The organism is Xylanibacter caecicola (genome assembly GCF_013166515.1).
Taxonomy (GTDB): domain Bacteria; phylum Bacteroidota; class Bacteroidia; order Bacteroidales; family Bacteroidaceae; genus Prevotella; species Prevotella caecicola.
In genome coordinates, this window is record NZ_JABKKJ010000021.1 from 1 (window position 1) to 44,135 (window position 44,135).

At 49.1% G+C, this 44,135-nt stretch carries 29 protein-coding genes, 1 tRNA gene and 1 rRNA gene; 21 read left to right on the forward strand and 10 right to left on the reverse strand.

Features of this window, described 5'->3' with window-relative positions; translation table 11 throughout:
* Window positions 1-158: 158 nt before the first annotated feature.
* The 7 genes from HPS54_RS10275 (at window position 159) to HPS54_RS10305 (ending at window position 9,824) form a co-directional block, all read left to right on the forward strand.
* Window positions 159-731: an MFS transporter gene (locus tag HPS54_RS10275; protein ID WP_287229282.1), complete on the forward strand. Its 573-nt coding sequence runs from the start codon at window positions 159-161 to the stop codon at window positions 729-731.
* A 107-nt stretch (window positions 732-838) separates the two neighbouring features.
* Complete coding sequence (locus tag HPS54_RS10280; protein ID WP_172345367.1) at window positions 839-1,132, forward strand: hypothetical protein; 294 nt, start codon at window positions 839-841, stop codon at window positions 1,130-1,132.
* Between the two features lie 19 nt (window positions 1,133-1,151).
* Window positions 1,152-4,325: a SusC/RagA family TonB-linked outer membrane protein gene (locus HPS54_RS10285; protein WP_172345392.1), complete on the forward strand. Its 3,174-nt coding sequence runs from the start codon at window positions 1,152-1,154 to the stop codon at window positions 4,323-4,325.
* Window positions 4,326-4,366: 41 nt separating this feature from the next.
* Entirely contained in the window at window positions 4,367-6,103 is a 1,737-nt protein-coding gene (locus tag HPS54_RS10290) for a SusD/RagB family nutrient-binding outer membrane lipoprotein (protein ID WP_172345368.1), read from the forward strand.
* Between the two features lie 33 nt (window positions 6,104-6,136).
* Window positions 6,137-7,129 carry a hypothetical protein gene (locus HPS54_RS10295; RefSeq protein ID WP_172345369.1) on the forward strand — a complete coding sequence of 331 codons (993 nt, stop codon included), beginning with the start codon at window positions 6,137-6,139 and terminating at the stop codon, window positions 7,127-7,129.
* A gap of 89 nt (window positions 7,130-7,218) precedes the next feature.
* Window positions 7,219-9,477, forward strand: coding sequence for a glycoside hydrolase family 3 N-terminal domain-containing protein (locus HPS54_RS10300; protein ID WP_172345393.1), 2,259 nt, complete (start codon window positions 7,219-7,221; stop codon window positions 9,475-9,477).
* A 167-nt stretch (window positions 9,478-9,644) separates the two neighbouring features.
* Window positions 9,645-9,824: a hypothetical protein gene (locus tag HPS54_RS10305; RefSeq protein WP_172345370.1), complete on the forward strand. Its 180-nt coding sequence runs from the start codon at window positions 9,645-9,647 to the stop codon at window positions 9,822-9,824.
* A 172-nt stretch (window positions 9,825-9,996) separates the two neighbouring features.
* On the opposite strand, the gene HPS54_RS10310 is transcribed toward HPS54_RS10305, so the two are convergent.
* The gene (locus HPS54_RS10310; protein ID WP_172345371.1) at window positions 9,997-11,313 is read right to left on the reverse strand and encodes a DUF1593 domain-containing protein; all 1,317 of its coding nucleotides are present in this window, start codon (window positions 11,311-11,313) and stop codon (window positions 9,997-9,999) included.
* 360 nt (window positions 11,314-11,673) lie between these two features.
* Here HPS54_RS10310 and HPS54_RS10315 point away from each other — a divergent pair, with 360 nt between their 5' ends.
* Entirely contained in the window at window positions 11,674-13,071 is a 1,398-nt protein-coding gene (locus HPS54_RS10315; RefSeq protein WP_172345372.1) for a DUF4419 domain-containing protein, read from the forward strand.
* A gap of 389 nt (window positions 13,072-13,460) precedes the next feature.
* Here HPS54_RS10315 and HPS54_RS10320 read toward each other — a convergent pair whose 3' ends face one another.
* The 4 genes from HPS54_RS10320 to HPS54_RS10335 all read right to left on the reverse strand — a co-directional run bounded on the left by HPS54_RS10320 (window position 13,461) and on the right by HPS54_RS10335 (window position 17,649).
* Window positions 13,461-15,191 (reverse strand): acyl-CoA dehydrogenase family protein, encoded by a 1,731-nt coding sequence (locus HPS54_RS10320; RefSeq protein ID WP_172345373.1) that lies wholly within the window; start codon window positions 15,189-15,191, stop codon window positions 13,461-13,463.
* Window positions 15,192-15,236: 45 nt separating this feature from the next.
* Window positions 15,237-16,259 carry an electron transfer flavoprotein subunit alpha/FixB family protein gene (locus HPS54_RS10325; protein ID WP_172345374.1) on the reverse strand — a complete coding sequence of 341 codons (1,023 nt, stop codon included), beginning with the start codon at window positions 16,257-16,259 and terminating at the stop codon, window positions 15,237-15,239.
* A gap of 68 nt (window positions 16,260-16,327) precedes the next feature.
* Window positions 16,328-16,702, reverse strand: coding sequence for a four helix bundle protein (locus tag HPS54_RS10330; RefSeq protein ID WP_172345375.1), 375 nt, complete (start codon window positions 16,700-16,702; stop codon window positions 16,328-16,330).
* A gap of 77 nt (window positions 16,703-16,779) precedes the next feature.
* Window positions 16,780-17,649, reverse strand: a complete 870-nt coding sequence (locus tag HPS54_RS10335; RefSeq protein ID WP_172345376.1) for an electron transfer flavoprotein subunit beta/FixA family protein — start codon at window positions 17,647-17,649, stop codon at window positions 16,780-16,782.
* 790 nt (window positions 17,650-18,439) lie between these two features.
* On the opposite strand from HPS54_RS10335, the gene dnaG reads away from it, so the two are divergent.
* The 4 genes from dnaG (at window position 18,440) to HPS54_RS10355 (ending at window position 22,978) form a co-directional block, all read left to right on the forward strand.
* Window positions 18,440-20,374 carry a DNA primase gene (dnaG, locus tag HPS54_RS10340; protein WP_172345377.1) on the forward strand — a complete coding sequence of 645 codons (1,935 nt, stop codon included), beginning with the start codon at window positions 18,440-18,442 and terminating at the stop codon, window positions 20,372-20,374.
* A 3-nt stretch (window positions 20,375-20,377) separates the two neighbouring features.
* Entirely contained in the window at window positions 20,378-21,802 is a 1,425-nt protein-coding gene (gene cls / locus HPS54_RS10345) for a cardiolipin synthase (RefSeq protein WP_172345378.1), read from the forward strand.
* A 109-nt stretch (window positions 21,803-21,911) separates the two neighbouring features.
* Window positions 21,912-22,391: an RNA polymerase sigma factor gene (locus HPS54_RS10350; protein WP_172345379.1), complete on the forward strand. Its 480-nt coding sequence runs from the start codon at window positions 21,912-21,914 to the stop codon at window positions 22,389-22,391.
* A gap of 11 nt (window positions 22,392-22,402) precedes the next feature.
* Window positions 22,403-22,978, forward strand: a complete 576-nt coding sequence (locus HPS54_RS10355; protein WP_172345380.1) for a hypothetical protein — start codon at window positions 22,403-22,405, stop codon at window positions 22,976-22,978.
* A 48-nt stretch (window positions 22,979-23,026) separates the two neighbouring features.
* Here HPS54_RS10355 and HPS54_RS10360 read toward each other — a convergent pair.
* A tRNA-Gln gene (locus tag HPS54_RS10360) sits at window positions 23,027-23,097 on the reverse strand.
* Between the two features lie 173 nt (window positions 23,098-23,270).
* Between HPS54_RS10360 and rsfS the strand changes: the two genes are divergently transcribed.
* From rsfS to HPS54_RS10385, 5 genes are all read left to right on the forward strand, one after another.
* Complete coding sequence (rsfS, locus tag HPS54_RS10365) at window positions 23,271-23,630, forward strand: ribosome silencing factor (RefSeq protein ID WP_172345381.1); 360 nt, start codon at window positions 23,271-23,273, stop codon at window positions 23,628-23,630.
* A 134-nt stretch (window positions 23,631-23,764) separates the two neighbouring features.
* Window positions 23,765-25,756: an ATP-dependent zinc metalloprotease FtsH gene (ftsH, locus tag HPS54_RS10370; RefSeq protein WP_172345382.1), complete on the forward strand. Its 1,992-nt coding sequence runs from the start codon at window positions 23,765-23,767 to the stop codon at window positions 25,754-25,756.
* A 14-nt stretch (window positions 25,757-25,770) separates the two neighbouring features.
* Entirely contained in the window at window positions 25,771-26,640 is an 870-nt protein-coding gene (locus tag HPS54_RS10375; RefSeq protein WP_172345383.1) for a phosphatidate cytidylyltransferase, read from the forward strand.
* A gap of 170 nt (window positions 26,641-26,810) precedes the next feature.
* Window positions 26,811-27,383, forward strand: a complete 573-nt coding sequence (locus HPS54_RS10380) for a GNAT family N-acetyltransferase (protein WP_172345384.1) — start codon at window positions 26,811-26,813, stop codon at window positions 27,381-27,383.
* A gap of 10 nt (window positions 27,384-27,393) precedes the next feature.
* A complete protein-coding gene (locus HPS54_RS10385) occupies window positions 27,394-28,269 on the forward strand; it encodes an AraC family transcriptional regulator (RefSeq protein WP_172345385.1) in 876 nt (291 codons plus the stop codon).
* Between the two features lie 214 nt (window positions 28,270-28,483).
* Here the strand turns inward: HPS54_RS10385 and HPS54_RS10390 are convergent, their stop codons facing one another.
* The gene (locus HPS54_RS10390; protein ID WP_172345386.1) at window positions 28,484-30,133 is read right to left on the reverse strand and encodes a fumarate hydratase; all 1,650 of its coding nucleotides are present in this window, start codon (window positions 30,131-30,133) and stop codon (window positions 28,484-28,486) included.
* A gap of 471 nt (window positions 30,134-30,604) precedes the next feature.
* Here HPS54_RS10390 and HPS54_RS10395 point away from each other — a divergent pair, with 471 nt between their 5' ends.
* The 3 genes from HPS54_RS10395 (at window position 30,605) to HPS54_RS10405 (ending at window position 37,299) form a co-directional block, all read left to right on the forward strand.
* A complete protein-coding gene (locus HPS54_RS10395; protein WP_172345387.1) occupies window positions 30,605-33,958 on the forward strand; it encodes a hypothetical protein in 3,354 nt (1,117 codons plus the stop codon).
* A 7-nt stretch (window positions 33,959-33,965) separates the two neighbouring features.
* Window positions 33,966-34,169 carry a hypothetical protein gene (locus HPS54_RS10400; protein ID WP_172345388.1) on the forward strand — a complete coding sequence of 68 codons (204 nt, stop codon included), beginning with the start codon at window positions 33,966-33,968 and terminating at the stop codon, window positions 34,167-34,169.
* 223 nt (window positions 34,170-34,392) lie between these two features.
* A complete protein-coding gene (locus HPS54_RS10405) occupies window positions 34,393-37,299 on the forward strand; it encodes a M16 family metallopeptidase (protein WP_172345389.1) in 2,907 nt (968 codons plus the stop codon).
* Between the two features lie 879 nt (window positions 37,300-38,178).
* On the opposite strand, the gene HPS54_RS12935 is transcribed toward HPS54_RS10405, so the two are convergent.
* The 3 genes from HPS54_RS12935 to hflX all read right to left on the reverse strand — a co-directional run bounded on the left by HPS54_RS12935 (window position 38,179) and on the right by hflX (window position 42,344).
* Complete coding sequence (locus HPS54_RS12935) at window positions 38,179-39,165, reverse strand: GNAT family N-acetyltransferase (RefSeq protein WP_253951990.1); 987 nt, start codon at window positions 39,163-39,165, stop codon at window positions 38,179-38,181.
* Window positions 39,166-39,245: 80 nt separating this feature from the next.
* The gene (locus tag HPS54_RS10420; RefSeq protein ID WP_172345390.1) at window positions 39,246-41,063 is read right to left on the reverse strand and encodes a DUF4954 family protein; all 1,818 of its coding nucleotides are present in this window, start codon (window positions 41,061-41,063) and stop codon (window positions 39,246-39,248) included.
* Between the two features lie 30 nt (window positions 41,064-41,093).
* Window positions 41,094-42,344, reverse strand: coding sequence for a GTPase HflX (gene hflX / locus HPS54_RS10425; protein ID WP_172345391.1), 1,251 nt, complete (start codon window positions 42,342-42,344; stop codon window positions 41,094-41,096).
* A gap of 1,669 nt (window positions 42,345-44,013) precedes the next feature.
* Here hflX and HPS54_RS10430 point away from each other — a divergent pair.
* Window positions 44,014-44,135 (forward strand): 16S ribosomal RNA (locus HPS54_RS10430); the annotation flags it as partial.

A 44,135-nucleotide genomic window follows, 5' to 3' on the forward strand; every position in this document is an offset into this window, starting at 1 on the left:
TTTGTTATAGGCGGCAAAGGTATCAAATGAAATCGTCGTGAAATCGTCGCGCTCGAAAAATCTCTGTAACTAACTAAATTTCAAACATTTCAAAGAACTATTTTGGATTTTAATGGGACAGCAATGATTTTAAATATTATATTGGTGCAGATACATCCATTGACCTTGGTTTTGCCTCTTTCTTTTTCTTTGCCGGTCTTTTTCTTGCAATAGGTGAGGTTTGCAATATGGTGGGTGTGGTATTGGCTATGCCGTTGAGCAAGCGTTTGGGAAAGAAGACGACATTCCTGTTCTCGTCTGTTATGATGGGCATATTGAGCATAGCATTCTTCTATTTGCCTGTTACTAATAGCGGCTTTGTCTGCATGTTGCTTTTACAGATTGTTATCAGCATTTTCACGGGGGTTGTCAGTCCGTTGGTATGGAGTATGTATGCCGATGTTGCAGATTACTCTTATTATAAGCATGGCACGGCATCCACTGCCCTTATTTTCTCGTCCGGTTCCATGGCTCAGAAGTTTGGTGGTGCCATTGCCGGTTCGGCGGTGTTGGTGCTTTTCAGTGCTTTCGGTCTTCAACCCAATGCAGTCAATCAGACAGCAGATGCCATTTGTGGTATGAAACTTGCCATGAGTTACATTCCTGCTGCCATTTCTGTATTGATGGTGGTACTCATGTTTGTTTATCCGCTCACTACCGAGAAAATCAGAGAGATGAAAACTTCGTGGTAATTAAATGATATCAAATTATATTATAGAACCATTAATCAATAGTATATCATATATATGACAATTTTAACCATTGACATCTGAAATCGTTAATAATCAAATAAAATACAATGAAACAATTCTTTACAAAAATTCTTGTGGCAATAGCCACGTTCTGTCCTTTTACGGCTTCGGCAGAGACAGTTGTGTTTGCAGAAGCCATTAATGATTGGGGAAAGCGCTTTGAAATCCCCTTTACAGACTGGGCGTCAGTTCCGGCTGGTGCTGTGATGCATGTCACCGGCAGTATGATTGCCGGTGCCGAGTATGCCGTTTCCCATCTTCTTGATGTCTCTTGGATACAGATGAAGAGTGACCAAAAGAAGGGTTTTATCATAGAGAACGGTAAGAAAATTATTTATTAACTTAATAATCACATCAATGATGAATTATCGAAAACTATTGTTGTGCCTGTTTGGAGCAGGTATGATGTTGATGCCGGGCGAAGCCCTTGCTTCTCTTGGTACGGAGACCGGAGTTATGGCCGGACCTTCGCAGCAGACAGTGAAAGGTAAAGTCTCTGACGCGCAGGGATCGGTCATCGGCGCAACGGTCAAAGTGGTAGGCTCGTCTGCCGGTGCAATAACCGATTTGGACGGAAACTTCTCACTTCAGTGCAATGTGGGTGATGTTCTTGAAATCAGCTATGTGGGTTATAAGACACGTAGAGTGAAAGCGTTGCCCTCAATGAATATTGTCCTCGAAGAAGACGGTAAAGTTTTGGGCGATGTTGTTGTGACAGCCTTGGGCATAAAACGCGACCGTAAGGCATTGGGTTACGGCGTGTCGGAAGTCAAAGGCGATGAACTTACGAAGGCAAAGGAGACCAATGTCATAAACTCGCTCAGCGGTAAGGTGGCAGGTCTTGTAGTGCAGCAGACGGCTGGAGGTGCATCCGGTTCCACGCGTGTATTACTGCGTGGTAACACGGAAATGACAGGTAATAATCAACCTCTTTATGTCATCGACGGTGTGCCGTTGGACAATACAAATTTCGGTAGCGCAGGTCTGGCTGGGGGCTACGACCTCGGCGACGGTATCTCGGCAATCAACCCTGATGATATCGAGACCATGACGGTGCTCAAAGGTCCGGCTGCTTCGGCACTGTACGGTAGCCGCGCATCTCACGGTGTTATTCTCATAACGACGAAGAAAGCCGAGAAAGAGAGGGTGAGCGTTGAGTACAATGGCTCGTTCACCGTAGATACGCAGCTTGCGAAATGGGACGATGTGCAGTCGGTATATGGTATGGGAAACGGTGGTCAGTATTTAGACACCGCTTCATCAGGTACAAACATGAGTTGGGGACCTAAGGCCGACAATTACGAGGTTGAATATTTCGACGGCGTAAAACGTCCGTTCCAGATATGGCCAAACAATGTTGAAGACTTCTTTCGTACAGGTTTCACGACACAGAACACGGCTATTCTTTCCGTAAATTCCGGCAAGACAGGCGTGCGCTTCTCGGCAACCGACATGCGTAATCGCGACATTCTGCCTAACACAAAGATGAGCCGCGACAACTTCAACTTGCGCGTTAACACCTCGGCAGGTCCCGTAGACTTCGACTTTACTGCCAATTATACTTGTGAGGATGTAAAGAACCGTCCCGCCTTAGGCGATTCGAAGAGCAATGTCGGTAAGAACCTCATGACCTTGGCAAGCACATACAATCAGGCATGGCTTAAACACTATCAGACTGAAACCGGAGATTATGCGAACTGGAACGGTAACGATCAGTACAACAAAAACCCGTATTGGGATTTGTACAAGAACGTCAACACCACCAAGAAAGATGTGTTCCGTCTCACCGCAAAGGCTATTTGGAACATCGACAAGCACCTCAAACTGCAAGGAACGGTAGGTACTGACATCAACAACATGGAGTTTGAGGACTTCATCTGCCGTACTACGCCGGGTACTGCTCCGGGTAAACTGACCAATCAGATATTCAACAACCGTACTCTCAATGCCGAACTGCTTGCCCTCTACAACAACAATTGGGGCGATTTCGATTTCAATGCCACTGTCGGAGGCAACATTTTTAAGGTTAATAACATGACTACCACGCTTACGGGACTTAACCAGCAGATGAAGGACATGGTTTCTATAATGAACTATAGTGAGCAAAACATTCGCCGTGATCCTTATCGCAAGCAGATAAACTCTTTGTTTGGAAGTGCAAGCGTAGGCTATCGTCACACTTATTATCTCGAAGGTACGTTGCGCGGTGACAAGTCTTCCACGCTGCCTATAAAGAACAACACATATCTCTATCCGTCTGTTTCGACAAGTATAGTGTTCTCGGAATTCATCGAGAACAAGAAGATAATAAACTACGGTAAGGTACGTGCATCGTGGGCAAAGGTGGGTAGTGATACAGATCCTTACCAACTCGATCTTGGATATACCACTGCTAAATATTCCTATCCGGGCTTTACTTTGGGTATGATAAGCAACACGGTGCAGCCCAACAAGGATCTTCGTCCTACCATGACCTCATCTTATGAACTCGGTCTGGAGATGAAGTTCTTCAACAACCGCCTCGGATTGGATGTCACTTACTATGATCAGAACTCCACGGATCAGATCATCCGTCTCGCGTCATCTTCCACGAGTGGTTATGAATCGCGCCTTGTCAATGCCGGAAGCATTCAGAACAGGGGTATAGAGATTGCCCTCAACGGTCGTGTGTTGGCTATTAAAGACTTCGCATGGGACATGGGCGTTAACTTCTCGAAGAATAGTAATAAGGTCAAGTCACTGGTCAACGGTATGGATTATTTCGAGCTTGAAAAGGCTACATGGTGCGGCGTTTCAGTCGGAGCGGAAGTGGGCAAGAACTTCGGTTCTATCATTGGCAAAGATTTCAAACGCACCGCAGACGGTCAGGTGATAATCAACGGCAACACCGGTATGCCTGAAGTGTCCGACAAGACAACTACTATCGGTAATGCATCTTGGGACTGGACAGGCGGTTTCTACAGCACGTTCACATACAAAAACTTCCGTCTTTCCGCGTCATTCGATGTCAAAGTGGGTGCCGACTTGTTCTCGATGTCGATGCGTTCGGCTTACCAGACAGGTAAAGCTGTAGGCACTCTTGCAGGGCGCGAGGAATGGTATGCTTCCGAAGAAGCCCGCAAGGCTGCCGGCATGGGCATTGATGAATGGCGCGCATCTGGCAATTGCAAAGGCTTTATAGCTCCCGGCGTTATCGACAACGGTGACGGAACGTACCGTCCCAACGATATCCCTGTCAATCCTGAAGCCTACTGGAAGAGCGCTGCCGACAGTGCTCCGAGTATGTTCGTATATGACAACTCATACGTGAAATGCCGTGAAATAACTTTCGGCTACACATTCCCTGAGAAGATGTTAGGTAAGTATGTCAAGGGACTCAGCGTGTCGTTTGTGGCCCGTAATCCGTTTATCTTGTATAAGAACATACCGAACATTGATCCGGATTCAGGTTACAACACATCCGGTCTTGGACTTGAGTACGGTTCACTGCCCTCACGTCGAAGCTACGGTCTCAATCTGAACGTCAAGTTCTGAGTGAATAATAAAAGGAAAAACGTAAAATACAAACCGATAAGATGAAAAAGAATATATTTATCCTGCTGTTCTCTGCTTTGGTTATAGGTGGTGTTTTCACTTCTTGCAGTGACAGCTATATGGAAAAAATGAACACCGATGGCTCCAAGTCGAAAGACGGAGACCCCAACACGTTGCTTACCACGACACTGTTGCAAACCTACGGTGACTTTAGCTTCATGGACACTTTCCGCAGTTATATCACCGGTTTCACGCAGCAGTTTGCAGGCGGTTGGAATGTCTCCAATTTTGCAGGCAGCGTACATGCCCAAGACGATCAAAGCTCGAAAGTATGGGATCGCTATTATACAATAGGTATCAAGGACCTGGCAGATGCCATAGCCAACAGTACCGACAAACCCAATCTCAATGCTGTGTTGCGCATACATTATATATATATGATATCCGTTCTTACCGACATTTACGGTGATGTACCGTGTATGGAAGCCGGTCAAGGATATTTGAAAGGCATTCCAAACCCACGTTATGACAAGCAGGAGGACATATATAATTTCTTCTTTACTGAACTGGCGGCTTGTGCAGAACAGCTCGGTACGGGTACGGACCGCATCACAGGTGATGTTACCAGTATGGCAGGAAACCCCGACGCATGGAAGCGTTATGCCAATTCGCTGCGCATGCGTTTCGCAATGCGTATCTCGGATGTAAATCCCCAAAAGGCACAAGAGGAGTTCGAGAAGGCTCTCACGGCTGCCGGCGGTTATATTACCGATGCTGCCGACAATGCCTATATCAAGTATAGTGATAACCCGTTCACGCTTTATGACGGAGCCAATGATCTTGATTTCCGTGTTAATGCTCTCGGTGAAATACTCTATGGACAGGATCCGACGTCTCCCTCTTTCATCTGTTCTACATTCTACAACATGATGAAAGAGACCAATGACCCGCGTCTTCAGCGTATCTGCCGTCACTATATCAATACGAAACGCAGTGAGATTAGAGCCGACTATGAGGGCAATGTGGATGTAACCGACGAGGTTTATGCTTATCTGGACAGGATAGGTGACGTAGTACATCCTTGCAATCCCGGTGCCGCATGGTGGAACAATTGGGTGAATGCTCCTGCCAATTCGGAAATCCCGACATTGGATGCTCTCGTGAAATCCGATCCCGATGCCGGTTATGACAAGAACAACTATCCTGCCCGCATGATGCGTCCTGCCTATTCAATCGACTTCTGTCAGGCTGCGTGCCCCGGCATATTGATAACGTCGGCGGAAACCGAATTCCTGTTGGCTGAGGCAAAGTCGAAAGGCTGGAACGTACCAGGCACAGTTGAAAGTCACTTCGTTGAAGGTATAAAAGCAACAATGCGGATTATGAACAACTATTATCTGAAAAGTAACAAGATAAGTGACGACGAGATTGACAGCTACGTGGCGTCTGTACTTGCATCAGGCAAACTTGATGCCAATCCCCGCGAAGCAATCAACACCCAGGCATGGATGTTGCACCTTACAAATCCTTCCGAGTGTTGGGCTAACCTGCGCCGTTCCGACTATCCTGTGCTTCAGGACCGTAACAAACTTGATAAGTTCCCAAGCGATTTCACCTATGATGACGACAACCTTACCACACCTACGCGTCTGAGATATCCCCAACTGGAGGCTCAGTACAACAGCGCTAATTATAATGAGGCTATTGAACGTCTCGGCGGAACCGACGACTGGCACAAACGTGTTTGGTGGGACGCCAATGAGGGTAATTATAAATAAACCATTGTTAAAAACCATATTAAACTTCATATTATGAAAACTAACATATCAATAAAGAGTCTGTGCAGAACATTGCTGATGCTGATGTCCGTAATGGTGTTCACCGCCTGCTCTTCGGACGATGACCCGATCTTCACGGCAACAGAGAATGATTCGCCGCGCATTCTCAACACTGACATTCCCGAATGGAGTAACGGTGAGCCGGGAACGCTGCTGACGATAAACCGCGATGCCAAATTCAATTTTTCAGTTATCGCCACACCGGTAGATTATACCACGGTGTCGTGGCTTCTCGACGGCGAGAAAATAGCCGAGGGCAATACAATAGACCAGTTTGTTCTGGCTGGCAATTATCTGTTGAAGATTGTTGCTACGACTACTAAGGGTAAGGAGACCTCGCGTACCACACGACTTGTCGTGTTGCCTTGTGAGGGCGATCCTACGCTTGGAAACAATGAGAAAGAACGTTGGCTGGCTCCCGGTGCCGAAGCAGCCATACATGGCAGTAATCTTGAAAAAGTCGCTTCTGTGTCTATGGGCGGCTATGAATGTTCTCAGGTGTCGGTAGTCGGCGATGTGCTTCGTTTTGTCGTTCCTTCCGATGCCGCACTGGGTGACTATCGTCTGGTGCTTAAGGATGCCGAGGGTAACAGTTACGGTGGCGGCAAGATTACAGTGACCACCGATCCTTATCCCGTAAAGGAAGAGACAATATGGGAAGGTTCGTTCAATGTGACATGGGGTACTCCTTTCGACGAGATGAAGACCACAATGATTAACTATTGTAAAGACGGAACAATTCTTCGTGCTTATGTAAGCGGTAACGGTCAGGGTACTGCCACTACTGCATGGTGGAACAACATTCTCACCGGTAAGTCCGATCCGGAACGTGGAGACATCATGATATCCGGCGATCAGATGCTGGAATATGTAATGACGGATTTCTCCATTGAGCTGATGAAACAGCAGGACGGTTTCCTCTTTGTCGGTGACGGCTATACATTGAAACGTATCACAGTTGAATAGTTGACATGATAAGGTTAAAAAGGATTTCTTTCCTTGCTTTTGCGGTTGTCTTTGCTTCTCTCGTAGGAGCGAAGACAACCGCTCTTGCTATGGAAGAGGTCGGTACTTTTCGATCTGCTGTAATCAGGGCAGGTGCTTCTGCCTATTTGGAAAAACGGGTAGATAGCACGTTGTGCCGGCTGACATTGGAAGAAAAAGTAGGACAGATGATGGAGGTTGTCATTGATGTAGTCGGCACTACCAATGCACAAGGTTTATTTGAGATAGACAGTAATAAACTTGATTCACTGTTCTCTTTGTACAAGGTTGGCTCGTTGCTTAATGCTCCGGGTACTGTAGCACCTACGGCACGTCAGTGGGAAAGTTATATGGCGAAGATACAGGAGGCTTCCATGAGAATTCTCGGTATTCCCTGTATCTTTGGTCTTGACCAGAACCATGGCTCGACGTATATACAGGGTGGAACTCTCTTTCCGCAAAATATCAATGTGGCTGCTACCTTTAATCGAGATCTTGCGCGCCGGATGGCTGAGGCTACGGCTTATGAGACACGTGCTGTCAGTGTTCCATGGACGTATAGTCCTACTGTCGATCTTGGACGTGACCCGCGCTGGTCTCGTATGTATGAGAATTTCGGCGAAGACTGTTTGCTTAATGCTGTTATGGGACGTGAGATGGTGTTGGGCTTCCAAGGAGAGAATCCGGATAGCATAGACCGTTGGCACGTGGGAACCTCGCTCAAACATTATCTGGGCTATGGCGTGCCTTTCAGTGGTAAGGATCGTACACCTGCTTATATCGCTCCCGCTGAATTGCGTGAAAAACATTTTGCTCCATTTCTTGCTGCCATTAACGCGGGAGCATTGTCTGTAATGGTTAATTCTGCTTCAGTCAACGGTATGCCGGTACATGCCAACCGTGAGCTGCTTACGACATGGCTCAAGGAAGAGACAGGCTGGGACGGTGTGGTTATTACTGATTGGGCGGATATAAACAATCTCTTTACTCGCGAGATGGTGGCGCACGACAAGAAAGATGCGCTGCAAATGGCTATCAATGCCGGAATAGACATGATAATGGAGCCTTACAATGCCGATGCCTGTGACTTGATTGTCCAACTGGTAAAAGAAGGACGCATACCCGAGAGCCGTATAGACGATGCGGCACGGCGCGTGTTGCGTATGAAATATCGCCTCGGACTTTTTAAATGTCCTGTTCAGAAATTTAAGGACTATCCAAAGTTTGGCGACAAAGAATTTGCAGCCCTTGCGGTGGAGACCGCTGAGCAAGGCATGGTGTTATTGAAGAATGTGGGAGATGTGCTGCCCGTTGCCAAAGGCAAGCGCTTGCTCGTTACAGGACCCAATGCCAACCGGATGCGTTGTCTCAACGGCGGTTGGAGCTACACATGGCAGGGACATCGAACGGATGAATTTGCCTCGCAGTATAACACTATATATGAGGCTTTGGCTGATAAGTTCGGCAAGGACAACGTGAAGCTCTGCCAGGGAGTCACCTATAGTGAAAAGGGTAAGTACTATGAAGAAGATGCACATGACATAGCTTCGGCGGTGGCTGCCGCACAGCAAGCTGACATCATAGTGGCTTGTATAGGCGAGAACTCTTATTGTGAGTCACCGGGTAATCTTTCCGATCTGAACCTTTCTTTTTCACAAAAGAAACTTGTCGAGGCTTTGGCTGCCACGGGCAAGCCGCTGGTGCTGATATTGAACGAAGGGCGCCCGCGGCTGTTGGCAGACATAGAACCTATGGTTGATGCCGTTGTGGATATAATGCTTCCGGGAAACTATGGCGGAGATGCGTTGGCGAATTTGTTGGCGGGCGATGCAAATTTCAGCGGTAAGCTGCCGTTCACTTATCCAAGTGAGATAAATTCGCTTGTCAACTACGATTTCAAGCGCAGTCAGGAGTCAAAGACCATGGCGGGAGCCTACGACTATAATGCCAGGGTTACGCAACAATGGTCCTTTGGCTATGGCAAGAGCTATACTACATTTGAATATAGCCGCCTTTGTGTGGACAAAACAGTGTTCCATGCTGATGATACGCTCACGGTGTCGGTGGACGTGACGAATACGGGACAACGTGAGGGCATGGAGAGCGTATTGCTTTACAGCAGTGACCTTGTGGCAAGTATGGTGCCTGACGGACGTCGTCTTCGTGACTTTGTCAAGGTGAAACTCCAGCCGGGAGAGACAAGAACAGTCAGTTTTCATCTTAAGGCTTCCGATTTGGCTTTTGTGGGCTATGACGGTCGTTGGAGACTTGAACCGGGGGATTTCGTGTTTATGACGGGCGATAGACAACTCCGTGTAACTCTCGAATAATGACAGGTAATGCTGCATTTCCGGCTATACATCCGGCTATACAGAACTAAAGGTACATAAATTTTATATATCGGTGGAAGTCTTTTTCAAAAATATTTCGTAATATTGCACTTGCCGGTTTGCCATGCAATCATTAGACAAACCGGCGGGAAATAATATTTACAACTATGAACAAGATTATAAGATTTATTCTGAAGACGGCATTATTCTTTATCGGACTGCTTTTGGTTTATGTAATGATGGGTAAAGAACTCTGTTGGTCGGATCTGTTCTTTATGGCATTGGGCGCTGCATGCGTGGAAACTATCCTCAGATATCTTGAGGGTATTTATGCCAAAAGAAGATAGAGGAGATAATATAGGGATAAAGGACGACAAAAGATGCATGCTTTGTTGCATATTATAAGACTGTCGTCCTTTATCCTTGTTTTCATTACATCATATTTATAAACCGTTTGTTGGATAATATGTTTTGACAACGGTATACTTGTCTACGATATAGTATTAAAAACAAGAATATCTATTTGTTGATATTCTTTAGCCACGAACATCGTTTGCCCCAGTCCTCGATTATATCTTTACGGAACTTGAATATGGTTGCAGCACCTTGATGTCCGTCGTGAAATAGTGTCGGACCTGTTCTGTCGGACCACCATTGCTTTCCTACAGTGTAGTTTGTGTCAAGATGTTTCCCGGGAAAGGCATTGTCTATTGTAATATAGCCGTTTTGTATAGGGAAGCCTTTTATTTCGGAGGTTATGGAATACGGTTGAGTTCCCGTTTTGTAGGTGCTGTATTTTACAACATAGTTTCCGTTTCCGAGATAATATCCACGCCAATTCTGGTTGGCAATGTTTAAGGTGATACACTCGTCACCAATACTTAGCTTCTTACAAACGGAACCTTTTATGTGCCATTCTATAATAGAATATATTTGCGCCGTGTCCTTTGCCGTGGTTGTATGGTGAAACACATGTCTTGGAGTGTAGTTGTAGCGTTCAAAGCTTCCGCCCCACGAGTCTTTTTCCGGATTGGCAGGGTCGCTGTCCATCATGTACAACAGTGACGGAGTATCTCCGAGCTTAGGCATTCCATGCAGATAATTGTAGAAATCGGCTCCGAGAAAACCGCATCCTTTAACGTAATAGTCGTAGAAACCGCCGTTCCACCGGTCTTTTTGTTTATATTTGGCAATGAAACTGCGATATGTGGAGTTGTTTTCTATCATCCATATATCGGGAAAGTTCTCAATTATATACACATAAGCGTTGATGCCCCATTTCTTGTTTGGTCCTCCAATCCAGTATATACGTATATTGTTTGCAATCTCCGGAGCGTCATGCAACGCCTGTGCTACATCGTCAAGACAACCCCATACGAGGATGTATAAAGGGCGGTCTGAGGCTCTGTTGGCGCAGCGCACAATCCATTCCGATCCCTCTGTTGCCGTGGAATACCCCGCCAGTGGGGCTGCTCCGTGTCTTCCTTGTTTTGTTATCGAACGAAGATATTCGGGTGACGGATAGAAGGCGTTGGGCGTTTTGGCTTCCTTGTTGTGCTCTTTCAGTTTGGGCAGGTCCTGTTCATAAAGGTCAATCATGCGCAGTATCTCGCTCTTGTTGCCGTCTCCAAATGAAGGAGATGAAACAAGTCCTTCGCAATCAAACTCGTTACAGTAAAGCAGATAGTGCATCATCGACTGATTGTCGTCGGGGTCTGTTCCTCCAATGTCCGTACTTATTAGGATGCGGGGCTTTTCTGCAACGGGCTGTTGTGCCGACAGCGGTAACGATAATAATAAGGTGAAAAACGGCAGATACTTTTTTATAATACTCATTTGTATAACTTTATTGATATGAATGTTTATGTTAATTCAAAGCAGTTCCTTTCAAACGACAATGTAATTACATTGCTTTATTTAAAAGACAGGGTGTCCGTGGTATTACTTTTCTGCAAATATACTATAATAAATAGACAAATGTCAATAAAAAACCGATAAACTGTGACATTGTAGTCTGTTTATGCGTATCTTTGTATAAGATAAGCTTTACCTAGGCAATATGAAACAAGTTTCATTGCGCTCGGTTTGCATTATCTTTGTATAAGATAAGCTTCACCTCGGCAATAAGAAACAAGTTTCATTGCACTCGGTTTGTATTATCTTTGTAAAAGAAACATCTTAAACTATAGAAGAGTTATGAAAAAGATTCTAATACTATTGTCTTGCATTGCCATGTTCTTACTGATACAAGCGCAGGAACCCGACCCTCAGTGTAGGATTATAAGCAAGAAGAAAGGAAGTATAACGTTTGCCGTTGACGAGAACTTGCCGGCTCCACAACGTACAAAGTATTGGGATAATGAAGACGGTGACTATATCGCAAAGTATCTTTTGGATAAATACAAAGCCGCAAATGTCGATAGTGGGTACGTCGCATCAAGTTTCAAGGACTGTTCTTTCAAGACAATGGGACAGGATGTTCTGTTCCAATGTATCGTCCAGGCGTATGCAGAACACCGACCGCTTGTTCTTTCTCCCGACATGATATGGCTTCACATCTGCCAGGTATTCAGCCATTATCTCAATAACAACAGCGAGGCGTTGCGCAACAAGTTTGTTGATTACAACGGAAAGATGAGCCTTGTTGTGCAGACAAAGAAATGCCTGTTGCACGAAGAAGCCGACTGGTCGGGAATAATGGAGGACTTTTTAAGGCAGATAAACGAGAACACAAAAGACAGCATAGCAGAAACATTTGTTGCAGACTTTACTACCACCGGACCGGTGGAACGCATCGCATCGGGCATTACGGTGATGGATGTAATGAAGTCTTATTTTGATTATGTCGTGATATATATTGCCTGCGGAATACCCGAGATAACGCTTACAGGCACGTCCGACGACTGGAAACGGGTGCTTGACAAGACCTGTGAGCTTGAGAAGTATGGTATGGAAGAGTGGATAGGCAGAGTTAAGCCCGTGCTTGGCGAGTTCGTGAAAGCGTCGGAAGGGCGTCCTAACAGTAGATTTTGGAAAGACATGGTTACGCTTTACCACCCTGACAGGATGCGCGGCGGACTGTGTTCTTCCGAGAAACCTACCATACTCGACGGCTGGTTCCTGCGTCTCTTCCCCTATAATGAAGACGGCAAGCGTGTAAGAAAGGTGACCAACCTTACAAAGATGCTGCCGGAAATGGTGAAAGTACCGTTCCGTTATATCTCAGTATTCGAGGGTACGACGACAGAAACGCCGATGGAACTGTGGTCCGGTTTTGTCGGAGTAGAGGAAGACAGCACAACGCTTGCCCTGACACCGAAGATCGGTTGGCTTGTGCGCGTGGCTGATACAGACAACGAAATAATACAGGATATGAAGAAAAACCACTTTTCGTTGCGCGTAAAAGAAGTCCCGCCGATACTGTCGAAGATAAAGTATATGAGCAATCTTGAACTCTATTTCATTGACAAAGTGTCCCTGCCGGAGTGGATGGACCGTATACAGATAGACAAGTTCATTATACATGGCAAGATGTCTGATGACGAAAAGGCACAGATAACGGCACGCTTCCCCAATATTGACATAAGACCGTAGCCGGTTGGAGGCAATCTCTTTTTATCATGTTTCGCTGCTGTGACACTCTTGCACGGTAGCGAAACATGTTGTTTACCAAGGCAAACAAATCGTAATATAGCATAAATAATTCTGCGGGTGTGTACATTCTGTCATTACTTGTATTAAATTTACGGCACTAACCAATAACTTATTATTATGAACAGAATGAAAGAAGCGGCTATCATTGCTATCGGCATTATAGGGCTGGGCATGTGTATAAAGAGCGGAATGAGCGACTTTGTCAATAAAGACTGACGCCGCCGGCTGTCATAAAATCATCCGCTATGCACGACATTCACAATGAGATGTCGCTGCATAGCGGATGATTTTTTATTTTACAAGTCTCCTTTTTACAAGGATAATGTTACTTATGCCTCTTCTGCCTCTTTCTCCTGAGCCTTGTAGAACTCGATGTCTTCGGCGCGGAAGTTCTTGATGAAGCAGTGGTGTGCGTTCACCTCTGCTTCTGCATGGCGTACATATACGTTTGCGCTCTTTGCGAACAGCTCGGGTGCACGTGTTGCGTCATCGAGTATGAGGAGCGACATTATCACGTCGGCAGTCATTTCGTAGAGACGACGGGCAAGGAAGTCCTGAACACACTGGTTGTTGGCTTCCTTCACCGTATTGATTGCCTCTTCGAGCTTCTCTACAAGGGCGGCGGTGCGTTCCTTGAGCGGTTGCAATTCGGCAGCAACGGTATTTTCAAGCATCTCCTTGATAATCGAGAGGTATGTACCGTTGGTAATGTAGCGTATTGCAGCTACAACCTGAAGCTGTGTCGTACCCTCGTATATAGAGAAGATACGCGCATCGCGGTAAAGACGCTGGCACTTGTACTCCATGATGAAGCCCGAACCGCCGTGAACGGAGATTGCATCGTATGCGTTCTGGTTGGCATACTCCGAGTTCATACCTTTTGCCAGAGGCGTGAAGGCATCGGCAAGACGTGTGTATCTCTTTAGTTCCTGACGCTCTTCCGGTGTCAGTTTGCGGTCGCGTGCTATGTCTTCAAGACATTTGTAGATGTCAACGTAGCGTGCTGTCTGATACAACAGTGAACGACCGGCATCGAGTTTCGCTTTCATACGCGAAAGCATGTCATATACGGCAGGGAAGTTTATGATCTTCTCTCCGAATTGTGCACGCTCCTTTGCGTATGCCAGAGCCTCGTTGTAAGCCTCCTGCTCTACACCCACCGACTGTGCGGCGATGCCGAGACGGGCACCGTTCATAAGCGCCATGACATACTTGATAAGTCCCATGCGTGTGCTTCCGCACAGTTCGGCTTTGGCGTTCTTGTATGTAAGCTCGCATGTGGGCGACCCGTGTATACCGAGTTTGTGCTCGATATGACGCACGTCTACTCCTCCGTCACGCTTGTCGTAGATGAACATGGAAAGACCGCGACCGTCGTGTGTGCCCTCTTCCGAACGTGCCAGCACAAGGTGGATGTCCGAGTCGCCGTTGGTGATGAAACGCTTTACGCCGTTCAACCGCCAGCAGTTGTTCTCTTCGTCGAACGTAGCCTTGAGCATTACGCGCTGAAGGTCGGAACCGGCATCCGGTTCGGTAAGGTCCATAGACATCGTTTCGCCCGCACAGATGCGCGGAATATACTTTTGGCGCTGCTCCTCGTTACCGAATTCATAAAGAGTGTCGATACAACTCTGTAGGCTCCAGATGTTCTGGAAGCCGGCGTCGGCAGCTGCTATCACTTCAGAAAGCATCGAGAACACTGTGTTGGGCAGGTTCAGTCCGCCGTAGCGGCGCGGCATGCTGATACCCCAAAGACCCGCCTTGCGTGTAACGTCAAGGTTCTCAAAAGTCTTCGAAGCATAAATCATGCGTCCGTTTTCAAGATGCGGTCCTTCAAGGTCCACGTCCTCTGAGTTCGGTGCGATAACGTTTGCGGCGACATCACCGGTTATGTCAAGAACCTTCTTGTAGTTCTCTATGGCATCGTTGTAGTCTACCGGAGCATCGGCATGTTCATCCTTGTCCGCATATCCTTTCTCACGCAGTTCCACCAAACGCTCCATAAGCGGATGACTAAGGTGAAATTCTATTTCGGGATGGTCTGTATAATAATTTGCCATTTATCTGTCTTGTTAAATGTTTGTTACTTTATTATTGTCATGCACTTATTTGCTGTTCTGCTTATAATACTTTATCATCTTCGGCACAACATCCTCCACGGTTCCCACGATTACATAGTCGGCTATCTTGTTGATAGGAGCGTCGGGGTCGCTGTTCACGGATATGATGATGCCCGAGTCCTGCATACCGGCGATGTGCTGTATCTGTCCGCTTATGCCGCAGGCGATATAAACCTTGGGATGAACCGTCACACCTGTCTGTCCTATCTGTCTGTCGTGGTCGAGCCAGCCTGCATCCACAGCTGCACGCGATCCTCCCACTTCGCCGTGAAGTTCCTTGGCAAGCTTGAACAGAAGGTCGAAGCCTTCTTTTGAGCCTACTCCGTAACCGCCGGCAACAACTATCGGCGCACCTTTCAGGTTGTGTTTAGCTTCCTCGACCTGTCGGCTGAGCACCTTTACCACATAAGCGGCGTCAGACACATACTTGCCAACCTCCGGGTAAACCACTTCTTTGCGGCTCTCGCCCTCGTAAACGGCTTTCTGCATCACGCCCGAACGTACTGTCGCCATCTGCGGACGGTGGTCGGGATTGACGATTGTTGCAACGATGTTGCCGCCGAATGCCGGTCGTATCTGATAAAGCAGATTGTCATAGTGATTGCCCGACTTCTTGTCGTCATAGCTTCCTATCTCCAGTTGTGTACAGTCTGCCGTAAGTCCGCTTGTAAGCGATGACGATACACGCGGTCCGAGGTCGCGTCCGATAACGGTTGCTCCCATAAGGCAAATCTGTGGTTTCTCCTCCTTGAAGAGGTTAACGAGTATTTCGGTGTGCGGTGCCGACGTGTAAGGGAACAGTGCCTCGCCGTCGAATACAAACAGCTTGTCCACGCCGTAAGGCAATATTTGGTCCTCAACCGCGCCCTTGATGCCCGTTCCGGCAACAATGGCATGCAGTTCCACACCAAGTTCATTGGCCAGCTTGCGGCCCTTTGTGAGCAGCTCCTGAGATACCTCTTGTACCTTGGTGCCTTCTATCTCGCAATATACAAAAACGTTGTTCATTGTTTTTTTATTTTTTAGGTAAAGAAGATATGAGTAGATATCGGGAAGATATGGGGAGATATGAGACATTAGTCTTTTATGTAGCTATTGCAGACCACCCCTTTTATATATGCGTTTAGCATAAAGCTCGTATTCTGTATTTCAGAGACAAGATTATGAAACGTATTTTCGTCGATATATGTAAGGCCCTTTGACAAAATGCAGTAATATCTGCACTCTTTCAGGCTGCCTTGCGATATATTGAAGAAGCGAAGTTTGTCTGCCTTGCCCAGCTTTTTATACCCTTCGGCGATGTTGGCTGCTATTGACACTGCTGCGCGTTGGAACTGTTGACACAAGCCAAACTTCTCTGTCTCAGGAAAAGTTCTTGTTATCTTGTATATTTTGATAACAAGTTCATGAGCCTTTTGCCAAGCCAATATGTCTTCGAAAGTCCGCGTCATCAGCATTTGTCCCTTATCTTCTTCTATCTTCTTTTATCTTCCTTTATCTCCTTTCAAGTCCCTTTTCTCCTTCTTTTTTATCCGATTATCTTCTCATCAAGAAGTTCTTTCATCATGCACTCTATGTCGCAGTCGCATCCGCTTATCCGTTTGCACTCCTTTGCCTGGAACACGATGTTCTTGACAGCCTTTACCTTTGTGGGCGAACCGCTCAGTCCGCACTGCTGCGGGTCGCCGTCGATGTCGGCTACCGACCATTCGTTGAGTGTCAGATAAGGGCGTTCATCATACAGACCGGCATATTCCATGCCTTCGGTACGCTCCATGGGAACGGTGGCACGCTTGTATTTCATCACAAGTTTTGCGTTGCACGGACGGCATGGCGCCGCACTTCCGTTCACTGTTATCACTATAGGCATCGGTGCTTCCACCATTTCCACACCTCCGTCTATGTGGCGGCGTATGGTCAGTTTCCCGTCCTCACACTTCTCGATTTCCTCTGCATATGTCACCTGAGACAGTCCCAACTTCTGTGCAACCTGCGGTCCCACCTGTGCCGTGTCGCCGTCTATCGCCTGGCGTCCGCCTATAATGACGTCCGCACCGCCTATTTTCTTAATGGCTGTGGCGAGCGCATACGATGTGGCAAGCGTGTCGGCACCGGCAAAAAGGCGGTCGGTGAGCAGCCAGCCCGTGTCGGCACCACGGTAAAGTCCCTGGCGGATAATCTCTGCCGCACGTGGAGGACCCATGGTCAATAAGCCAACTGTCGAACCGGGATTTTGTTCTTTCAGGCGCAGAGCCTGTTCCAAAGCGTTCAAGTCTTCGGGGTTAAAGATTGCAGGCAGGGCCGAGCGGTTGACCGTTCCCTCTGCAGTCATTGCATCTTTTCCGACATTTCTTGTGTCGGGTACTTGCTTTGCAAGCACGATGATTTTCAATTTCATATATTAAAAGTATAATGTAATGTTTTCATAAGCCACCCTCCGGCGACTTTAAATCTCATGAGACATGCCGTCGGATACGGGTTGTTAAGATAGTATATATAATGCAAAAATACACTTTTTTTGTATTGTCACAAAGAAAAAAAGGTTAAAATGCACAATCACCCCTTGTGTTGTGCATTTCCGTGTGGCGTACATGCCGTTGTGCCGGCAATGTTTTTAGATGCCTTCAAGGCAGATATTAACACCCGTTTCCGGAGCGCTTTTAACATTTTCTTGCCCGTCGCAGACCGCGGATTGCCTTTTGCCGGCAAAACATACGAAAAACATCATATTTTGCTCTTTTGTGTGTAATTGTTTGTATATCAGTTGGTTATATTTTGAATGCAGCCTTGCCGCCATCACAAGTATATGCCTTCGGATTGTGAAATACGGCATATCACACTGCAAAACACGGCATATTGCATGCTGAAAGGCGGCATATCACGCCACAAAGTGCCGTGTTTTACACCCCGAAGTGCGCTGTTTCAGCCTCAAAAACCGCCTTTTCGCCTTCTTTAAAGCCCGTCGGCAGTCCTCTTTCCGTGCTTTTTCCGCGTAGAATGAGATTTGCCGCAGTCAATAAAAACGAAATTATTAACAACCCTAAAAGTATATTAAAATGTCTCGTGTTACATTCTTTGTAATATTATGAAGCCTTATCGTCAAATTTATTTTTTACCTTTGTAAGGTGCAAAATCCGCATGTTACTCTTTTTTACACAATAATCTTATAAACAACAGGAAGGCTTGCGATGATAGACAGAGCGACGATAGACCGTATAATGGATGCTGCTGACATTGTGGACGTGGTGTCCGAGTTTGTCTCACTGCGTAAGGTCGGAGCCAATTACAAGGGGCTTTGCCCTTTCCACGACGACACCACGCCGTCGTTCTATGTGTCGCCGTCGCGCGGTATCTGCCACTGTTTCTCGTGCGGAAAGACCACAAATTCGGTGGGATTTGTCATGGAACGCGAGCAGATGACCTATCCCGAGGCACTGCGCTGGCTGGCAAACAAATACCATATAGAGATACGCGAGCGGGAACTCTCCGATGAAGAGAAGCGCGAACAGAACGACCGCGAGAGCATGTTCATTGTAAACGAGTGGGCGGCAGACTATTTCAGCGATGTGCTTCTTAACGATGTGGACGGGCGAGCCGTGGGCATGCAGTATTTCCGCAGCCGCGGTTTCCGTGACGATATCATACAAAAGTTTCGTCTGGGCTTTGCCCTTCCCTCGCGGACGGCAATGTCAAATACAGCCACATTAAAAGGTTATAAAGAAGAATATCTTGTAAAGACGGGACTTTGCTACCGTCGCGACGGCGGCGAACTGTCCGACCGCTATGCCGGAAGAGTGATATTCCCGTGGATAAACGTCAGCGGAAAGGTGTGTGCCTTCGGCGGACGTCTGCTCGATTCGCGTACCAAGGGCGTGCAGCAGAAGTATGTCAACTCGCCCGACTCCGACATATATCATAAGGAACGCGAGCTTTACGGCATATATCAGGCAAAGAGAGCGATAGCCAAGGAAGACCTTGTATATATGGTAGAGGGATATACCGACGTAATATCTATGCACCAGTGCGGTATAGAGAATGTCGTGGCAAACTCCGGAACGGCGCTCAGTGTTCACCAGATACGCATACTGAGACGCTTCACCGCCAACATAGTTTTGCTTTACGACGGCGATGCGGCGGGCATACATGCCGCCATGCGCGGCACCGACATGTTGCTTGCCGAGGGCATGAACGTCAAGGTGCTGCTGCTGCCCGACGGCGAAGACCCGGACAGCTTTGCGCGCAACCACTCGGCATCGGGCTTCCGCGAATATATAGAAGAGCATCAGACCGATTTCATAGAGTTCAAGACAAACATCATGCTGCGCGGTGTCACCGACCCGATAAAGCGTTCGGAGGCGATAAACAGCATCGTCAAGAGCGTGTCGGTGATAAACGACCAGATTGTACGCGCCACATATATTAAAGATTGCGCCCACCGTCTAGGCATAAACGAGGCGACGCTCATTAGCACGATGAACAAGTTCATACGCAGCGGAAAGGAGGAAAAACGCAAGGAGACGGCACGCGAAGAGGCACGCACTGCCGACAAGCCGCAGGAACCTCTGCGCCCTGCCACGCCCGACGTGCAGGCATCAAAGGTGGAATATATGCTGGTGCAGGCGGTTGTAAGACACGGAGAGATGACGATATACCGCAATGTGGAGACCGAAGACGGCGGGACAACCGACCTTAATGTGGCGCAATACATAAGCTATGACCTCGGTGCCGACGGACTTTCGTTCCACTCCGAAGAGTACAACCGCATACTGGCGGAGGCAGTGGAGCACAGTGCCGATGCCGACTTCAAGGCAGAGGCTTACTTCACACGTCATCCAGATATCGGAATAAGCACCATTGCGGCGGAGATGGCAGCCGATCGTTTCCAGTTGAGCAAGAGTATGCAGGTGCAGGAAGACGAGGACAGCCTGCGCAACAGAGTGGTTCACATGGTGCTCGACTTCCGCATGGACTATGTCAAGACACGTCTCGGCAGGCTGCGCGAAGAAATGGCGCTTGCCGCCAGCGACATGGAGAAGCTGATGCCGCTGATGAAGGAATACACGGAGGTTCAGAACCTTAGAAACCGCATAGCTAAGGAACTGGGAAACGAAATAATAGTATGACGTATGGTATACATTCACTGGCTGACATATCTTATATATATAGTGGTGACGGTGTCTGCCATTGTGGCGGTGCTTATGGACCACCGCCAGCCCGCCAAGACCGTGGCGTGGATAATGGCGCTGATATTCCTGCCGGTGATAGGTATTGTGCTTTATTTCTTCTTTGGACAGAACACACGACGTGAAAGGTATCTCAGCGAGCACAACATAGATCTGCTGACAAAAAGCTCGGTATTGGAGTTTGTTGAACAGAAAAACCTGTACGTGCCGGAGACCCACCGTTCTCTGATAAACCTTTTTACCAACCGCAGTTGGGCGTTGCCCTTCAAAGACAACGCCACCGACATATATACCGACGGCTACGGATATTTCCATTCGTTGCTGAGAGAGATAGCCGGAGCGCGCCACCACATACATCTCGACACGTATATTTTTGAAGACGATCCGTTGGGAAATCTCGTTGCAGACGCTCTTATGGACAAGGCACGCGACGGGGTGGAGGTGCGCGTGATATACGACGACGTGGGATGCTGGAACGTGGACAACCGTTTCTTCGACCGCATGCAGGAGGCGGGGATAGAGGTATATCCCTTTATGCCCGTACGTTTCCCGGCTTTCACAAGCAAGGTGAACTACCGCAATCACCGCAAACTGTGCGTGATAGACGGCAGGGTGGCGTTTATCGGCGGCATGAACATAGCCATGCGCTACATCAAAGGCACCGGTTCGCAGCCGTGGCGCGACACCCATCTGCGCATAGAGGGCAACGCCGTATATGGTGTTCAGCGCGCTTTCATGGTAGACTGGTGCTTTGTCTCGGGCACGCTCATCACCGACAGGTGCTACTATCCGGAACTTAAAGGAGCGCCGGAAAACAACTGTCTCATGCAGGTTGTCACCGACAGCCCTTTCAGCGAGTGGCCCGACATCATGCAGGGCTATGTGCGCATATTGCTCGAGGCACGCAGATATGTCTATATGGAGACACCTTACTTCCTGCCCACCGAGCCTGTAATGTTTGCAATGCGTATCGCCGCGCTTGCCGGTGTGGATGTCCGCATAATGATACCGATGCACGCCGACGCGCGTTTTGTAGAGTGGGCAAGCCGCTCCTACGTGTCGGAGATAGTGGAGTCGGGCGTGAAGGTATATCTTTATAAAGCCGGTTTCAACCACTCCAAGCTGCTCGTATGCGATGATGCTCTGGCTTCGTGCGGCTCTGCCAACGTAGACTTCCGCAGCTTTGAGAACAATTTCGAGGCAAATGTCTTTATATACGACGAGGCGACGGCGCTTCGTCTGAAGAAGGTTTTCATGGACGATGTAGAGCAGTGCGTGCCTATAGAGGATGCCATGAACTACATACGCATACCTTATCTGCAACGTCTGTGGGAGTCGGTTGTCAGACTTCTCTCACCATTGTTGTAGACTTTTCCTTATTAACAAAAGACAAAACAGACATTTTTTCCTATTTTCTTGTAGTTTTTCGAACTGTTCTGCGTCTAACGTGCAGAGATTAATCAACAGAACAGACATCATGAATGTATCAGAAACAGAATTTGCGCAGATTGCAAGAACACACAAGAGCATAATCTATACCGTATGCTATATGTTCTCCAAAAATGCCGACGAGGTTGCCGACCTGTTTCAGGAAACGCTTGCAAACATTTGGAGCGGACTTCCTGGATTTAACGGGCAGAGCGACATCAGGACATGGATTTACAGGGTGACACTTAACACATGTATATCCGCCGACAGGAAGAAAAGAAGAGCCGGATGTAATATCCATGACATGGACATTGCTCTTTTTGAGGACAATGACCGTGAGACAAAGCAGATAAACATGCTGCACAAACGGATAAGCAGGCTCCAGCCGTTCGACAGGGCGATAGTGCTGTTGTGGCTCGAGAACATGAGTTACGAAGAGATTGGTGCCGTGGTGGGTATCAGTACCAAGAACGTTTCGGTACGTCTGTTCAGGATTAAGGAAGAATTAAAGAAAATGTCTGACAATTAAAACTGCAAGAAATGGAAACAACAAACGAAATGGAGAATATGCGTCTGCAACTGGACGTGTTGAAAAACAGGCTTGAGAAACAAACCGTAATCAGCGATAATATGATAAGGATGGCGATGAAAGACAAGTCGCACAGGATAAAACTGAAATACCGAATCGTAATGATAATGTGCATCACCATGATTCCATACAACCTGATATTGATGCCCCATATAGGCTTTTCATTGCCTTTCGGCATCGTTACGAGTATCTTTATGCTTATAGCCGGAATATACACCTATTATAATATGAGGGTTTTGGACAGTGCGTTTGACTCTGGCGATAACATGATTGAAGCGGGACTGAAAGTGGCAAAGGCAAAGAAAAGAGACTCAGACTGGCTGAAATATTCCATTCCCACAGTAATACCATGGTTTGTATGGTTCTTGATTGAGACTTTGGAAAAAGACCACGGATACGTAGGAGCCATAGGAGGAACAATCGGCGGACTTGTCGGTGGCATCATGGGCATGCACATGCACTTCAAAATACAGCGCAAATACAAAGAGATAATAGCCCATATAGAAGATATAAAGGATATCCGTTGAGAACGAAAAAAGGCTGTCTGAAACGATTTCAGACAGCCTTTTTCAGTGTTGGGATACTCGGACTCGAACCAAGAATGACAGGACCAGAATCTGTAGTGTTACCATTACACCATATCCCAATATATCTTTTGCAATGTGCTTTACGGCTGATTGCGAGTGCAAAGGTACTATATTTTTTTTTCTTTGCAATAGTTTTTCTTGTTTTTTTCTAAAAAAACTCAAATAAAGAGGTGCTTTTTCGTGGTTTTACGATAAATCAATGTACCTTTGCGCCATAACAACAGCTTATTTAATGGAACAGACAGAAAAGTTAGTTAAGGCAATAATAGAGGGTATACAGGAGAAGAAAGGACGCGGAATAACCGTTGCCGACCTTTCGAAAATTGACGGGGCGATATGCAGCAGATTTGTTATATGCGAGGGAAATTCGCCCTCACAGATAGAGGCTATTGCCGATGCAGTGGGAGAAAGCGCACGGATAAATGCGGGAGAGAAACCCGTGAATGTTGTCGGACTGAGACAGGCGCAGTGGGTAGCGATGGATTATACGGACGTTATAGTTCACATTTTCCTGCCGGAGACAAGGGAGTTCTACAATCTTGAAAATCTCTGGATGGATGCGCCGTTGGTGAATGTTCCGGATCTTGACTGATGTCCCGGTTCATACAATCGTATTTTTAATATTTATTACTTATTTATATAAAGGGCGGATGCCGATATGTGCCGTACCGTTGTTTTAAAGATGACAGCAGGCGACGGGGCGGGCGGATGCCGATATGGAAGAAAATGGAAAAGGATAAGACTCCAAAGATGCCTAAGTTCAACATGAATTGGATTTACGGTCTTGTTATCGTAGGATTGCTTGCGGTATATTTTGCAGGTGGCGACGCCGTAGCCGGAAGTGCGAGCAGACCGGTATCGTATACTGTATTCAAGGAATATGTCAACAAGGGATACGCATCGAGGATTGTTGTCAACAAGGATGAGAGCAAGCTGAAGATGTATGTAAAGCCCGAACACATAAGGACAGTGTTCCGTCAGGGTACCGATCAGACCGGTAAGGAACCTTACGTGAATGTCGAGTTCGGAAGTGTGGAGAATGTGGAGAACTTCATTGACCTGGAACGCAAGGCGGGTAAGTTTGCCGGCGAGTTCACATACGAAAACAAGCAGGGCAACAGTTTCATGAACATACTCATCAGTTTCGGACCTATAATATTCCTTGTGGTTATATGGCTGTTCTTCATGCGCCGCATGGGAGGAGGCTCTGCCGGAGGTTCCGGCGTGTTCAACGTAGGTAAGAGCAAGGCAAAGATGTATGAGAAAGGCGGCGAGCTGAACGTGACATTCAAGGATGTTGCAGGACAGGCGGGTGCCAAGCAGGAGGTGCAGGAAATAGTAGAGTTCCTCAAGAACCCGCAGAAATATACCGAACTTGGCGGTAAGATACCCAAAGGTGCTCTTCTCGTTGGTCCTCCGGGAACGGGAAAGACATTGCTTGCAAAGGCTGTGGCAGGAGAGGCGGGTGTTCCGTTCTTCTCCATGAGCGGTTCGGACTTTGTGGAGATGTTCGTCGGAGTAGGTGCAAGCCGCGTGCGCGACCTGTTCCGCCAGGCAAAGGAGAAGTCACCGTGTATAATATTCATAGACGAGATAGATGCCGTTGGAAGGGCGCGCAGCAAGAATCCGGCAATGGGCGGAAACGACGAACGCGAGAACACGCTGAATGCGCTGCTTACGGAAATGGATGGTTTCGGGACAAACAGCGGCGTGATAATATTGGCTGCGACGAACCGTGCGGACATGCTCGACTCGGCTCTGTTGCGTGCCGGGCGTTTCGACAGGCAGATACATGTGGATCTTCCCGACCTTAACGAGCGTAAGGAGATATTCCTTGTTCATTTGAAGCCGGTGAAGACGGATCCGTCGTTGGATATAGACTTGTTGGCGAGACAGACACCGGGATTTTCAGGAGCGGACATTGCCAACGTGTGCAACGAGGCGGCTCTGATAGCTGCACGTCACGACAAGAAGACTGTAGAGCGTCAGGACTTTCTGGATGCGGTGGACAGGATAATAGGCGGACTGGAGAAGAAGACAAAGGTGATGACGGCTGCCGAGAAACGCACGATAGCCCTGCACGAGGCGGGTCATGCCACGATATCATGGTTCCTGGAACATGCCAATCCGCTGGTTAAGGTGACGATAGTGCCGCGCGGACGTGCTCTCGGTGCCGCATGGTATATGCCGGAGGAAAGGCAGATAACCACAAAGGAGGAGATGCTTGACGAGATGTGTGCCACACTTGGCGGGCGTGCTGCCGAGGAACTGTTTACGGGGCATATATCCACGGGTGCCATGAACGATCTGGAGCGTGTGACAAAGAGTGCATACGGCATGATTGCATACGCCGGAATGAGTGACAGGCTGCCTAATATATGTTACTATAATAATAATGAATATAACTTTCAGCGACCTTATTCGGAAACCACGGCAAAGGTGATGGACGATGAGGTTCTGGAGATGATAAACAGTCAGTATGAGCGTGCAAAGCGATTGCTGACCGAGCATAAGGAGGGACACAACAAACTGGCGCAGCTGCTTATAGAGCGTGAGGTGATATTTGCCGAGGATGTGGAGAATATATTCGGCAAGCGTCAGTGGGTTAGCCGCTCGCAGGAAATAATGAATGAGCAAGAGAGTACTGTCGGTGGAACAGAGGAACATGAAGGCGAAGTGTCAGCAGACAGTGTAGAGGAAACCCGGGAAAAAGAATAGGAGAGGAGCACGATATGTCGGATAAGCAAAGCAAGTTGGGCAACCTGATAGCCAGAAGTATAACGGGAGTGCTGTTTGTGGCAGCCATAGTGACATGTTTTCTTGATGCCTTTGCAATGGAAGTGCTCTTTGCCTTGGTGACGGGACTGACGATGTGGGAATACGGCGGACTTGTAAACGGTGTGAAAGGTGTGACCGTAAACCGTTTTATCGGCACTGTGGCGGGTGTATATCTCTTTCTTGCCGTGGGCGGTTTCTGTAGCGGACTTGTACAGACGGGGGCAGTGTTCATTCCGTATCTGCTCACATTAGTATATCTGTTCGTAAGCGAGCTGTATGCGAAGAACGAGAATGCAGTGAACGATTGGGCATACACCATGCTCGGGCAGATGTATGTGGCGTTGCCGCTGTCGATGATAAATGTGCTGGCGTTCAACGCCGCTGCCGACGGGAGCATACGTTTTAACTATATTATTCCGCTTAGCATATTTGTATTTCTATGGACCAACGACACCGGCGCGTATTGCACGGGTTCGCTGATAGGGCGTCATAAGCTGTTTCCGCGCATAAGTCCGGCAAAGAGTTGGGAAGGCAGCATAGGCGGTGCCGTACTGGTGATGGTTGCCGCATGGATAGTAGGTACATGTGCCGTGGATAACGGTGCCGATGTTCTGACTGTTCCGCAGTGGCTCGGTCTCGGACTTGTCGTGGTGGTGTTCGGCACATGGGGCGACCTTGTCGAGAGCCTTTTTAAGCGGACACTCGGAATAAAAGACAGCGGCACAATACTTCCCGGTCACGGTGGTATGCTGGATAGGTTTGACTCGTCGCTTATGGCAATGCCGGCGGCTGTGGTATATCTATATTCTCTTACATTGTTTTAAGGGTTATAGGCTTGTCTTCTTGTCTTGGTTGTGGCTTTCACGGAATGTGACAGATACATAGCCGTATGACAACCGATATGCAAAGATCATAGACAAAACTTCTTGACAAGTTTTGTTTATGCCTTATTTTTTATTATATTTGCCGATATTATAGACTTTTATAAAAAGACATGGTTATACAGACGGCGTGCAGAGAGCATGCAAATGCAATAGCGCGGCTTATAATGCAAGCAATGAATTATGATTGTTGCAGGTATTATGCCGGACCGGAGCATAGTCTTGAAGACTTTGAAAGGATGATGACGCGGCTTGTGGAAGCCGACAACTCGCAGTATAGTTATACAAATACTCATGTGGCACTGGATGATGACGGATGTGTTGCCGGTATATGTGTGACTTACGACGGTGCGAGGCTTCATGAACTGAGAGAGGCTTTTATACATGCGGCGCGAGAATGTTTCGGACGCGATTACAGTACTATCGGTGACGAGACGGCGCCCGGTGAACTTTACATAGACAGTCTTGCTGTAGACGAGCAATACCGTGGACGTGGCATTGCCGGTGACTTGTTGCGTGTTGCCATAGCCAAGGCGTCGGACATGGGAATTCCGGCGGGATTGCTTGTCGACAAGGGTAATCCGCTTGCAGAACGACTGTATGTAAGGATGGGCTTTAAACATGTCGGTGATACGGTGTGGGGAGGACATCCCATGAAACATCTTCAATATCAGATATCTACATAAACACAATTATATGCAGAAGAGCAAATATCTTGTTGCCAATGAGCGGGATGCGCTGTGGGGACTTACGGTGAGCACTGTAGGTTATGACGAACTGTCGGCAGACGAACCTTATCCTACGCAAGGGCATGCCGACGGATATTATTTTGATATAAAACGAGGACGCGTGCTCAACGAATACCAGATGCTTTATCTGTTGGAAGGCGAGGGCGTGTTCTCATCGGAACATGTTTCCCGGACAAGAATAAAGGCAGGGGATATATTTCTTCTGTTTCCAGATGAGTGGCACAGTTATCATCCGGTACCGGGTTCTAACTGGAAGAGTTATTGGATTGGTTATAAGGGCAGAAACATGGACGACCGTATGCGCTATGGCTTTCTGTCTCCTGAAAAACCGATATATCATGTGGGTTACAGCAGTGATATTGTGCATCTGTACAACTCTGCCATAGATGCGGCACGCGAGGAAGCGGCATATTCGCAGCAGGTACTTGCGGGAATAGTGAATAATCTTATTGGAGTGATGTATTATCTCGAGCGTAATCTCGAGCTTAACCGAAAGAGCGGATATGCCGATCTTATAAATAAAGCGCGTGAGCGGATACGCCAGAGTGTGGAGACAAACCTTACCATGCAGCAGGTGGCGGAAGAGTTAGGCGTGAGCTATTCCAACTTCCGCAAACTTTTCAAAGAGTATACGGGTATGTCTCCTGCCATGTTTCAGCAGGATCTGCGCCTGCAACGTGCAAAGGAACTGTTGTCGACTACGGGGTTGAGCATAAAGGAGATTGCGTACAGGCTTTGTTTTGACTCTCCCGATTATTTCTCAAGCAAGTTCAGAATAAAGACCGGATGCAAGCCGAGCGATTACAGAGGGCAGATGAAGTAGGCTGGGGTATTATTTTGTAAGAAGATAAAGGGATATAGGAGAAGATAAAAGAAGATAGGAGAAGATATAAGGAGATAAAGGGAGATAGGAGAAGATAAGGGAAGATAAAGGACAATGGTCTTGAAGCAAACAACAAGGCATACGTCCTTTATCTTCCCTTATCTTCTCCTATATCTTTTTATCTTATTATTACAAGTAAAAATCCTTTATAGCATTACTTGCCGCAACTTGGAGCCCATGGCTTCAGCTGTTTGAAGAAGTCATTGCCCTTGTCGTCGACGAGGATGAACGCCGGGAAATCCTCTACGTGGATTTTCCATACCGCCTCCATGCCCAATTCGGGATATTCCACGCACTCGATGCTCTTGATGGAGTTCATTGAGAGTACAGCCGCAGGACCACCGATGCTGCCGAGGTAGAAACCGCCGTGTTTGTGACATGCGTCGGTAACTTCCTGTGTACGGTTACCTTTGGCAATCATCACCATTGAGCCGCCATTAGCCTGGAACTCGTCTACGTAGGGGTCCATACGGTTTGCCGTGGTGGGTCCCATTGAACCGCAAGGCATGCCTTCCGGAGTCTTTGCCGGTCCGGCGTAGAGCACAGGATGATCCTTGAAATACTGCGGAAGACCTTCGCCGGCGTCAAGACGCGCCTTGAGTTTGGCGTGGGCAATGTCGCGTGCTACGATGATGGTGCCGTTGAGGCTTACGCGCGTTGATACCGGATATTGGCTCAGGAGTTTGCACACTTCGCTCATAGGCCGGTTGAGGTCAATTTTTACGGCGTTGCCTTCGCCTGCCTTGCGCAGTTCTTCGGGAATAAGCTCGCCCGGATTGTCGTCAAGTTTCTCTATCCAGATACCGTCCTTGTTTATCTTTGCCTTGATATTGCGGTCGGCAGAGCAGCTCACGCCCAGACCGATGGGGCAGCTTGCGCCGTGGCGCGGCAGACGTATTACGCGTATGTCGTGGGCAAAGTACTTGCCTCCGAATTGTGCCCCGAGACCTATCTTGTGCGCTTCTTCAAGGAGTTGCTTCTCCAGTTCTATGTCGCGGAAGGCGCGTCCTGTCTCGTCTCCCGTCGTGGGCAGGTTGTCGTAGTAGTGCGTGGAGGCGAGCTTTACGGTAAGGAGATTTTTCTCCGCCGATGTTCCTCCGATGACAAACGCTATGTGATAAGGCGGACATGCAGCCGTTCCGAGAGTCTTCATCTTCTCCACGAGGAACGGTACGAGCGTGCCGGGGTTCTGTATGCGTGCCTTTGTTTCCTGATAGAAATATGTCTTGTTGGCAGAGCCGCCGCCTTTGACAACGCAGAGGAACTTGTATTCGTCGCCTTCGGTTGCCTCGATGTCTATCTGTGCCGGCAGGTTGCAGCGTGTGTTCACCTCGTCGTACATGTTTAGCGGAGCGTTCTGCGAGTAGCGCAGGTTCTCTTCCGTGTATGTCTTGTATACGCCGAGCGACAGTGCCTCTTCGTCGCAGAAGCCTGTCCACACCTGCTGTCCTTTCTCGCCGTGGATGATTGCCGTGCCGGTGTCCTGGCAGAAAGGCAGCTTGCCCTTGCATGCCACTTCGGCGTTGCGCAGGAATGTCAGCGCCACGTACTTGTCGTTGTCGCTTGCCTCGGGGTCGGTGAGAATCTTTGCCACCTGCTCGTTGTGCGAGCGGCGCAGCAGGAAGTTTACGTCGCGGAATGCGGCGTTCGACATCATCGTGAGTGCTTCCGGGCTGACTTTCAGCACCGGTGTGCCTTCAAACTCGCCTACGGACACGCCTTCTTTGGTCAGCAGGTAGTATTCCGTATCGTCCTTGCCCGTCTGGAACATGGGCGCGTACTTAAATTCGGGTGTTGTTGCCATAATGTTTTGTATTTATAGTTATATGTTATATGTTTTAGCTTTGCCTGCAAAATTAGGTATAATTATTCAATTACAATATTAATGGTAGGATAAATTGTGCTCAATAATACCGATATGCCATCCGGCAGGCTTGTTTATCTTTGATGACAAGTTGTACGGGTGCGTTGCCTTAAAGACCATACCGCTTATGATTTTGTGTAATTTTAAGAAAAAACATGTTTTTCTTCATTATAACATCTTGTCTATGTTAAATACTGCAAATTACCCCCCTATTATTAATGAATATTAACCTATGATGCGGAATATTATATGTTTCACTAATTTTGCCACCTGAAAAACCGGGAAAGACAGTTTTCCGCAGATTGGAGAGCATGAATATGGATTCTATATAAATAACACAATAGGTAATAAAAAAATTATTTTATGAGGTCAAACATGTTTTTGAGACATTGCGGCAAAAACTCAGGATATATGCTACTATGTCTTTTTGTATTGTGGGGAAGCGTGTCTTTTGCACAGACGACAAAGCCTGTGTGGCAGCAGACCGATCCTGAAGGAGGTAACTATTTGAAAGGCCGTCGTGCACTTGCCGGCAAGGGATGCGAGGTAAACATGCTCGTGAATACAGTTACTGTGGCTTCCTGGGCGAATGGGCTTGACAATCTTGTGGATGATGATCTGACGAACTTTGCGTCGTTTCCGACTGGTGTTTCGATCGATGCCGGTGTGGCTCCGATTGTAAGTATCCGCGATATGGAGAATCATTATGCAGGAGGAACAGTTGCCGGTTTTGTTGTTGCAAGTGCTGAGGGCAGTTTACTGTCATTGGATGTCGTGAAGGCTTATGCCATTCAGTTTTACTGTGACGGGAAGGAGGTCGGAACAGCTGTTCCCGTTACGGAAGGACAGTCTGCTGGTGCGCTCAATCTTTCTTTGATAAAGATACCTGGTTCGGACGATGTTACTTCAACGTTATCGGCAGTGGCACCGGGTGAGTTTGATGAAGTCTGCCTGATGCCGGCAGGAGGTGTAAACTTGGAGCTGATTAAAAATACGAGAGTGAAATATGCTTTTGCAGGCAATGCAAGACAGTATAATCTTGTTAATGCCGGTCGGGGAGGGTGCTCTGACGGCAGTGACGGTATATATGCCTTCAATGAAGACTTCCAAACCAGTCTTAAACTTGAGGTTGGAAGTTCTGATGTGGCGAATACGGCAAACTTCATAGATGCTGATTTGGAAAATAACGGAGTGACATTCTTAAAGCTGGTAGCTGGTGGAGGATATGTAGAAATCAAGGCAATGCCGGAAGACTATGTCATTGGAAGTGATAATAATAAAGCTCCGTTCAAGGCAGGTACTGTGTTCGGCTTTCATTTTGCCGCTGCTACCGATGTACTTAATATAGGTGGAAAAGATATAAAATTATGTTTGGGAAAGAAGAATGGCTTGTTGAATCAGCCGGAAGATATATGGGGTGATGGGATTACCGTATCTGGTGATATTCTTAAGCTTTCTTTAAGTGGAGGAAATAGCGGTAATATAGAAATCCGTACAAATCAAGATTGTTATGGTGCAAAGCTTGAGGAAGGGGGCGTGGGACTTGGAGGTATGAATATACGTTATGCGTACATACGAACTCCGGATGAGGTGAATCACCGTTGCGACATGCGCCTTTCTGCCGATGCGCATATTTGCGACAGTGAGACATCCTATAAGATAACCGGGGTGGATGTCAGTTATGAGATAACGAGCCAGCCTGAGGGTGCGAATGCCCAAATAGATGCGGAGGGAAATGTTACAGGCATGACGGTGAACGGCAGCTATGAGGTGACGGCAACATCTACGAAGGACTGCGGCTGCAAAGAAACTGTCACTATACACCGCGGCATGGATGACATCAGTCTGATGCCAGGTGAGGACAATCCTCTTTATAATGTGGACAATGAGGTGTATGAACTGTCTACTGAAACGCATATAACAGATGGTGGTCTTATCAGCCTTGACCGGCTGAGCGACAAGGAGAATGTGCTCAATGCACAGACGGGCGACTATGCCCAGTATGTGGGCGGTCTCGGTCTTGCGGAGAATGTGGGGATTGTGGGTGTTAAGACAAAGGACGGCAGTGCCATAAAGGAGCATCTGCCGGGAAAGACGCTGAAGCGTGTGGGCTTTATGGTGGAGACATTGTCCGACGGATTAGGGCTTGATGCCCTCAAATTCTTCTGCATTCGCGGCTTCAAGGGTGGCAAGGAGGCTTTTAACAAGCCTGTGGAGGAGACTAACGCCGTATCGCTTGATCTTATAGGCAGCAGCAAGGTGCAGAAGATGCGCTACTCGGTGGCAGTGCCTGATGATGCCGGGGACATAGATGAGTTCCAACTGTGGAAGGAAGGTGTGCTGAACCTGAAGATATCTAAGTTGAATATATATTATGCCTTTGCCGATGACACCGATAATCCTGTTTCCACGCTCGGCAGCGTAACGGTTGTGTCTGACAAGACCGGAGCCTCGTTGAATGCCGACAGAATGGCGGAGGTGGCGGTGGCAGACGTGGCTTGTGTAAAGCGCGACCTTACAAACTTGATAGATGATGATCCGGAGTTCGAGACAGCGTTTATGCTGGCCAAGACGGTAGCCGCAGGCGGTTCTATATATGCCGTGAACTTAGGGCGCACTTACAGGGCAAAGACACAGGTGGGCTTTGTGCTCGATGACAAGACTTATATGGCTTCCATCGGTGTGGGAAAGTGGATAAAGATGGTGACCTATCTTAACGGACAGGAGCAGGAGAGCCAGCAGGACTGGAAAGTTCTGGGCGTGAGCGTAATCGGCGCAGGCGACAAGCGTTTTGTAACCATGCAGCCTGAGACGGATTTTGATGAGGTGAGCATAGAGTTCTCCGGAGTTGCTGACGCATTAGACTATGTCAAGATCTACGGAGTGTTTGTACGCGATGACACCGACGGTGACGGAATTCCCGACGTGTACGACGAATCCTCGTGTTCGGAGGATATCGTGCTGAACGAGGAGGTTGCCGAGGTCCTGAACAAGGGCAGGGATTATGACAATGCACGCCTGTTGTTGCACAGGACATTCAACCGTGGCAACAATATCGGCGACAACTTGTGGAGTTCCATAGTACTGCCCGTGAGTCTGACGGGGCTTCAGGTGCGAAATGCTTTCGGCAACGACACACGTCTTGCAGAGGTTAAGGGCATGGAGGGCGACTTGCTTGTTTTCAGAAAGATCGATGTCCCCACGAATGATGACGTGGCGGTGATAAAGCCCGGTGTGTTCTATATAATAGAGACCGTGCGCACTCCGGAACATGAGAAGACCGAGGACGACGGCTGGGACACGTTCTCTGACGGGACGCAGTATACGTCGGGAGATGTGTATGTCATTAACGGCGTGGACTACAGTGCTGCAGACGAGGTGGAGCCAACGAAGACATATTCAAACACGTCAGACACGCACAGCGTCACATTTGCCGGGACGTATAACTATAAACAGGCGCTGCCGGAGGGAATATATGCCTTCAGCCGTGGTTTGCTGTGGAGGATAACGAACAGTGCAAAGATGAAAGGATTCCGTTTCTGGATAAACGAGACGCTCGGTTCGGCAGGGGCAAAGCAGATGATTTTCAGAGTGGATGGTGACAGTGGCGGTACGACCGGGCTGACAGGACTGACGAATGGCGACAGGTTATTGCTGGGTCCTGTCTATGACGCCGGCGGACGTTGTGTGGGTACGGCTGGCAATCTTTTTGATCTGCCACGTGGTGTATATGTTGTGAACGGAAGGAAAATCCTTATAAAATAATGTGGGCATGAAGAAAAGATTGTATGTGAGACCGGTTACGGAAGTCGTGAAGGTTGAGCTTGGCGGGTTTGTATGCCTGTCTTGGGACATAGAGAATAATAAGGCAGATGTTGACGATGATAAATATATAGTTCCTCCGACGGTTGCCGGAGATGCCGTATGGTCGGAAAAGGAAGATGATGGCGGCGGCATCTGGGGAGACCTTGATTGACGGTTGCATGTGAAAGGTAAGACTGTTTACTTGATTATATTTTTTCCGGGCTGCCGATGATTGTCGGGCGGTCCGGATTTTTCTTTCTGTGGTGTTGGTGCGCTTGTGTCTGTGATTTTTTTCGTTTGTGCGATGCCGATGCCTTGCCGTTTGCGGAAAAATTTTTATCTTTGCGCGTGCCGTCGTTGTACGGGGCGCAAACAAACTAATAAAATTGAAGCTGATGAAACTTAGATTTATCGTAACAGCCTGTCTTGCCGCAGTAATGGCGCTTGGCGGGCAGGCAAAAGAGTACAGGTACCGGACTGTGGAGGGCGACCTGATGAACACGCGTATCTATACGCTCGACAACGGGCTTAAGGTTTATCTGTCCGTGAACAAGGAGAAGCCGCGCATACAGACTTACATAGCCGTGCGCACCGGCAGCCGCAACGATCCGGCGGAGACTACGGGGCTGGCGCACTATCTTGAGCACCTGATGTTCAAGGGAACGAAGAGCTTCGGCACGAGCGACGCTGCTGCCGAGGCTCCGTTGCTGGCGGAGATAGAGGCGAAGTACGAGGTGTACCGCCGCCTGTCCGATGCGCAGCAGCGCCGCGACTGCTACAAGGAGATAGACAGCCTGTCGCAGCTCGCTGCCAAGTATTTCATACCCAACGAGTATGACAAGCTGATGGCGTCTATCGGCGCGCAGGGCACCAACGCGTATACGAGCAACGACGTGACATGCTACGTGGAGGACATCCCCGCGAACGAAGTGGAGAACTGGTTGCGCGTGGAGGGCGACCGCTTTGCCAACATGGTGATACGCGGTTTCCACACAGAGTTGGAGTCTGTTTACGAGGAGTATAACATCGGTTTGGCACAGGACACGAGGAAGGCATACGCAGCCCTGTTCGCAAAGGCGTGTCCCGGGCATCCGTACGGCACGCAGACTACGATAGGAACGCAGGAGCACCTTAAGAATCCGTCGATAACGAACATAAAGAACTACTTCAACCGCTACTACGTGCCCAACAACATGGCGGTGTGCATGGCGGGAGACATGGATCCGGACAAGGTCATCGCGCTCGTAGACAAGTATTTCGGAGGGCTGAAGCCCGCCGCCTCGCTTTCGCGCCCCGAGTATCCCGAATTGAAACCGCTCTGCGGCGTGCAGGACACCACCGTGGTGGGCAAGGAGGCGGAGCGCCTGATGATGGCGTGGCGCTTCAAGGGAGCGTCGGACATGCAGGCAGACACCCTCGACGTCATCTCCAGCATGCTTGCCAACGGCAAGGCAGGACTGTTTGAGGTCAATCTCGAGCAGAAGATGCTGGCGCAGGGCGCCGGCGCGTTCCTGTACGGGCTTAACGACTATTCGGCGCTCGTGGTTTCGGGCACTCCGAAAGACAATCAGAGCCTTGAGGAACTGCGCGGACTTATCTGCGGAGAGATTGACAAGCTGAGGCGCGGCGACTTTTCGGACGATCTGTTGCCGGCGGTTGTCAACAACATGAAGCTTGATTTCTACAAGTCGCTGCAGAGCAATGAGGCGCGCGCCGACATGTTTGTCGACGCATTCGTGAACGGAAAGAAATGGGAGGACGTTGTGCGCAGGCTCGACAGGGTGAGCGGCATGACGAAGCAGCAGATTGTTGACTTCGCGCGTAGGCATCTCGCCGACAACTACGCGTGCGTCTACAAGGTGCAGGGCAACGACACGACGCTAAAGAAGATAGACAAGCCGCAGATTACGCCCATCCCCACGAACCGCGACAAGAGCAGCGCCTTTCTAAATGAGATAAAGAGCGCGAAGACGGAGCCGATACAGCCGCGCTTCGTGGACTTCGACCGGGACATGACGGTGACCCGTACAAAGGCAGGGCTGCCCATGCTCTATAAGAAGAACACGGACGACGGGCTGTTCGACCTTACGTTCTACTACGCCTTCGGTTCGGAGGCGGACCGCGCCATATCGCTGGCGCCCGACTACCTATATTATATAGGTACGGACAAGAAGACTTCGGCGCAGGTAAAGCAGGAGTTCTACAGCCTGGCGTGCGACTACTCGGTCAGCGTGTCGTCCGACGCGGTCTATGTACGTCTCACCGGTCTTAACGAGAACCTCTCCAAGGCGCTATCCCTGTGGGAAGACTTCGTAGGCAACGCCAAGGGCGACTCCGAGTCATACGAAAAGTATGTAAACCTGCTTATGAAATCGCGCGCGGACGCCAAGAAGAACCAGCGCGCCAACTTCGCTCGCCTGCAGGCGTATGCCATATACGGTCCGTACAACAGCTATACAAACACGCTGAGCGAGGCTGAGCTGCGCGCCGCAGGTCCGCAGATGCTGCCCGACCTGCTCAAGCGCCTCAACGGCATGGAGCACACCGTGCTCTACTACGGTCCGTATGGCGAGAAGGAGATAGCTGCGCTCGTGACGCGCCTTCACAAGACGCCGAAGAAGCTCCGACCCGTGCCCGCAGGCAGGGAATACACCGAGCAGCAGACGCCCGTCGACGAGGTGTTCATAGCCCCCTACGACGCCAAGAACATCTACATGATGCAGTATCACAACGAAAACCGCCCGTGGAACGCCGATGAAATGCCCGTGCAGACCATCTTCAACGAGTATTTCGGCGGCAGCATGAACGGCGTGGTGTTCCAGGAGCTGCGCGAGGCACGCGGACTTGCCTACAGCGCCGGCGCGAGCTACGACCGTCCGTGGCGCAAGGGACATCCCGAGACGTTCAACACGTACATCATATCGCAGAACGACAAGATGACCGACTGCATACGCGTGTTCAACGAGATACTCGACACACTGCCGCAGTCGCAGGCAGCCTTCGAGATTGCGCGCCAGAGCCTTACGAAGAGCCTGCAGAGCCGCCGCGTGACGCGCGCCTCGGTGCTCTACGCGTATCTCAACGCCCGCCGTCTCGGTGTCAGCGGCGACCTGTATGCGCGCGTTTACGAAGCCCTGCCGCAGCTCAGGCTCGCCGACATCGTGGACTTCGAGCAGAAGAACATGGCTCGCAAGCCCTGCCGCTACGTCATCCTCGGCAACGAGGGCGAGCTGGACATGGAGGCGCTCGGCAGGATAGGCAAGGTGAACCGCCTCACCACCGAGGAGATATTCGGATATTGAGTTTTCAGGCGCCATGCGCGAGCAATGCGGCGCGTATGGCGCCTGAAAGGAGATAGAGGGAGACAGGAGAAGATACGTGGCTTGCGCCACGGAAGATAGGGGACAATTGCCTTGTGGCATGCCGTAAAGCGCGCGTCCCCTGTCTTCCCGTTATCTTCTCCTGTCTTCTTTTGTTACCAAACAGATATTCCTTTGTCAGCGTGTTTCAGGCGTTTTTATTACTGCCGTACTTGTATCCGATATGTAAGGATATTACATGTCATCCTTAAGCAGGTATTACTGATTTCCATCTCATATGCGTTACGTTTCTATCTCATATGCGATAGATTTGCATCTCATATGCGATAGATTTGCATCTCATATGCGTTACGTTTCTATCTCATATGCGTTACGTTTCCATCTCATATGAGTTACGTTTCTATCTCATATGCGTTACGTTTCCACATATGCGTTACGTTTCTATCTCATATGCGTTACGTTTCTATCTCATATGCGTTACATTTGCATCTCATATGCGATAGATTTGCATCCCATATGCGATACATTTCTATACTATATGCCGGAGAAATACGTATGGCATGTTTTAAACTCTAATACACCTTCCATGAGTGGTTTATACCACGTCTCCCCGTTATTTTGGAACGTTCGACAGAAAATTTTGGATCGATCCAAAATTTTTTCTGAATCGATCCAAAAAAATTTTTGGATCGTTCCAAAATTTCCTATGGATGCGCCGTCTTCCCGTCCGGACGCTCCAAATGTCGACTGCCGATGCATTCTGCGTGTTGTAAACCGCGCGTTTTTGTGTTGAAGAAACGCACTGTGCCGTTGTATACCCGTGCGAAAAATATCCTACAGAGGGAACGTTAAAATTAAAACTCATTTCCCCGCGCCCGGCAGCTCCATGTGCAGTATCGGGAACGGGCGTCCCGAAGGGTCTGTGGCGTCGCGCCCCGTCACCTCGAACCCCCGGCTGCGATAAAAAGCGAGCGCCGCGGGGTTCTGTTCGTTCACGTCCACGCGCCGTATGCCCCTCTCCATGACGGCAAGGTCGAGCAGTCGCCTGCCATAGCCCTTCCCCTTGTGCCGCGGGTCTATGAAGAGCATCTCTGTCATCCCGTCGCTCAGACTCATAAAGCCGAGCAGCCTGCCGCCGGTGTCCTGCATGGCGTAGACGTCGAGCGCCGGCAGGTATTTTTCGGGTATCTCGCGGCGGAAGAACGCGATGTCGTCTTCCGACAGAAAGTCGTGACTGTCTCTTACGGCAGCCTCCCATATCACGACAAGCTCATCCCAACGCATACTGTCGGTTATCTTTATTATTGATGTGCCGTCGTGGCGTTTCACGAGATAGTGCACCTTTGACGTATCCCCGTTGGCTGAGGAAGTGCCCGGTGCCGTGTGGTGGAATGCAAAGCCGCACTTCTCCGCCACGCGCCCCGACTTTCCGTTGCCGTCGTAGTGACTTATCCACACCGCCTGCAGCCCCAGTTTGTCAAAGCATCTGTCCGTGAGCGCTTTGACGGCTTCGGTAGTAAATCCGCGCCCTTGATAAGGCACGCCCATCCAGTATCCTATTTCGGCTTCGCCCTGCTTCATGTCCGCGTTGCCCGTCCCGCCGGGCACAATGCCGCAGCATCCTGCCGGCTCGCCGGTGTCTTTGGGCACTACGGCGTATATCTCCGGGGCGGAAAACACTGTGCGTATTATCTCCCGGCTCTCTTCTGCCGACGAGTGGGGCGCCCATCCGGCTGCCGGACCTATTGTCGGGTCCTTGGCAAGACGGTACAGGACGTCGGCGTCGGTGTCCCTCCACGGGCGAAGTATCAGCCGCGGTGTCTCTATGATTGTTCCTTTTGTTTCCATAAATGTATGTGCTGTTGTTTTTGTGCCGGTTCTTGTCCGTGTGTGGACGGTCCTTTGCTTTTTATGGCTTTGCGATGAAATCAGAGCTTCGCGAGAAAATCTTCCAGCACGCCTTCTTCCATGTCTCCGAGCGCCGCCTCTTTACGCGCGTCGTCGGCTATCGCCGCGCGCCACGCCGCCCATGCCTCCTTGCCGTCCTCCTTTATCCGGCGCATGACATCTTCTGTCATCTCATCCGTCGCGTAATACTCGCGAATGGCGTTGCACGTCCAGTTCCACGACCATTCGTCGTATCGGTCGTTCATATCCCTCATCCGTTCCTCCACGTCCCCGATGCTGCTTATGACGCCTCTCCTTATGTCGTCCGCCAGTCTTTCCGCCTCAGCCTTCGGCACGAGCATGCCGCCCAGGTCTGTCCATTCGCCCGTGCCGCCGCTGTCGGTGGACCGTGCGCCGTCGTGCATCTCGGCAGCCTCGCCGAAAAACATCCGTATCGCCATGTCGTATAGCCTCATGCCGTTCTTCAGCGCGCCGTTGCGTATCGTGCAGCGCCCGTGGGTGTACTCTGCGGCGTCCTCGCCCTGCGTGCCGCGCAACCTTTCGAGCGTCTTCCTGCCTTCCAACGCCTTTTGTAAGGTGTACGGACTGAGCCAGTCGAAGTTGACAAAGCTCTTCCTTCCGTCGTGCGGACGCCTGTCGCGCTTGTGCCATTTGGCTGTGTCGCGGAATGTTCCCACGGTGGCTATGTTGCGTCCGGGCACGAGAAATGTCTTGTTGCCCGATGCGATGAGATAAGAGAACGGCATGTCGCCGGTGTCGGGGTGGTTCTGTATCTTGCCCATGCACATCGAGAACGCGCCCACGGTGGCGGGCATGAGTATGTGTGCCCCGCTGGCGGTCTTGCTCCCGCGCTCTAAAGTGCCGTGGTGTATCGGTCCCAGCTTGTAGGCGTGGTTGCTGTAGTTGGTGGCAGAGCCTGCGTTGTAGAACGAGAACATGCCGCCGATAAGCAGCGTCGATTTGTGGTGGCTCACCGTGAACGGACCGCAGAACGCGGCGCACGCTTCGCCGTTGTCCAGGTGCGCGTTGTCGAAGAACACGCAGCTCTCGGCAGAGAAGCCTTTGCCTATGTGGCATGCCTCGCCCACGAAACAGCCCGTGAGACAGGCGCCGCCGAGTATCGCCGAGCCTGCCGATACCACCGTGTCGTCGCACGTCACGTCGTTGCCTATGCGCACCGCCGCGCTGTCCGTGACCGCCAGAGTGCAGTTGCACAGCCTCGATGCACCGTTTATCTCGCATCCGTCGCCTATTATTGTGTCGATTATCTCGCGTGTGTTGGTTATTCTCACCCTTTTCCCCACCTTGCCCGTCGGGCTGCGGCGCGCCTCGATGTCCTTGCCGGTCATCGCGCGCAGACTATCCCACACGGCGGCATCGCCGGCATTGGCTGCCATGAATGTGGCGGTCTGAGATGTCAGTCCTTTGTATATGATGATGTTGCCGTCGCCCGCCTCGTTCAGCACGGGAATAACCGTACCCTCGCCGAACGTCGCCCCGGTGCTGCTTGTCATCCGCCCTATGCCCGATATGTAGCATTCTTCGCCGATGACATACCGGCGTATGTGGTTGCCGATGTTCTCGATAAGGCAGTTGTCGCTTATCGTAACGTCGCACAGTGTCGCGTTGAATATCCCCGTGTGGCGCGCGAAACCGTCTTCTGTCTCGAGCGTCTTGTCAAATCTTCCGATGTTCACTTCTCCGTAGAACGCCACGTTGCGCACATGCTCCGTGCAGAACTCCAGTGCCACGTTCACCGTGCCCCAGTCCTCTGCGGTGCATCCGTTTCGTTCCAGCCTTGCTATCTCGTCGGTTGTGAGATTTCTGTAGTTTTCCATGATTTGTGTCTTTGTGCAGAATTGCGGTGTTTATTCTTCGTAATCCTGATACAGGAAGTCGTTGTAAGGATATTTCTGAACGTGCAGCTCGCGCACGCGCTTGTAGAGCACTTCCCTCAGTTCGTCGATGTTCATCTTCTCGCGTGCCGAGATGAACAGGCAACTGTCGTTCATATTCGCCATCCACGTGCGGCGCAGCTCGTCGAGCGTTACGTTCTCCTTTGTCATCGGCGTAAGGTCGTCCGGTTCCTTGTCCACCCACGTATAGGCGTCTATCTTGTTGAACACTATCATCGACGGCTTGTCCGAGCATCCCAGTTCACTCAGCGTCTTCTCCACCACCTTTATCTGCTCCTCGAAGTCGGGGTGGGAGATATCCACCACGTGCACGAGCAGGTCGGCTTCGCGTACTTCGTCGAGCGTTGACTTGAACGAGTCCACAAGGTCGGTCGGAAGCTTGCGTATAAAGCCCACGGTGTCTGCCAAAAGGAAAGGCAGGTTGTCTATAACCATCTTGCGCACGGTGGTGTCGAGCGTCGCGAATAGTTTGTTCTCCGCGAAGACTTCGCTCTTCGACAGCAGGTTCATTATCGTCGACTTGCCCACGTTGGTATATCCCACGAGCGCCACGCGTATCATCCTGCCGCGATTCTTGCGCTGCGTTGTCTTCTGCTTGTCTATTTCCGTCAGCCGCTGTTTCAGAAGTGTTATGCGCTGCAATATGATACGGCGGTCCATTTCGAGCTGTGTCTCACCGGGTCCGCGCAGTCCCACCGAACCTTTGCCGCCGCCCGAACCGCTACCGCCGCGCTGGCGCTCAAGGTGGGTCCACAGGCGCTGCAGGCGCGGCAACATGTATCTGTATTGCGCCAGTTCCACCTGTGTCTTTGCGTTTGCCGTCTGCGCGCGCATGGCGAATATGTCGAGGATTAGCGACGTGCGGTCGAGTATCTTCACTTTCAGCTCGTTCTCGATGTTGCGTATCTGCTTTGCCGATAGCTCATCGTCGAAAATCACCATACCTATCTCGCGGTCGGCATCTTCTTCGTCTATGATATACTGCTTTATTTCTTCCAGCTTTCCCTTGCCCACGTATGTCGTCTGGTTGGCGCTGTTCACCTTCTGCGTAAAGCGCTTGACGGTCACAGCCCCTGCCGTGTCGGCAAGGAACTCAAGCTCGTCCAGATATTCTTTTGTCTTCGCTTCGTCCTGGTCTTGGGTTATAAGACCAACGAGTATGGCGGTTTCAGCCTTTACTTCGGATATTACAAATTCTTTCATACATTATATATAATGTGCAAAGTTACGATAAAAAAGTGGAAAACGGAAAAACATGGTGTAGATTTGAAACATGCTACGCAGCAAGAGTGTCTTTGGAGAAATGCCGGTTGATGCGTTCTTTCCTGCTTCGCCGTTTGTTGGTTTGCGATGCAGGTGCTTGTTGGTGGAACCCCGATGTTTATTGTTGGTTTATGATACAAACACGGCTCTTTTCTCCTTTTCCGTCAGACTTCTTTGTTCTGTAAATTGATAGGCGGTATATGTGAAAATCTGTTTTTAGTTACTGTTGTTGCATACATTATTTGTGCTGCCGGCAGCTTTAATGAGTGTGTTTTTGCGTATTTATCTATTGTAAACGTTTACGTAGTTTTTTTAATTTTAAATACCCATTGTTTTGATTTGCGTCATTATAATACTTACCTTTGCCGTATATCAACACAGATTTTCAGAATTACATGCTACATTAATACTAATAACTAAGACATTCAGAATGGTAAAAGAAATAGCTTCGACGTGGTGTCGAGGCTATTTCTTTTTATAAGTATTCGTCTCTTTATCATGCTCATTTGCTACATACTCCATGCTCCTTTGTGATCCCTTCTTAAGTTCCGGATAGGGTAGTGCAGTCGCAAAAGACACACCCTTCTCCGCATTTGTCCGCCATCGTAAATGTCGTTTCCATGTTTCTTCATATAAAAAACTTGTATAGATAGTGCTGCAATGGCAATTTTGTCAATTAAATTCAAATAGAAAATGTGTTTGACTTCCCTTCTTCCCGCCCTCATATCCCCCCCCCCATTTATACCCCTTGAAAATCAACATCTTACCTTTTGCTTTCCCAAATAACACCTTTTATGCTCTAAAAGACGCCCTTTCAACCTCCAGTATGCCACCTCTTAGACCCCGAAACATCACCTCCTGCATTCCAGCCCTTTACGTTTCCACGCCCTTTCCCCAATAGCCATCACCCGTGTAGGGCTGTACCCCGGTGCAGCCGAAGCGCAAATTGCATGAATGTTGTAGATCGGTTGCACCATGTTACAGTTCTACGAATACCGAGCATCTGTTGAACCAATCTTAAAAACAGTAATACCAGAAAACCCAATAAAGCCGTTGACGCAACGAATAAACCATACGTATGTACAACAAGAACCAACAAGAGTATTGTCTTCTATCTCCCTCTGTCTTCTTCTATCTCCCCTTATCTCCTTTAAAGCTTTCCCTTATTTCCTTCCCCCCCCTTCCTCATTCCCTCTTCCCTTTTAATATTAATATATAATGATGTGTCCCCTTTCATGTCTTATTGATATTTATCAATTCTTCGGATAAAATCGTATATTTTATGAAAAAAGTCTTGAAAAAGCTTGCAAGTAATGTAAAAACTCAGTACTTTTGCATCCGCTTTTGAGGCTTACGCTTTGTGAAGCAATAAAGAAAGAGTTCTTTGAAAGAGATTTACATAAACAGACAGAAGTAGTACAAGAGCGGGTGCTTCGCCCTGCCGCAAGACAGAAGCGCAGGCACTCGGGTTATGATACGAACCGTTCAATTCCCGATGCCGCTGAATGCGGTGTCGGACAACATTGAAGGAAACGTCCCGAGCACAGACAATTTACTTTCCGGAACTCTCCCGTAAAGAGACAACGGAAGATAAAAATAAAGAAATTTTACAATGTAGAGTTTGATCCTGGCTCAGGATGAACGCTAGCTACAGGCTTAACACATGCAAGTCGCGGGGCAGCATGATTTTTCCCTCGGGAAAGATTGATGGCGACCGGCGCACGGGTGAGT

Excerpts from the sequence above, each read along its gene's own strand:
- HPS54_RS10280 (WP_172345367.1), top strand. The coding sequence starts at position 839 with ATGAAACAATTCTTTACAAAAATTCTTGTGGCAATAGCCACGTTCTGT.
- HPS54_RS10285 (WP_172345392.1), top strand. The coding sequence starts at position 1,152 with ATGAATTATCGAAAACTATTGTTGTGCCTGTTTGGAGCAGGTATGATG.
- HPS54_RS10290 (WP_172345368.1), top strand. The coding sequence starts at position 4,367 with ATGAAAAAGAATATATTTATCCTGCTGTTCTCTGCTTTGGTTATAGGT.
- HPS54_RS10295 (WP_172345369.1), top strand. The coding sequence starts at position 6,137 with ATGAAAACTAACATATCAATAAAGAGTCTGTGCAGAACATTGCTGATG.
- HPS54_RS10300 (WP_172345393.1), top strand. The coding sequence starts at position 7,219 with ATGGAAGAGGTCGGTACTTTTCGATCTGCTGTAATCAGGGCAGGTGCT.
- HPS54_RS10305 (WP_172345370.1), top strand. The coding sequence starts at position 9,645 with ATGAACAAGATTATAAGATTTATTCTGAAGACGGCATTATTCTTTATC.
- HPS54_RS10310 (WP_172345371.1), bottom strand. The coding sequence starts at position 11,313 with ATGAGTATTATAAAAAAGTATCTGCCGTTTTTCACCTTATTATTATCG.
- HPS54_RS10315 (WP_172345372.1), top strand. The coding sequence starts at position 11,674 with ATGAAAAAGATTCTAATACTATTGTCTTGCATTGCCATGTTCTTACTG.
- HPS54_RS10320 (WP_172345373.1), bottom strand. The coding sequence starts at position 15,191 with ATGGCAAATTATTATACAGACCATCCCGAAATAGAATTTCACCTTAGT.
- HPS54_RS10325 (WP_172345374.1), bottom strand. The coding sequence starts at position 16,259 with ATGAACAACGTTTTTGTATATTGCGAGATAGAAGGCACCAAGGTACAA.
- HPS54_RS10330 (WP_172345375.1), bottom strand. The coding sequence starts at position 16,702 with ATGACGCGGACTTTCGAAGACATATTGGCTTGGCAAAAGGCTCATGAA.
- HPS54_RS10335 (WP_172345376.1), bottom strand. The coding sequence starts at position 17,649 with ATGAAATTGAAAATCATCGTGCTTGCAAAGCAAGTACCCGACACAAGA.
- dnaG (WP_172345377.1), top strand. The coding sequence starts at position 18,440 with ATGATAGACAGAGCGACGATAGACCGTATAATGGATGCTGCTGACATT.
- cls (WP_172345378.1), top strand. The coding sequence starts at position 20,378 with ATGGTATACATTCACTGGCTGACATATCTTATATATATAGTGGTGACG.
- HPS54_RS10350 (WP_172345379.1), top strand. The coding sequence starts at position 21,912 with ATGAATGTATCAGAAACAGAATTTGCGCAGATTGCAAGAACACACAAG.
- HPS54_RS10355 (WP_172345380.1), top strand. The coding sequence starts at position 22,403 with ATGGAAACAACAAACGAAATGGAGAATATGCGTCTGCAACTGGACGTG.
- rsfS (WP_172345381.1), top strand. The coding sequence starts at position 23,271 with ATGGAACAGACAGAAAAGTTAGTTAAGGCAATAATAGAGGGTATACAG.
- ftsH (WP_172345382.1), top strand. The coding sequence starts at position 23,765 with ATGGAAAAGGATAAGACTCCAAAGATGCCTAAGTTCAACATGAATTGG.
- HPS54_RS10375 (WP_172345383.1), top strand. The coding sequence starts at position 25,771 with ATGTCGGATAAGCAAAGCAAGTTGGGCAACCTGATAGCCAGAAGTATA.
- HPS54_RS10380 (WP_172345384.1), top strand. The coding sequence starts at position 26,811 with ATGGTTATACAGACGGCGTGCAGAGAGCATGCAAATGCAATAGCGCGG.
- HPS54_RS10385 (WP_172345385.1), top strand. The coding sequence starts at position 27,394 with ATGCAGAAGAGCAAATATCTTGTTGCCAATGAGCGGGATGCGCTGTGG.
- HPS54_RS10390 (WP_172345386.1), bottom strand. The coding sequence starts at position 30,133 with ATGGCAACAACACCCGAATTTAAGTACGCGCCCATGTTCCAGACGGGC.
- HPS54_RS10395 (WP_172345387.1), top strand. The coding sequence starts at position 30,605 with ATGCTACTATGTCTTTTTGTATTGTGGGGAAGCGTGTCTTTTGCACAG.
- HPS54_RS10400 (WP_172345388.1), top strand. The coding sequence starts at position 33,966 with ATGAAGAAAAGATTGTATGTGAGACCGGTTACGGAAGTCGTGAAGGTT.
- HPS54_RS10405 (WP_172345389.1), top strand. The coding sequence starts at position 34,393 with ATGAAACTTAGATTTATCGTAACAGCCTGTCTTGCCGCAGTAATGGCG.
- HPS54_RS12935 (WP_253951990.1), bottom strand. The coding sequence starts at position 39,165 with ATGGAAACAAAAGGAACAATCATAGAGACACCGCGGCTGATACTTCGC.
- HPS54_RS10420 (WP_172345390.1), bottom strand. The coding sequence starts at position 41,063 with ATGGAAAACTACAGAAATCTCACAACCGACGAGATAGCAAGGCTGGAA.
- hflX (WP_172345391.1), bottom strand. The coding sequence starts at position 42,344 with ATGAAAGAATTTGTAATATCCGAAGTAAAGGCTGAAACCGCCATACTC.